Here is a 54,400-nt window from a genome sequence, read left to right as displayed (position 1 = left end):
ACGAAAACGTTTGCGCCACTTCGACGCCGCGCACCGTTCCCGCACCGCCCGACACCACGCCAGGCAAGGTTAGTCGACATATCATTACAAAATATTACCGACGTCGCCGCGTTCCGCTCCCTACAATCCACACACCTGATCCGCGCGTCGCGCATTGCGCCTGTTTCGCGATCGTATCGGCTACCGGTCTCGGCGAAGCGTCGAGTCATGTCGCTCACGTGACGAACCGGATGCGCGCGAGTCGGGTCGCCGCCGCGCCGGCTCCGATGGGCAGTCGGGCGGATGCTATCGATTACTGACGGGGGAAGCGAAATGACGCCGTTGCAAGTCGTCCAGAGTCTCGACGCACTCACGCATGCGATCGAAGCGGCGGTGGCGCGCGCCGACTGGAGCGAGGCCGTTCGGGCCGCCGAGACGCGTTCGGCGTTCATCGTTGCGCTTGCACCCGATCAACCGGACGAGGTCGTGTCGGCGCTGATGAAAGTGCAGGAGATCGATGTCCGGATTTCCACCGTCGCGCGCGACACGCTCGAGGCGCTCGTCGCGGAGGGCTGGATGGCGCTGCACGCAGCCCGCACGGCAACGAACGCGCTGAGGGCGCGGCAGCGGTCGCTCGATGCCGGCGCCGCGGCCACGCGACACTGAAATCCGTTTCATTTGGTGATGGCATGAAATTCAGAGAACGCGCCAGTCAGGTCGATGCAACACGGTGGTTCGCCGAGGGCGACCATGAACGGGTAGAGCGCCGTCACGGCCTGTGGGCGATCGCGACGCCGGAAGGCTGGCGATCCGTGAAGCCGGGCGACTGGATCGTGCGCGACGAATCCGGCAACTGCTGGCCGATGGACGACGGCCTCTTCATGCATCGCTACGAACCGGTCGCCGACTGACTTGGCCGCCGGTTCGACGCGCCTACCGGCGCTTGCGTGAAAACATCAATGAATCGGCGTCGTTGAAGCGGATGCGCCGCGGCTCGCCGTACCCGGCTTTCTCCGCGACCCGGATCGACGCGACATTCGTCGGCGCGATCAGACACACGCTGCGCTCGAACCGCTGTTGCGCGTCGAGCCATGCGAGCGCGGCCGCGAGCGCCTCGGTCGCATAGCCGTTGCCTTGCGCCCACGTCGCCAGCGCCCAGCCGGCTTCCGGCACGCCGCGGATCGGCGGGTCGATGTTGCGGTGGAAATCCGCGAAGCCGAGATCGCCGACGTAACGCCCCGACGCCTTTTCGCGAATCGCCCAGTACCCATAGCCGAGCAGCGGCCACAACCCGCGATACGCGAGCATGCGCATCCACGAGTCGCGCGGCGTGGAAGGCGTGCCGTTGAAGATGTGCGCGACGACGCCCGGTTCCGCCCACATCGTGGCGAGTGCGTCGAAGTCGCCGAGCGGGTGGCCTTCAAGGATCAGACGGGGCGTGTCGAGAACGGGCGGAGACGAGACGGGGGGCACGGCGCTGAATGTCATCGGGCGTTCCATGAGGAAGGGGCGGCGACGCAGGGCGCCGCGCTCGGGTCTCGTACGATACCGCGTAAACGGCGACGTGGACGCAATTCCCCGCCCGCATCGGGGCATGCGGGCGCATCGCGCGGACGGCGCCGGCCGGCGGTGCCCGCATGGATCGGCTCGCGTGCCGACGTCGCGGTCGGGTGCATCGCGCGGGGCGTTCGACGAATGCGTCCGTTCGTGGCCGTGTGGCAAACGCCTGTAGCGAACCCCGACCGCGGCGAGCGGTCGGCCTGCTTCCTGACGGTGGTCATCGGCACGCCCGCGTGCTGCGCGCAATGCGGGATCGCGCCCGTGCCGGATGGCGTTACTTGCGGCTTTTCAGGAACGAGCGCCCTTCGGCCGTGATCGATGCGCCGGAGCGGCCGTGCGGAGGATGGCTGACGAACCCGGCGTTGACGAGCTCCCGCGCGATCGACCAGCCGAGCGCCGGCGCATCGCGGCCGTAGCGAACATCGGCGAGGCGTTCGAGCGCCCAGATCGCGGAGGCCGACAGGTTGGGGGTGTTGGACGTGAGCGTATCGTTCATGGCTTCCTCGGGAAATGGCGTTTCGGGGTGGGCGGCACACGGCCGGACGGGAGGAGGTGCAAGCATCAGCTTGCCTGCAACAACGGCAGCAGCGCGTGCAGCGCCGCTTCCTCGTCGGGGCCGGTGGCGAGCACCTGGGCCGACGTGCCGCCGTGAACCTGCAGCGACGCGATCGCGCCGCTGTCTTTTGCGTTGCTGCCGTGCCCGTTCGCGATCAGCTGGATGTCGCTGTCGAAGCGGCGTGCCGCGTCGACGGTCGCATCGCGCGCGGCGCGGCCGCGATTGCGGTTCCATGCGGGGCCGATTTCAACGTACACAACGGTTGCCACGATGCTGGAAAGCCTCCGGACAAGTGGGCGGGGCGGCGCGCGACATGCAGGGTTACGCACGTGTAGCGGACATCGGGCGGCTGGCATGTCACGAATTCCCGCAGGGGCGCGGGTGCCGGCCGGGTGCATTGTACGCGCCATTCGGCGCGAACATGCCGACATCCGCTGCAAAGGCGTATTCAAATTCGCGGATTGTCGGAAAGTGGGGGATTATAATGCATCGGCCAGATCATGTGAATTACATTATAATGCCGTGTGCGCCGATGCCGGCCCGCGGCGTTGCCGGCGGGCGAGTCTCGGCGTAGCCGGGCGCGCAACCTGCTCGCCCGGCATCGTCGACCGACCCGAACTCCTCCCGAATGGAAGCCGCAATGAATGCCCCCGCCTGCCCGCAATGCGCGATGGAAAACACTTACCCCGACGGCGCGCTGACCGTGTGCGCGGACTGCGGCCACGAATGGTCGGCCGACGCCGGCGCCGAGGCCGGTGACGAACCGGCGGGCGACGTCGTCAAGGACGCGAACGGCAACGTGCTGTCGGACGGCGATTCGGTCGTGCTGATCAAGGACCTGCGCGTGAAGGGTTCGTCGATCACGCTGAAGATGGGCACCAAGGTCAAGAGCATCCGGCTCGTCGGCGGCGATCACGAAGTCGACTGCAAGACCGACATGGGCGGCTTCATGCTGAAGGCGTGCTACTTGAAGAAGGTCTGAGCGCACGGTCAGGCGACCGTTGCATCCGCGTTTTCAGCCGCTGTCTTTTTCATTCGACTACCCGCACATGGCCGAGGATCGCACTGCCTACGACGCGTTCGTCAGGTTCCTGGCGACGCCGCTGAACGACGGCCGGCCGTTCGTGCTGGAGACGCAGCACGCGGTCTCGCTGCACTTCGATCATTTCGGCACCCAGAGCTTCATGTCGCTGCATGATCCGGTGCGGCTCGCACTCGGTTATACGCGCGTGATGATGGGCTTCCTGCTGCTGCAGGCCGAGCCCGCACACATCTGCATGCTCGGGCTCGGCGGCGGGTCGCTCGCGAAGTACTGCTACCGCCACCTGCCCGGCACGAGGATCGATGCGGTCGAGATCAATCCCGACGTGATCGCGCTGCGCGACACGTTCAGGATTCCTGCCGACGATGCGCGCTTCACCGTGGTGTGCGCCGACGGCGCGGACCATCTGGAGCGGGCGGACGTCCGCACGGACGTGATCCTGCACGATGCGTTCGTCGCCGACGGCATGCGCGGCCGCTGTACGGGCGCTACTTTTCTCGATGCGTGCCGCGCACGCCTGAGCGAATCCGGCGTGCTCGCGATCAACTTCATGGACGACGATCCGGCGTTGCCGCAGCACCTCGAGCAGTTGCGATCGGTATTCGGTTCGTCGTATGCGCTGGTGCCGTGCGGCGACGACAACAACTTCGTTGCATTCGCATGGAAGGACGGCAGCCGGTTGCCGTCGTTGCGTATCCTGCTGGAGCGGGCGCTCGCGTGCCCGCAGGCCGGTGAACTGAAGCTGGCCGCCACCGCGAGACGCATGAAGCACGGCGAGGGCATCGATTCGCGGCGGCTGGTCTGGCGCGCGCAGTCGCACGAACGTTGGGAGATCGGCGCGTAGCCGTACCGAGGGGGCGGGCCGTGCTCGGCCTGTGCGGCCGTGCTTACTTCACGCGCTTGCCGATCGCGCTGCGGGTCTTGTACGTGACGCCGTGCCGGTCGAGATAGTCGCGGATCAACTGCCGCACGACTTGCGACGGCGTAAGGTCCTGCTCCGCACAGAGCATCTCGAAGGCTTCCTTCTTCGCGGGATCGATCAGGACGGTCAGGCGGGCGGTTTTCGTTTCCATGACGGGGCGAGGGTGGTCGATATGTTAATCAAATTATAATCGATCCGTTTTCGGCGTTACCGCGGCAAGCGCCCCACGATCAGCGTTTGCTGCGCACCAGCGCGAGCAGATCGTCGATCACCGGCACGACGGCGAGCGTGACGAGCACCGCGGCGAGCGGCACGGTCGACACGTAGCCCACGTGCTTGAAGCCGATCGCGCCGGCCAGGCCGCCGACGAAGAACGACGCGAGCATCGTCGCGTGTATCCGCAGTTTCGACCGGTTGGCGATTACCGCGTGCGCGTCGACGTCGATGGCCGAGCGGTTCCAGTAAAACAGCTTGCCGAGCTCGATGCCGAGGTCGGTCACGATGCCGGTGATGTGCGTCGTGCGGATTTCCGCGCCGGACAACTTCGTGATCGTCGCGTTCTGCAGCCCCATGATGAAGCACAGCAGCGTCACGGTCACCGGCACGAAGAACGTTTCCCACAGCGCGAGATGGCTGCCGAGCAGCCCGAACAGCAACAGCAGCGCGGCTTCGACCAGCAGCGGCAGCATGAACTGGCTGTGCAGCCCGCGGCGGCGGCCCCAGTTGACGAGGATCGCCGAACAGGCGGCGCCGATCAGGAACGACCCCAGCGAGCTGATGCCGGCGAGCGCGAGCCGCACGTCGCCGAGCGCCGTCTGGTCGGCGATCGCCGACACGATGCCGCTCATGTGCGACGTGTATTGCTTGACCGCGAGAAAGCCGCCGGCATTGGCCGCGCCGGCGACGAACGCGAGCGAAAACCCGAGCTGGCGGTTGGCGTCCGCGCTGCGGTGTTTTCCGGTCAGGTTTCGAAAGTACTGCGCTGGCATAGGGGCTTCGCTCGATCGTCGCGGATTCGCGGGTACAGGCGGAAAACCGGTGCCGGAGGGCGTGGCGGGCCCGCCGCTTGCGCCGGATGCCGGGGCTGTCGAATCATGTGATGGACATGATAATGTCATTATCATACTCTGTTGGCCGGATGGTGCATTCAGTACAATGACGGAAGGCGCCGCCGGCCGGCTGTTTCGCCGCCGCGCGGCGCTGATCACTTCTGCCCACCGCTTCATGACCCCGATCAAGTTCATCCTTCGCTACACGGCGATCCCGTTCACGGCCATCGTCGCCGTGGTGGTCTGGACCGTCATTCCATCATCGAAAGAGATCGATGCGAGACAATATGCGGCGCTGTCGCGTGCGTACGCGAGTTTCCCGCTGCCGTTCCGGCGCGAGATCTCGGACACGATGGCGCACGGCACGATCAACGACCGGCGCTACCAGGCGCTCGTGCGCGATTCGCTGGGCAACGGCGTCGCGCTGGACTGGCCGGCGTCGGGCGTCGGCGGCGTCGCCGACGAGCGGCAAAAACTGGCCGAACTGATTCAGGCCGATTCGGATCTTCAAAGGCAACGGCAATGAAAACCCTGCTGGTTTCTGTGGCATTCGCGATGATCATCGCGAGCCTGATCTTCGCGCTGTACTTCATGAATCACGATCGCGGCAAGTCCAAGCGGATGGCGTGGTCGCTCGCCGCGCGCGTCGGATTGTCGGTCACGCTGTTTCTGTCGCTGCTGATCGCGTACAAGCTCGGCTGGATCGAGCCGACGGGGTTGCCGATCGGGCGGTGAGGCGCAGGTTTCGGGCGGGGGCGGGCGGTTCGGGCCGGCGATGCCGCGTCGTGCCGCCTTCGCCTCAACGGCGGCTCGTACCGTTTCAGGCGGGGCACTCGGCGAGCGGCGCTGCGTTCCGCGTGTGGTATGCGGATCGGTTGACTCGTCGTATATCGCCGGATCAGATATTCATCGAAAAAATAACCATTTGGTACACACATAGGCAGGCTCTACAGTCTCGCATCCTGCTGCCGGTTGCGATGCCGGCGATTTCGAGACTATTTCAGAAGCCTGCCTGATGAATCGACTGCTCTACTCCCGGGCCCGCACCGCAGCGGCCGCGCTGTTCGTGCTCGGCCTCGTGCCGGTTTCCCATGCGGCTCAGCCGACGTTGCGCGTCGGCATCGACGCCGAGTCGTATCCGCCTTTCTTTTCGAAGGACGCGACCGGCAAGTGGAAGGGGTGGGAAGTCGACGTGCTCGATGCCGCGTGCGGCAAGCTGAACGTGCGATGCGAGCTCACCGACATTGCGTGGGACGGCCTGATTCCGGCGTTGCAGAACCGCAAGATCGACGTGATCTGGTCGTCGATGACGATCACCGGCGAACGGCAGAAAGCCATCGATTTCAGCCGCGCGTATTACGAATCGCCGACGGTGTTCGTCGGCGCGAAAAGCGACCGGCGCCGCGTCGACTGCGCGGTTCCCGCGACCTTCAAGGGCCGCGTGATCGGCGTCGAGGCCGGCACCAACTTCTCGGCATTCCTGGATGCCCGCTTCAAGCAGGACGCGCAGATCAAAGCGTTCGACAAGTTCGACAACGCGCTCGCCGATCTGGTGTCCGGTCGCGTCGACTACGTGCAGGAAGGCAAGGGGCTGTTCACGGCGTTCCTCGCGTCGCGCGACGGCAAGGACTTCGAGGTCAAGGCCACGTGCGCGGACGATCCGGTGCTGGGCCTCGGCATCGGCGCGGGCGTGCGCCACGGCGATGAGCTGCGCGGCAAGCTGTCGACCGCGATCACGCAACTGCAGCAGGACGGCACGTGGGATGCGATCACCGCCCGCTATCCGAACCTGAAAGGCACGATCGAGAAGGGCCGCTGAACCGATGGCCGCGGACGATTCGCTACTCGCTTTGCTCGCCTTCGGCGACGGCGGTTATGGCCGCGTGTTCGCGAGCGCGTTCGCGCTGACGTTCGGCGTCGCGGCCGCGTCGTTCTGCACCGGCGTGCTGCTCGGCATCGCCGGCGCGCTCGGCAAGCTGTCGCGTTACGCGGCGCTCGTGTGGCTGGCGCGGCTCTATACGATGCTCGTGCGCGCGCTGCCCGAGCTGCTGTGCCTGCTGCTCGCGTTCTACGCGGTCGCACCGGCCATCGAGAACGCGCTGCGCGGCAGCGGCATCGTACCCGGCGACTTCGCGTTCGACCCGTTCGTCGTCGCCGCACTGTCGCTCGGCTTCATCCAGGGCGCGTATCTCACCGACATCTTCCGCGCGGCGCTCGTCAACGTGCCGGTCGGCCAGATCGAAGCCGCGCACGCGTATGGGATGACGTCCTGGCAGACGTTCGCGCGCATCCGGCTGCCGGCCGCCGCGCGGCTCGCGCTGCCGGGCGTCGGCAACGTGTGGCTGAACGCGACCAAGGACGCGTCGTTCATCAGCGTGCTCGGTTCGTTCACGGATCTGCTGAAGGCGAGCCAGCTCGCGGCCGGCGCGACGCGGCACTACGTATTCTTCTATCTGGTCACGGCCGCGCTGTTCCTGTTGCTGAGCGTCACGTCGGCGGGCATCTTCGCGGCGCTCGAGCGGCATGCGAATCGCGGCACGAGGCGTGCGACGACATGATCTTCTCGCTGCCTTTCCTGCTCGACACGGTAATGCCGAAGCTGCTCGCCGCGGTGCCGACGACGCTGGCGCTGACGCTTGTGTCGGGTGCGGCCAGCGTGCTGCTGGGCGTGCCGCTCGCGCTCGCCGCCGGCGCACGCCATACGCCGGTGCGCTGGTCCGCGCGCGGCTGGCTCATGCTGATCCGCGGCACGCCGCTCCTCGTTCAGCTCTATCTGCTGTACTACGGATTCGGGCAGATCGTCCCGCGGGAGTGGATGCGCGACAGCTGGGCGTCGCCGCTGCTGCGTGACGCGTTCTGGTACGCGATCGTCGCGTTGAGCGTGAACGAGAGCGCGTATGTCGCGACGATCCTGCGTGGCGCGATCGCCGGCGTGCCGGCCGGCGAGATCGAGGCCGGCCACGCATACGGGATGACGCGCGTGCAGGTGCTGCGCCGCATCGTCGGCCCGCGAGCGTGGCGGCTTGCGCTGCCCGCGCTCACCGGAGAGGCGATCCTGCTGCTGAAATCGACCGTCCTCGCGTCCACCGTGACCGTGTTCGACGTGATGGGCACGGCCAATACGCTGCGCTTCGAGACGTTGCGCGTGTACGAACCGCTGGCCGGTGCGGCGATCGTCTATGTCGTGCTGGTCGCGCTGCTGACCATTCCCGCCGCCCGTCTCGAGCAGCGCGTCAATCGCTACCTGACGCGCGCGCCCGACGAACGCATGCCCGCCCGGCGCCGCCGCGCGTCGTCGGGCGCGTGGGCGGCGCCCAACTGATTCCTGCCCTGGTAACGAATTCCACGATGTCCGATCCTCGCCCCTTGCTGTTTTCCCTGTATGAACAAGCCAGCGTCGGCTGCGGCGGCGCGCCGAGCCTGTGGACCCATCCGGCTGATGAACGGCTCCGCGCGAATACGCTCGGGTTCTGGTCGAACCTCGCGCGCACGGCCGAACAGGCCGATCTCGACATGCTGTTCTTCGCGGACGTGCTCGGCCTGTACGACGTCTATGGCGGGTCGGCCGACGCGGCGCTGCAGTGGGCGGTCGAGGCGCCCGCGAACGATCCGATGATGCTGATCCCGGCGCTGGTCGCGCAGACGGAGCGGCTCGCGTTCGGGGTGACCGCGAGCACGACCTACGAGCATCCGTTCGCGCTCGCGCGCCGCTTCAGCACGCTCGATCATCTAAGCAACGGCCGGATCGGCTGGAACATCGTGACGTCCTACCTGACGAGCGCGGCGCGCAACTTCGGGCTCGACCGGATGATCGGCCACGACGAACGCTACGCGCGCGCGGAGGAATTTCTCGACGTCGTGTACAAACTGTGGGAAGGGAGCTGGGCGGACGACGCGGTCGTCGCCGACAAGCACGCGCCGCGCTATGCGCGTGGCGACCGCGTGCGGCCGATCGCGCACGAAGGCACGCACTATCGCGTGCAGGGGCCGCACGTCTGCGCGCCGTCGCCGCAGCGCTCGCCCGTGCTGATCCAGGCCGGCTGGTCGGGGCGCGGGCGCGCGTTCGCGGCGAAGCACGCGGAGGTGGTGTTCGTCGCGAAGTCGAATCCGCACGAGATTCGCGCGGGCCTCGACGAGATTCGGCGGCTCGCGGCCGAACGCGGCCGGGCGGCGGACGACGTGAAGTCGCTGACGGTGCTGCGGATCGTGACGGCGCGCTCGTCGAGCGACGCGAAGGAGAAATATCACACGCTGCAGCAGCACTATCACCGGCACGCGCAACTCGTCAGCTATGCGGGCGACACCGGCATCGACATCGACCGCTATGCGGACGACGAGCCGCTGACGACGCACACGGAAGGGCTGACGTCCTACGTGGTGCGGCCGGACGGCAGCGGCAAGCCGCTCACCGCCGGCGACGTGCGGCGCAAGTTCGCGAGCGTCACGCGCGGCACCGACCTGATCCTCGTCGGCTCGCCCGACGAAATCGCGGACCAGCTCGCCGAGCATGCGCGGCAGTCGACGACGAGCGGCTACATGCTCAATCCGCTGATCAGCCCCGGCACGCTCGACGATTTTGCCGAACTGATCGTGCCGGAACTGAAGAAGCGCGGCCTGTACCGCACGACGCCGGCGAGCGGCACCTTCCGTTCACGGCTGGGCGGCCGCGACCGCCTGCCGGATACGGCCTACGGCGCTTCGTTCCGGTTTCCCGTGCCGGAAGCGGGCTGACCGGCAGATCGATACCGGACGACTCTCAGCGGAGTTGCATGACATGACCGACGACGTACTGTTCCTGCTGCAACCGCATCGTGCCGACCGGAATCTTCGGGCATGAATGGCGCGATGAACGAAACCATGGACACGACGCGGCGCGAAGATCGATCGCATCGATCGGCGTCGCCGCCCGTCCTGAGCGCCGCCGGCATCGCGAAACGCTTCGACGCGACCGTCGCGCTGGCGGCGCTCGATCTGTCGATCGGCGCCGGAGAAGTCGTCGCGCTGATGGGCGCGAACGGCGCGGGCAAGTCGACCTTTGTCAAGATCCTGAGCGGCGCGCTGCAAGCGGACAGCGGCACGCTGACGCTGCACGGCGAACCGTATCGGCCGGGTTCGCCGCACGCGGCGAAGCGGCTCGGCGTCGCGACCGTGCACCAGTCGGTGGCCGATGCCGTCGTGCCAACGCTGTCGATCGCCGACAACCTGCTGCTGGACCGGCTGTGCGATCCGGCCTCGCCGTGGCGCGTGCCGCCGGCCGCGCGGCGTGCCGCGGCGCGGTCGCTCGCCGCACGGGTCGGGCTCGACGTCGATCTGGCGGCGCCGCTGGCCTTGCTGTCGCTGGCCGACCAGCAGCGCGTGACCTTGGCGCGCGCGCTGGCCGGGCAGCCGTCGTTGCTGATTCTCGACGAGCCGACCGCCAGCTTGTCCGCCGCGGAGGCTGAACGGCTGTTCGTCCTGATGGACGCATTGCGCCGCGATGGCGTCGCCATCCTGCTGGTATCGCATCGGCTCGGCGATTTGCGTCGCATCGCCGATCGTGCGGCGATCGTCCGCGACGGCCGGATCGTTGCCGATCTGGCCGCGCCGATCGATTTCGACGCCGCGGTGGAAACGATGATCGGCCGGCCGCTGCCGCGTACGCGTGCGGCGGCGCCGGAGCGTGCCGGGCTGGCCGGATCTGGGGCCGAGGTCGGTTCAGGCTTCAGCGTGCGGCAGATCCGGCTGACGCCGACCAGTACGCCGTTCGATCTCGACGTCCGGCGCGGCGAGATCGTCGCGATCGCGGGCCCGGTCGGCGGGGGCAAGTCGCGCTTCGCACGGACGATCTTCGGCGCGGTGCGGGCGGCGGCCGGCGAGATGACGCTCGACGGCCGGCCGTGGCGGCCGCGTTCGCCGGCGGACGCGATTCGCGCCGGCGTATTCCTGGCCGGCGAGGATCGCTGGCGCACGTCGTTGTTTCCCGATAGCGTGCCGTTCGCGTCGATCGCGGGCACGATCGGCTTTCCGTTCCTGTCGCGCTGGTTCGCGAGCGGCGCGGTGCGCCGAGCCCGCGAACGCACGGCGGCCGCGGCAGCGATCGCGCGGTTCGGCATTCGCTGCGAGGGGCCCGACGATCGCGTCGCGCACCTGTCCGGCGGCAACCAGCAGAAGGTCGTGCTCGCGCGCTGGCACGCCGAACCGGCGCGGCTGCTGCTGCTCGACGAACCGTTCCAGGGCATCGATGCGGGCGCGCGCGCCGATATCGTCGATACGCTGCGCCGTCATGCGCATGAGCGCGCGACGATCGTGTTCGTCAGCGATCTCGAGGAAGCCGCCGAGATCGCCGACCGTATCGTGCGGTTCGATCGTGCGACGCTCGATGGTCTGCCTCCGACTGCTCCCATCGTGGGTGCTTGCTCATGAAACCCGTGACTTCTTCCGATGTACGTCATGCCGCATCCGTCGAACGATCGTCGCGCGCCGGGCCGGCGCGCATCCGCGATGCGCTCGAACGAACCGGCATCCTGCTCGTGCTCGCCGCTCTCGTGGTCGTGTTCGCGATCAGGGAGCCCGCGTTCCTGAACCTCGACAACCTGTTCAGCATCCTGCAGGCGGTGTCGATCGTCGCGTTGCTCGGCGTCGGCGTGACGGTCACGCTCGCGGCCGGTGGTTTCGACCTGTCGGTCGGCAGCGTGGCCGCGACCGCGCAGATGGTCGCGAGCTACGTGCTGGTCGTCTGGCACGGCAGCGCGTGGGCGGCCGTGATCGCCTGCGTCGCGCTCGGCGTGGCCGCCGGATTGTTCAACGGCCTGCTGATTACGCGGCTGCGCGTGCCCGACCAGCTCGCGACGCTCGGCACGCTGTTCCTGCTGGCCGGCCTGCAGTTGATCCCCACCGGCGGCCGTTCGCTGGCGACCGGCTCCGTGCTGCCCGACGGCACGGATGCGACGGGCGTGTTCCCCGACGCGTTTCTCGCGCTCGGCCGGCTGCGCGTGTTCGACGTCGTACCGTTGCCGGTGCTGGTGCTTGCGGCCGTGACGGTGCTGGCCTGCATCACGATGGAAGCGACGCGCTGGGGGCGCGTGATCTATGCGATCGGCGGCAACGAAACGGCCGCGCGGCTGGCCGGCGCACCGGCCGCGCGCTACCGCGTCGCCGCATATGTCGTGTCGGGCGCGATCGCATCGCTGGGCGGCGTGCTGATCGCCGCGCGGGTCGGCCGCGGCGACGTGAGCGCGGGGCACTCGCTGCTGCTCGACGCGGTGGCCGCCGCGCTGATCGGTTACGCGGTGTGGGGCGCGAAGCGGCCCAACGTGTTCGGCACGGTCGTCGGCGCGGTGTTCGTCGGCGTGCTGCTCAACGGGCTGACGATGCTGAACGCACCGTACTACATGCAGGATTTCATCAAGGGCGTGCTGCTCGTGCTGGCCTTGGCGTTTACGTTCGGCATCGGGCGGCGTGCGGATGCCCGGGCGTGATGGGTGAGGTCGCCGAGACTCGGATCAGGCATGGACGGATTCGAAGAATCTTCAGGCTGGGCTGTTTGTTATCCAAAGTAATATCGATTGCCGAATCGGTCGGTTTGAGTTTGCGTGTCGCGCTGATAGATTGAACCGATATCGTTCTATATGGAGACAGACGCGCCATGCGCTCATTGCTTCGCCGAAAGTCACGCATCGAACCGAAACTCGGCGCGCTCGCGCTGGGCGTCGCGCTCGTGCTGGGTGTGCCCGCGGCGTACGCCGGCCCGCTCAAGGGCGCGCCGGCGCCGTTCGACAAGGGCGGCGTGAAGATCGCGCTCGTCAACTACCTGTCGACCGGCGATTTCTTCCAGGCCTACGAAGCTGGCGCGCAGAAGCAGGCACGTGCGCTCGGCGTCGATCTGCGCATCTACGAAGGCCGGCAGGACGCGGCCGAGCAGCGCGAGCAGATTCAGCAGGCGATCAGCATCGGCGTGTCCGCGATCATCGTCAATCACGGCTTGCCGGAATCGCTGAAGGACGTCGTTCAGCGTGCGCTGGACAAAGGCATCAAGGTCGTTGCGTTCGACGTCGATCTCGCCAATCCGAAGGTGCCGCAGATCGAGCAGAACGATCGCGACCTCGCAAACCTGCTGCTCGATCAGGCCGTGAAGGACAACGGCGACGCGTTCGCGGCAGGGTACGTGTACGTGGCCGGATTCGCGCCGCTCGACCGGCGCGATGCCGCGTGGCGTGACTTCAAGCGTGCGCACCCGAAGGTGAAGGAAAAGGCGCGCTGGGGCACCGTCGACAATCCGATCGCGCAATCGGTCGCGAACCAGGCGGCGGCCGTGTATCGCGCGAATCCCGACATTCGTGTGGTGTTCGCGCCGTACGACGAGTTCGCGCGCGGCGCAAAGCTCGCGGCGGACGAGGCCAGGCTGTCGTCGAAGCTGCGCATCTACAGCGCGGACGTATCGACGGCCGACATCGAGGCGATTCGCGCGCCGAACAGCGCGTGGGTCGCGACGGCCGCGACCAATCCGGCGGTCGTCGGCGCGGTGTCGGTCCGAGCCGCGGCGCTGCTGGTGGCCGGGCAAAACCCGGGCGCGCGCATCGCGGTCAAGCCGACGCTGATTACGCGCGACGATCTCGTGAAGAACGACATTCATACCGTCGCCGAACTCGGCGCGAGGTTTCCGGCGTTCCGCGCGAGCGACGCGGCGACGGCCGCGTGGATTCCGGCGGCCGAGTAATCGCCCTGGCGCGCAACGAACCGATCGGTCGCCTGCGTGCCGCCTACCCATGACTCGACCATGACGACCCTGAACGACTATCTCGTACAAAAGCGCGACGCCTGGCGAGCGAAGCAGCAGGCCGCCCGCAACGATCCCGATCTCAAGGCGACGCCGCTGAAGGCGACCGTGCGCGCGCTCGGTCGCAGCGGCGTGCGCGAGATCCGGATTCGCGACTTCCAGGTGATCAGCGACAGCCCGCCCGATTTCGCGGGCTACAACCTCGGGCCTGCGTCGCCGGAACTGCAACTGGGCGTGCTCGGCAGTTGCCTCACGCACATCACGTTGATCCAGGCCGCGGAGCGGGGCCTGAAGATCGACGCGATCGAAGTCGAAGTCACCGGCGACCAGCATCCGCTCGCGCAGCAGCCGGGGTTCGAGCACGTTCCGGTATTCCCGCACAACATCCGCTATACGCTGGACATCGTGTCGCCGGAGCCGCCGGAGGTCATTCGGGCGTTGCATCAGGCGGTCGAAGCGGTGTGCCCGATCTTCAATTTGCTGAGGCTGCCGCAGCACATCGAAGGGGAATTGCGGCATACGAGCGGGTGATGCGCCGACGCATTGCTGCTCGGCCGAGTTTGTAAATGGAATCGGTGTATTGTGATAAGAATACTTATCCCGATGGTGGTAATTCAAGTGCAGAGCGTTGGCGTATTCGGACCACCGCGTGCCCGACGAGGGCCGTAACGACGCTAGTTGCCCGATTCCTTCGTCACGTCATGACGATAGGCACGCGGCGAGCAGCCCACGATGCGTTTGAACGCATGGCCGAACGCGCTATCCGAGTCGTAGCCGAGCCGCTGCGCGATCGCCGAGATCGACGCCGTGGAGTGGCGCAGTTCGTGCATCGCCAGCTGTATCCGCCACCGCAGCACGTATTCGAGCGGGCCGAACCCGAGCCGCCGCTTGAAATGCAGCGCGAACGTCGAACGCGACACATGGCAGCAGGCCGCCAGCGCGTCGACGGTCCAGCGTCGCTCGGGCGCCGCGTGAATCGCGGCCAGCGCCGCGCTCACCCGCGGATCCGCGAATCCGGCCAGCCACCCGACGTCGCCGTTCGCGCCGGCGTCCACATAGCGCCGCAGGATCTGCACGAGCATCATGTGTCCGAGATGCCGAACCATCAGCGAGCCGCCCGGCGACGCCGCGACGAACTCCCGTGCGAGTTGCTGCAGCGACCAGCGCAGTACCGCCGCCGGTTCGGAATCGCCGCTCACGATCACCACGGGCGGCAGGCTGCCGAGCAGCAGCGGCATCCGTTCTTCGTAGGCGAAGCGGCCGCCGATCAGAAAGCAATCGGCCGGTTCGCCATAGTGCGCGATACCGCGGTCGACATGTCGGTACACGTCGGCGGCGGGCACCGGCGCGACCGACGGATCGCTCGCCAGCGAAAATGCCCGCGGCGCGGCGAGCAGGAAGCAGTCGCCCGTGCGCAGCCGGACGGGTGGCCCCGCACCGTCGACGGTCAGCCAGCAACTGCCTTCGACCACCGCGTTGAACTTGATCCCGTCGGGCGGGGGAAGGTCGACCGCCCACGGGCCGCCGGCCCGCAGGCCGGTGAAAAACGAGTCGCGCGTTTCCAGCAGCGACAGCACTTCCGATAGCGGGTCCACGCGCAATCCCGGACGATCTCGACGAAAAACCGGATTCTATTGCATTCACAGTCCGGATGCGCGGCCGGAGAATGGGCTCATGCAGTGACGCGGCCGATGGGCGGCCGCGTGCTTCGCACGCCGTTCCTGGAGCTTTCAATGACGAGCAGGCAGCACCCCCTTTATTCCGGATTCGACGCTGCATCGACGGCGAGCGACGTCCTGGCCGGTCTCGACCTGCGCGGCAAGACCGCGATCGTCACGGGCGGCCATTCGGGTCTCGGGCTCGCAACCACGCGTGCACTGGCGCAAGCCGGCGCGCGCGTCGTCGTCGGCGCGCGGAGCGTCGCGGCCGCGCGCGAGGCGACGCGCGACATCGCCGGCGTGGAGATCGCGACGCTCGATCTCGCGGACCCCGCGAGCGTGGATGCATTCGCGGCCCGGTTTGTCGACGCGCGGCGCAACGTACATATCGTCATCAACAGCGCGGGCATCATGGCCTGCCCCGAGACCCGCGTCGGCGACGGTCGGGAAGCGCAGATGGCCGTCAATCACCTCGGTCACTACGTGCTCGTCAACCGCCTATGGCCTGCGCTCGCGCACGGCGACGGCGCACGTGTGGTCGCGGTGTCGTCGCTCGGGCACCGGCTGTCGCCGATCCGTTGGGACGATATCGCGTTCACGCGCGGTTACGACAAATGGCTGGCGTACGGACAGTCGAAAACCGCTAACGCCTTGTTCGCGGTGCAGCTCGACGTGCTCGGTGCGCCATTCGGCGTTCGCGCATATTCGCTGCATCCCGGCAAGATCGCGACGCCGCTGCAGCGCCATCTGACGCGCGAGGAAATGATGGCGCAAGGTTGGGTGGACGAGCACGGTGTGCCGATCGATCCGACTTTCAAGACACCTGAGCAGGGTGCGGCAACCCAGGTATGGGCGGCGACGTCGCCGCGCGTTGCCGATCTCGGCGGTGTTTATTGCGAGGATTGCGACGTCGCGACAGTGACGCGCGGCAACGAGGAATCAGGCGTGCGGCCGCATGCGATCGATCCGGAGGAAGCGGCGCGGCTGTGGGCGTGGTCCGCGGCCGCGACGGGCGTCGATGCCTTTGCCGTGCGGCGCTGACGCCTAGGTATTCGCCGGGCCGGGCGCCGCGGGGGTATCCGGCGGCGGCACGACATCCGCGCGCGGCAGCCTATCCGCACGTCTACCGCAGCGCGCGCCCCATCTCCGCGATCGGCATCGCGACGATCGAATTCAGCAATCGCATTTCCCCGGCGTCCGGATGCGCGATGTGCCGCACTTCATCGAGCGCCTGCACGACGAGACGATCGAGCGGTTCGAGAAAGCGCCGCAGTTCGCTGGCGGCCGCTTTCTCCCTGAGCCCGAGCGCCTGGCCGAACACGACCAGTGCGTCCATGTCGATATCGGCGAACCGCGTCGCATGTCCGAGCGGCATCGTCAGCTCGCAGTGCGGCCAGTGATCGCCGCGATGGTCGGGCCGGTGCGTCGGCGTGTGATACACGACCGTGCTGACGATGTCGTAGAACGGCGCGAGCCGATAGCCGCGCGCGTCGACGAAGAACGACAGGTTCTTCAGGTGCGCGTCGGCATTGCCGACCACCACGTTGAACACGGTCCAGCGGAACACCGACAGGCGCGTGAGCGCTCTCGTGCTGGTGCGCTCGATCGCGCGGGCCAGTTCCTGTGCGTTCGCCCGCTGATATTTGAAACCGCGGTCGTAGTTGAGCAACTGCATCGCGTCGATCGTATGCACGCGCGCGGCCGGTTCGGACGCGACATCGCGGTCGAACCGGTCGATCACGTAGCACGCGGACGGCGCGCGCAGGAAATGCACGTCCGGTACGTCGAGCCCCATCTTCTTCGCGAGCCGCATGCAGAAGAACTCGTTGATCGCCGAATGCGGATAGCCGGCAGCACGCATGTCGGGTTTGAGGAGGTGCATCGACGGTTCGCTGCCGACCGGCTCGAACAGCGCGTAGTCGGGCGCGTCGCCGCGCAGCACCAGCAGCAGCTTCTGCTGCGCTCCGGCCGCCGACATGCGCTTGGGTGCGGTAGCCGTCAGCGCGCGTTCGGGCATCGCCTGGATTCGCCGTTCGAGCTCGTCGAGCGGCAGCGGCTGCAGGCCGCCGGGCGCTTCGCGTTCGCCATCGGCCAGCAGCGTCAGCGCGCCGGCCGATTCGCGGCCGAAGTACGCGAGCAGGCCCCACGCGTCGGCCGCATCGACCTTCGCCTCGCGCGCGAGCGACGTGCGCATGCCTTCCTCGGGCAGCAGGTTGTCGAAGAACCACTGCACTGGACGATCGGTCGACGTGTCGGTGAACACGCCCGCGCGCAGCGGGAACGCCGGCGACAGTGGATACGCGGCGGGTGACGCGAGCCATTGCGGGTCGTACGCGAACGACCAGATGCCTTTATCGTCGGTCAGCGTGCCCATGCGCACGCCGTTGGCGGACGCGATCAGCGTTCTAGCCGCCATGGCTGCTCCTGCGGCGTTGCGCGGCTTTCAGCGCGGTGGCTTCGGATATCTCGACCGACGACTCGGCGTACAGGCGCACGCCGAGCTCGGCCAGCAGCAGCATGACCTTGCCGATTTGCGCGGTCGGCTTGCCGGCTTCCACCTGACTGATGAATTTCGGCGACAGGCCGGTCGCGTTCGCGAGCTCGTCCCGCGTGAACCCCTGCTGGATCCGCGCGGAACGAATGAGGTGGGCGAGCGCGCCGATCGTGTCGACGGACTGGGACTCCGACATGACGTTCTCCGTGCTTCGTATCTGAGCGGGAACAGTATCGCATAACTCGCCAAGTCGGGCGGTAATTCGTATTCGTACGGGAACGAACAGATGCTTCCGACGCCGGGGGACGGCATTTCGTACCCGCTCGGGAACAGATTGTCTGGAAACGGCCGTTGAGAGCCGTTCGCGTATCTGATCGGATACGGAGCGAGGGGCGCCGGGCGCCTTTGCATGCGCGTCCGACCCGCTACGCCGGGAAAGGCACCCGGCGGATGTTCGCGGGCGGCGGGTCGGTTCGTCGCCGTCTGCGCCCGGCGTGGCGACGCACGATCATTCCGCGAACGGGCGCCGACCACCTCCGCCACGGTGGCACGGTGCGCGCCGAACCCCCTTTCTACAATTCCGTCCGACGTACTACAGGCGCCGCCGCACCCGAAAAGCAGGCCCGGTCCTTGCGCCGGGCAGGCGTCGCCGGCGGCGTTCGCGCCCCGACACATGACGATTTGCACGGGAGGCGCGCATGGAACCGATGCCGGTCGTACTGCAGTGGCACGACGTTCTCGTCAGGATCGCGCTGGCGCTCGTCGCGGGCGGGCTGATCGGCCTCGATCGCAGCGAATCCGGCAAGACGGCCGGGCTGCGGACGACGATCCTCGTCTGTCTCGCCGCATGTCTGTCGATGCTGCAGGTCAATGCGCTGCTGCTGCAGGCGGGCAAACCGGAGGGCGCGTTTTCGGTGCTGGACCTGATGCGGCTGCCGCTCGGCATCCTGACCGGAATGGGCTTCATCGGCGGCGGCGCGATCCTTCATCGCGATGGCCTCGTATCCGGCGTCACCACGGCCGCGACGCTGTGGTTCGTCACCGTCATCGGGCTGTGCGTCGGCGGCGGCCAGTTGTCACTCGGCGCGCTCGGGCTGGTGCTCGCCTTGCTCGTCGTCTGGCCGCTGCGGCTGGTCGAGCAGCGCTTGCGGCGCGTCCGGACCGCGCTGGTCACGATCGAATATCCGCCGGGCTCGGTTGCGCGCGAACAACTGATCGCGAAGCTGAGCCGGGCGGGATTCACGTGCCGGACGAAAAGCTTTTGCGAAACGGCTGCACGCGCGGTGCGCGAGGAAGAACTGTTCGTGCAGTGGCGCGAAGCGGCCAGCGCCGACGTGATGCTGAAGCAGTTGATGCGGATCGTCGAATCCGCGGGCCTGACGTCGGTCCGTTGCTCGACGGAGAACTGACGCGCGCGGCCGCTGGAACGCGCGATGCTCGTGCAGCAGGCCGCCGTGGGCGGCTTACCCAGGAGCGAAACATGACATGTGTATCGGAGGTGATGACACGCGACGCCGCGACCATCGGCCCGACGCAGAGCCTGCGCGAGGCGGCCCGGCTGATGAGCGAGCTGAACGTCGGCGCGCTGCCCGTTTGCGATGGCACGCGGCTGATCGGGATGCTGACGGATCGCGACATCGTCGTGCGCGCGGTGTCGATGGGCGTGCCGCCGAACGAGTCGATCGAGGGCGTCGTCAGCGGACCCGCGAACTGGTGTTATGAGGACGACGACATTTCAGTGGTGCAAAAGAAGATGGAAGATGCGCAGATTCGCCGCGTGCCGGTGGTCGACCGGCAGAAGCGGCTGGTCGGCATCGTCGCGCTGGGCGATCTGGCGACGGCCGCGGACGGCGCGATGTCGTCGACGCTCGGCGCGGTGTCGGCGCCGGCGCGCCCGGATCGGTGAAGTGCCATGACAGACACGGAGAACGACATGAACGAAGACAGGGAAACGCAGGTTCGCGAGCGTGCGTATCGGCTGTGGCAGGCGGATGGCGCGCCGGACGGCCGGGCCGACGAATACTGGCAGCGGGCCGAGCAGCAGCTCGATGCCGAGGGCAGAAGCGCGGACGGGCGCGTCGGGCAGACGGCCGATTCGCCGGTCGATCAGTCCGCGAAGCGCCGCATTCCGGGCGACCCGCTGCAGGACGTCGATGCGGTGCCGACCGGCGAGGTCGCGCATGAAAGGCGGCGTACGCGGTGAAGCGCGGGTAAGGCCGAGCCGGAAGGAGGACGACGATGACGGCGCATGCAGGCGAAAAGGCGGAAAAGACCGGTAACTTTCGATGCGAGAAATGCAATCGGTCGACGCACGTGCAGGCGGGGCACCCGATCCCGACGTGCCCGCATGGCGGCAACGACACGTACGGCGAGCGAACGCGCGAACCGGGCAACAAGCAGTAAGGTGATGCGGGCGGCGCACTTCGCTTCGCGCGACGCGCAGACCGGCAACGCGCGCCGCGGCGACACGCGTGCTAACCGTCCTCGCCCACTTCGGTCGGGTCCGGCAAGTCGGGCAGGTCGTCGTGACGGTCGTCGCGCTCCGGCGCTGGAATGTCCGGCGTGTCGGTCATATCGTCGTCGTTCGGTGTCGCGTTTGTCGCGGGCGTCGTGATCATGATTGTCCTCCTCGGTGTCGAAAGGGCACCGGCGCGCAGCCGGCATGTCGCTATCGAGCATCGCGCGTGCCACGGGTATTGCCGTTCCTGCATCGGGTGATGCGTCGCTTGTAATTTCTTCAGCGGATTCATCCGCTGGCCGTGCGACGAGGCAGCCCGATAACGGCATGTCGCTTGCTGGAAGCGTTGCAGGCTGCCGCACCGCCCGTCGCCGCGTGGCGCGGCGCAGTCAGCATCCGGACAGGGAGAACGTCATGACGCAGGACACTCAACGACAGCACACCGCGTCGCCCGATGCGGCACGCGAGACGACCGACGCGCCGGACCGGCGCAAGCCGGCGCCCGGTGGCGAATCGACCGCGCGCCCCGGCCATGCGCCCGGTGGCGGCGAACTCGACACGATTCCGGAGGACCAGGCGCGCAAGGTCGTGCCCGACGATCCGCGCCAGACCGAGGTGCGCGATCCGGCCGGCAAGCCGCGGCCCGACGAGCACGACGTGCCGGACGATTCGGGCAATCGGCCGCGGCCGCTGTAGCGCGGCTCGCGGCGCAGGCTGACGCGGGATGAACCCGGGTGGAGTCTCCGGCCATCGGCACCGGCTGCACGATCCCCCGAGCGGCGCCGTATGCGCGAGCAGCGATCTTTATCACCGCAGCAGATAAACGTATCGGAATCGCTTCGTTGACGCACGCCGGCACGGCCTCGTAGATTCGCGTTTTGACCGAATCAGGGGCCGTGCCGTGACGACTACCGCCATCCGCGACGCCGCAACGCTTTCCGCCGGGCATCCCGCCTTGCGGCCGGACGGCGCGGCGCAGCATTTCGACATCGTGCCGTTCGACGCGCCGCTCGGCGCCGAGGTGATCGGCGTCGACCTGTCGCAACCGCTCCACGACGACGATTTCGCGCGCATCCATCGCGCGCATCTCGATCACCACGTGCTGGTGTTTCGCGACCAGCGCATCACGCCGGACGAGCACATCGCATTCAGCCGCCGCTTCGGGCCGCTGCAGATTCACGTACTGCACCAGTTCGCGCTGGCCGGCCACCCGGAAGTGCTGATCGTGTCGAACATCGTCGAGAACGGCAAACCGGTCGGGCTCGGCGACGCCGGTCATTTCTGGCACTCCGACCTGTCGTACAAGGAAAAGCCGAGCCTCGGCTCGCTGCTGCACGCGCAGGAATTGCCGGCGGAAGGCGGCGACACGCTGTTCGCGAACATGCACCTCGCGTGGGACACGCTGCCGGCCCACTTGCGCCGCGCGGTCGAAGGGCGGCGCGCCGAGCATACGTATCTCGCGCGCTATGCGGAGCTGCAGGCGCGCAGCCCGTGGCGTCCCAACCTGTCGCCCGAACAGATCGCGCAGGTCGCGGCAGTCGTTCATCCGGTCGTGCGCACGCATCCGGAAACCGGCCGCAAGGCGCTGTTCGTCAGCGAGCATTTCACGACGCGCATCGTCGGCCTGCCCGACGACGAAAGCCGCGCGCTGCTCGACGAATTGTTCGCGCACAGCGTGCGCGCCGAGCACCTGTATCGGCACGCGTGGCGCGACCACGATCTGGTGTTCTGGGACAACCGTTCGCTGATGCATCTGGCCGCCGGCACGCCCGACCACCTGCGCCGCAAGCTGTACCGCACGACGATCGAAGGCGACGCGCCTTTCTGAGCCGCGCGCCGCGTCCTTCATTTCCGCCCGTTCCTGACCGGAGTTCCGATGTCGTTTTCGTTCTTGCCGGCGCGCCGCGCGCTGGCGGCCACGCTCACCGCCGCGCTCGCCTTCGCGGGTGCGGTGATCCCGCAAGCCGCGCACGCGGAGGGCCGCATCCGTATCGCCGAGCAGTTCGGCGTCGTCTACCTGATGTTGAACGTCGCGCGCGACCAGCAACTGATCGAGAAGGAAGGGCGCAAGGCCGGCCTCGACATCAAGGTCGACTGGGTGCGGCTGTCGGGCGGCGCGGCCGTGAACGACGCGCTGCTGTCCGGCGCGGTGGATGTCGCGGGCGCGGGCGTCGGCCCGCTCCTGACCGTGTGGGATCGCACGCGCGGCCGGCAGAACGTGAAGGGTGTCGCGTCGCTCGGCAATTTCCCGTACTACCTCGTGAGCAGCAACCCGAACGTGAAGACGATCGCCGATCTGAGCGCGAAGGACCGCATCGCGGTGCCGGCGGTTGGCGTGTCGGTGCAGTCGCGCGTGCTGCAGTACGCAGCGGCGAAGCAGTGGGGCGACAAGCAGTTCGACAAGCTCGACGCGCTCACGCAGGCGATTCCGCATCCCGACGCGACGGCCGCGATTCTCGCGAACAGCAACGTGATCACCGGCCACTTCGGCAATCCGCCGTTCCAGGAGCAGGAGCTCGCCGGCAACCCGAACGCGCACATCGTGCTGAATTCGTATGACGTGCTCGGCGGCCCGAGCTCCGCGACGGTGCTGTACGCGACCGAGAAATTCCGCGACGACAACCCGAAGACGTATCGCGCGTTCGTCGCCGCGCTGGCCGATGCCGCACGGCAGATCGCGGCCGACCCCGAGCGTGCGGCCGATACCTACATTCGCGTGAACGGGTCGAAGATCGACCGCGCGCTGCTGTTGAAGATCCTGCGCAATCCGCAGGTGCAGTTCAAGACCGCGCCGCAGAACACGCTGCCGCTCGCGCAGTTCATGCATCGCACCGGGGCGATCCGCAACGAGCCGAAGTCGTGGCGCGACTATTTCTTCGACGATCCCGCGACGGCAGGCGGCAGTTGAGCGGCGCCGATGCCGCGGCGCCGCGATCGACGCTTATGCGTCGGCGCGGTTTCGATATGCGCAATCGATGGTTGGTCCGCACGGTGCCCGGCCGTATGTTGATGCTTTCCCCGCAAGAGATTCGATCGTGAACGCCACTTCTCCCCGAACCTGGTTGCCGCCGTATGCGGCACGTGGCGGCGTGTCGCCGGCCGCGTCCGCCGTGCCCGATACACGTGCCGGCGATCGCCCGGCCGCGAGCGCCGCACCGGCCGGCACGCACAGCGAACGCCTGCTGGCGATCGACCAGGTCAGCCTCGAATACCGCAGCGGCACGCGGATCGTTCGCGCGACGCATCAGGTGAGCTTCGACGTATACGGCAGCGACCGCTTCGTGCTGCTCGGCCCGTCGGGATGCGGGAAGTCGACGCTGCTGAAGGCGATCGCCGGCTTCATCGAGCCCGTGTCGGGTTCGATCGCGCTCGACGGCCGGCCCGTGCGCGGGCCGGGCCCCGACCGCATCGTCGTGTTCCAGGAATTCGACCAGTTGCCGCCGTGGAAGACGGTCGTCGAGAACGTCGCGTTTCCGTTGCGCGCCGCCGCGAAGCTGTCGCGCGCCGAGGCACGCGAGCGCGCGCTGCACTATCTCGACAAGGTCGGGCTGAGCACGTTTTCCGATGCGTATCCGCATACGCTGTCGGGCGGCATGAAACAGCGCGTCGCGATCGCGCGGGCGCTGGCGATGCAGCCGCGCGTGCTGCTGATGGACGAACCGTTCGCCGCGCTCGACGCGCTCACGCGCCGCAAGATGCAGGAGGAACTGCTGCGGCTGTGGGACGAATTCCGCTTCACGCTGCTGTTCGTCACGCACTCGATCGAGGAGGCGCTCGTGGTGGGCAACCGGATTCTGCTGCTGTCGCCGCATCCGGGCCGCGTGCGCGCGGAGCTCAACAGTCACGAACATTCGCTCGCGAACGTCGACACCGGCGACTTCCGCGACAACGTCGCGCGGATCCACCGCCTGCTGTTCGACACCGACACATCGCAAGCACCGACGACGGAGGACGCCGCATCATGAATACGATCGATCCGGTCCTGCCGCCGCTGCCGCCCGTGCGCGCCGAATACACGCGCACGCTCGACACGCCGCCCGATGCCGAGCGCGCGGCGCCGGCGCCGTTGCTGCGCCGCGTCGCCGGCGCCGCGTGGTTTCGCCGCGGCGTCATCGCGCTCGTGTTGATCGCCGCATGGGAGATCGTCGCGCGCATCGTCGCGAACGATCTGCTCGTCCCCACCTTCGGCGCGACGCTGGCCGCGTTCGTGCAAGGCATCGAGTCGGGCGAACTGCTGGTCAAGACCGGCATCTCGATGTCCGTGCTGCTGCGCGGCTATGCGCTGGGCGTCCTGCTCGCGTTCGCGCTGACGTCGCTCGCGGTATCCACGCGCATCGGCCGCGATTTGCTGACGATGCTCACGTCGATGTTCAATCCGCTGCCGTCCATCGCGTTGCTGCCGATCGCGCTGCTGTGGTTCGGGCTCGGCACCGGCAGTCTGCTGTTCGTGCTCGTGCACGCGGTGCTGTGGCCGCTCGCGCTCAGCATGTATACCGGCTTCGCCGGCGTGCCCGCCACGCTGAAAATGGCCGGGCGCAATTACGGGCTCACGGGCCTGCGCCAGATCGCGCTGATCCTCGTGCCGGCCGCGCTGCCGTCGATCCTGTCGGGGCTGCGCGTCGGCTGGGCATTCGCGTGGCGCACGCTGATCGCGGCCGAGCTCGTGTTCGGCGCCAGCGCGGGGCAGGGCGGGCTCGGCTGGTACATCTTCCAGAACCGCAACGAGCTGTATACGGACCGCGTGTTCGCGGGGCTTGCGGCCGTCATCGTGATCGGGCTGCTGGTCGAGAACCTCGTATTCGATACGCTCGAACGCGCGACCGTGCGGCGGTGGGGCATTCAGCACTGACGCGTCCGTTCGCGATCAATCCCGGCGCGGGCATAACGTAAGCTGAAATCGGTTTTTCACGCGCAGTGAGCGCGTCTCTATACTTTGCGGACGCGTGTAACGGACGCGTGTAACGGACGCGTGTAACGGACGCGTGTAACAGACGCCGTGTAACGGACGCCGTGTCGCGCGTTGCCGCGACGCTCCCCATCTCCCCAAACAAGGACCTGCCGAATGACTGCCCGTGACGCCGTCGATCCGCGTGAAGCATTGCGCGACGCGCTTGCCGCGCTGCCCGATCTCGCGACCGCGATCGGGCACGATGCCGCACAGCGCGAGGCGCGTCGCGAGTTGCCGTTCGAAGGCTTCGCGATCTTCCGGCGCTCGGCGCTGGGCGCGCTGCGGATTCCGGTCGCGCGCGGCGGCCTGGGCGGCACGCTGGTCGACCTGTTCGATACGATCGCGACGCTGGCGGCCGCCGATTCGAATCTCGCGCACGCGCTGCGCATCCACTACGACCAGACCGAGACGCTGCGGCTGTCGCCGCGCACCGCATTCAACGACGTGCAGCTCGAGCGCGTGCTGGCCGGTGCGATCTTCGGCGGCGCGTCGACCGAGCGCGGCACGTCGCGCCCGGGCGAGAACACGACCGTGCTGCGCCGCGACGGCGATCACCATCGCGTGACGGGCCGCAAATACTATTCGACGGGCACCGCGTTCGCCGATTTCGCGCGCATCAACGTGGAGAACGAGCAGGGGGACGCGCTCGCCGTGATCATTCCCGTGGCGCGCGACGGCCTGCAGGTGCTCGACGATTGGGACGGCATGGGCCAGCGCATGACCGCGAGCGGCAGCCTGCTGCTGAACGACGTGCAGGTGTTCGCGGACGAAGTGGCCCCGCGCGACGGATCGACGCTCGTCGGCCGTCATTGCGGCGCGCTGCGGCAGCTTCATCTCGTCGCGACGGGCGCGGGCATCGTGCGCAACGTGGTGGCCGACGCGCGCCGCTATGTGCTCGCGCACGGCCGTCCCGCGCTGCACAGCCCCGCGCCGACCGCGCGCGACGATCATTTCGTCCAGCAGATCGTCGGCGAGCTGTCCGCGCACAGCCACGCGATCGATGCGCTCGTGCGAGAAAACGCGCGCGCGCTCGACCGCTCCGCCGACGCAATCGAAGCGGGCGCCGCCGATGCGGATGCGCTCGTGCTCGACAGCGCGCTCGCCACTGCCCGCACGCAACTGATCGTCAGCAAGCTCGCGCTGCATGCGGCCGAGCGGCTGTTCGAAGTGGGCGGCGCGTCGGCGACGGCGCGCACGCACAACTTCGATCGCCACTGGCGCAACCTGCGCACGATCTTCAGCCACAACCCGCTGCTACACAAGGCGCGTGTGGTCGGCGATTACGAATTGAACGGCGTGACGACGCACCTGACCGAAGGGCGCGTGTTCTGACGACGGCCACCGCCGGCTATGGCTGTGCCGGCGCGCCGCGTTTCAAATCGGGCTTCAACGCCGCAAGCCGGCCTCGCGCAGCAGCGGCAGCACACGCTCGCCGAAGAAGTCGAGATCGGGCTTGAAATCGTAGAAACTCAACTGGATACCGTCGATGCCCGCGCGGTGCAGCCGCACGATGGTATCGGCGACTTCGTCGGGCGCGCCGGTGATCGAGATGTTGCCGCCGATCGCGCGTGCGGCGGCCTGCGCACGCTGCTCGAAACCGCCGCGCCACGCGTGTGCGTCGCTGTCGAAGCGGTGGAAGCTGCCTTCGTCCGCATGCGCGACGATCGCGTCGCGGTACGCGCGCGCTTCGGCCGCCGTCTCGCGGCAGATCACGAGCGGATTGAGCAGCGTGCGGATCGTGCGGCCGCGCGCGGCGGCGGCGGCCTTCACGCGTGCGGTGTGCGCGGGCAGCGCGTCGATCGCGCGTTCGGCGTCGGGGCCGGCCGGGCTCGTGACGAACACGATGTCCGAATAGCGCGCGGCGAACGCGATGCCCGCGTCGGAGCCCGTTGCGTTGATCAGCAGCGGGCGGCCGTAGCGCGGCTTCGGCGTCACGAATGCGCCGCCCAGCCGCCAGCTCGACAGTTCGGGCGTGTAGCTGAAATTGTCCGGTTGCGCCCACAACTGCTGGACCGCGTCGAGGAATTCCGCGGCCATCTCGTAGCGCCGGTCGTGTTCGATCCGGTTCCAGCCGAACATCTCGTGCTCGATCGCGCGGTGGCCGGTCACCACGTTGATGCCCCAGCGTCCGCGCGAGATGTGGTCGAGCGTCGCGGTGAACTTCGCGAAATGGAGCGGATGCCACGGCCCGTACAGCACGTGGCTCGTCGCGACGAGGATGATCCGCTCGGTGCGCGCGGTCAGCGCGGCGAGCGTCATGAACGAGTCGAGCGCCTGACCGTCGAACACGCCGCCGTAGCCGCCTTTCGGCAGCCACTGCGACAGCGCGAACACGAGATCGAAGCCGAGCGCTTCGGCGCGCGCCACGAGATCGGCGTTGTAGTCGAACGTCCAGTCGGTCGAGCGCGGCAGCGTCGATGCGCTCCATCCGCCGGTCTGGATCGGCAGGAACAGCCCGAGCATCAACGGCTGCGCGAGCGTGCGCGACACGGGGCTGTCGGGGAAATCCGCCGGCGAACGCACGTCGACGAACGGCGACGGCGCGAGCGGGGCGGTGACGGAGGGATCGCTCATCACGGGGTCCTTGCTGAAAGGTGCGGCGCGACGCACGCGGGTGCGCGGCTCGATGCGGCGGCAAGCGGTGCGGGACGCGTCATAGCTTGCCCGGCCTCGGATCGGGCACGAAGCCGTCGCGGTTCGGCATCCGCACGCGCGGCAGCGTGCGCGCGTCGAGCCGGGCGTCGCCGGGCACGATGCCGTTCAGGTGGAGAACGTACGCGGTGACCGCATAGACGTCGTCCGCGCTCAGCGATTGCGGCGCGTTGTACGGCATCGCCCGGCGAATGTAGTCGAACAGCGTCGTCGCGTAGGGCCAGTAGCTGCCGACCGTCTTTCTGGGCTTCGCGCTCGCGAGCGAGCCGATGCCGCCGACGAGCGGATCGCCGACGCTGCCTTCGCCGCCGGCGCCGTGACACATCGCGCATTTGTCGGCGAACACATGGCCGCCGCGTACGACCGTGCCCGCGCCGGGCGGCAGGCCGCTGCCGTCCGGCGCGACGTCGATGTCCCACGCGGCGAACGCCGCGCGATCGACCGGCTGCCCGAGGCCGAAGCCGGCGCCGAACGCGCCCGATGTCATCGTGCAGGCCGCCAGCAGGCAAGCGAGCGGCTTACGCATTGCGCACCTCGCCGTCCGTGTCGACACGCCAGTTCTGGATGCCGTTGTAGTGGTACTGCGAGTTCAGGCCGCGCGCGGCGACGAGCGCGTCGCGGGTCGGCTGTACGTAGCCGGTCTCGTCGGTCGCGCGGCTTTGCAGGTCGGCCGGCTCGCCGCGCCACACCCAGTCGGCCTCGAAGCGCGTCAGCGCACGGTCGCGTACGTCGCCGGCGAGCCGCGCGGGGCGCCACGTGCGGCCGCCATCGGTCGACACGTCGACGGCGCGAATCCGGCCGCGGCCCGACCACGCGTAGCCGCCGATCGTGTAATAGCCGTGCGCGGCGAGCCGATGGCCGGCCGACGGCCGCGTGATCACCGACTTCGCGTCCATCTCGAACACGAACTGCCGCGCGCAGCCGTCGGGCAGCAGGTTCGTGTATTTCGACGTTTCCTCGCGCGTCATCTCCGGCGCACGCACCAGCTTGAGCCGTCGCAGCCACTTGATGTTCGTGTTGCCTTCGAATCCCGGCACGATCAGCCGCACCGGGTAGCCGTTCTCCGGGCGCAGCCGTTCGCCGTTCTGCGCATAGACGACCAGCGCGCGCTCGAGGATCCGGTCGAGCGGCAGGCTGCGCGTCATCGCCGCGCCGTCCGCGCCTTCGGCGAGCAGCCAGCGTGCGTCGGGATCGATGCCCGTTTCGTCGAGCAGCGTCGACAGCCGGACGCCGGTCCATTCGCAGCACGACAGCAACCCGTGCGTGAACTGAACGGGCAACCCGCTCGGGCCGTTCCATTCGCTGCCGGTGTTGCCCGAGCATTCGAGGAAGTGGATCCGCGATTCGGACGGGAAGCGCAGCAGGTCGTCGAGCGTGAAGACGCGCGGCTCGCGCACGAGGCCGTGCACGACGACGCGATGGCGTTGCGCATCGATGTCCGGCACGCCCGCGTGATGACGCTCGTAGACGAGCCCGTTCGGCGTGATGTCGCCGAACAGGTCGGCGAGCGGCGTCATCGACGAGCCGGAACCGGGTAGCGCAGGGGGGCGGGCGCTGCGACGGATCACGTCGCGCTCGTGCTGACCCGGCACGCCGTACGGTGGCGACAGCAGCGGCGCGCCGGGCGCGCGCGTCCACGGCGGCACATCGAGCGGCGGGCTCGCGAGCGCGCCGCCGGCGGGCAGCATCGCGGCCGCCCAGCCGCCGGCGAGCTGACGCAGCGCCGCGCGTCGGCCGGCGCGCGGCGCACGGGGAGGGAAACGGGAATCGGTCATGGTCGAACGCGTGTCGCACGCGGGAGCCGCGCGCAGGGAAACGATCATTTTCGGCAACCGGGCGCGGCGCGGCAAACAACGATTCCCGCTTTGCTTATCGTGACGATTGCGTCGCGCCCGATGCGCATGCCGTCAGAACTTCACGCGCAGCCCGCTGACGAATGCAAGCTGACGATTCGTCGACGATGCGCTGCCGATGTTCGAGATCGCCGCGATCTTGCGATAGCCGCCCGAGGTCGAGGTGCTCGCATCGCCGGCCGCGAGCTGGTAAATGCCCGACACGTAGATATCGGTGCGCTTCGACAGCGCATAGTCGAACCCGAGTGTGAACTGGTGCCAGCGCGGTTTCAGCGTCTGGCCGCTCGTGCCCGGCAGGCCGCTCGCGCGCCCGTCGGTAAACGTATAGACACCGATCAGCGTGGCCGCCGGCGTGAGCTGGTAGCGCGCGTTCACGTCGTAGTTGTTGAACTTGCGCGACGAGCCGTCGAGATAGTCGAGCTGCGTGTGGCTCCACGCGAAGCCGAGCGTCGCGCGGCCAAGCGCGTAGTTCGCGCCCACCGCGCCGATCTGCTGCTTCAGTACGCCGCCGTTCAGCCCGTAGAAGAACGCGCCGCTGTAGTCGTTGCCGGTGGTCGAGGTCGCACCGCCCACCGCGCCGCTCGTATTCGACGCCGCATTCGGATGATTGAACCGCACATAGCCGCCGCCGAACGACAGCGGCCCGTTCACGTAGTTCGCCGATGCGCCCCACGCGTTGTTGTTCGAGAACCCGGTGCCTGCACCGCCATTGGCCTGGTTGCTGAACGCATAGAGCAGGTCGGCCGTGAAGCCGGCGATCGTGTCGCTGCGGAACTTCACCGCGTTGTTCAGCCGGAAGCTCTGGTTCAGGTTGTCGTTGTCACCCACGTGCGTGGCCGGCGACCAGAAACCCGGCCCCGAGTACGGCGCGACGAGATCGGTGATCGGCTCGTACTGACGGCCGAACGTCAGCGTGCCGAGGCCTTTCTTGCCGAGGCCCACGTACGCGGAGCGGCCGAACAGGCGCCCGCCCTGGCCGAGTCCGCCGTCGCTCGGGCGGAACCCGCTTTCGAGCGTGAAGACCGCCTGCACGCCGCCGCCGAGATCTTCCGCGCCTTTCAGGCCCCAGCGGCTGCCGCTCAGCTTGCCGCTCGTCTGCTGGATGTTGCTCGCGCCGCCCTGGTTGTTCGTATACGCGATGCCGGCATCGACCACGCCGTACAACGTCACCGAACTCTGCGCATGCGCGCCGACCGAACCGATCGAAACCAAACCCAGTACCACCGTTTTTTTGATCATGACCATCCTCTGTTTTTATCAGTACGTTTGTGAGGATCACGATGCTATTGATGATGGACGCGCCGATGAACGGCCGATCCGTGGTTTGTAATTCGCTGCGCGGCCGATTTGTAATGTGCGCTGCCGTCGGCCCGGCAGGTGCGCCGCGATCGCGTCCGGCGCGCCTGCTGCGGCGAACGCATCGCGCCGACCGCGAACGTCGCTCGCCGGAAATGCACGTATGCGGTCATATCGATCGATGAAATCATTCGATATGCGCAATACCCGTCGTTTGCACGGCGATGCGTTTACGCAACGACCGCTAGGCGGCGACCGGACGATGCGCTATGCGCGTTCGCATATCGATTTCGCAAAACGTTGGTAGGACCGTGCGGGGCGCAACGGTAGAGTCTGGCATCCGGCCGCGGGCCAGCATGCCTCGTGAGCGGCAAGGCGCTCGGCATGCGCGCTTGCCGATTGGGCCGATCAACGACAAAGGAGCCGTTTGACATGAGTCGCGATGTACTGTTTCTGCTGGAACCGGGCTTTGCCGATCCGAAGCATCCGGGCCAGCGCTTCGTCTGTCCGCATGGACTGCCGATCGAGGGGCTGCTGGCGAGCGCGCCCGATCTCGCGGCGCGCCTCGACGTGAAGCGCGTCGGCTTCGAGCGGCCGCGGCCTGCGGTGATCGACGCGCTCGACGACGCGCACCAGGGTCTGCCGGTGCTCGTGCTGGGCCGCGACCGGCCCGCGCCGGACGATGCGCAGACGCTCGGCGACGTGCGCTTCGTCACCGACGCGCGCCGCATCCTCGAACTGCTGGCCGAGCGCCACGGCTTTCCGGCGCTGCATTGACGCGGCGGTTTCGCTTTCCATCCTATTCCATCCGATCGACAGGAGCATCCGATGTCGTCAATGTCGGCAGTACGTCGCCGCCTGCTGCTTGCCGGCGCCGCAGTGGCGGCGCATCCATTGGCCGCGTTCGCCGCGCCGGCCGCCGACGCCGATCTGGCCGGCACGACGTTGCGCGTCGCGACCTACAAGGGCGGCTGGCGCGCGCTGCTGCAGGCAGCCGGGCTCGGCGACACGCCGTACCGGATCGACTGGCGCGAGCTGAACAACGGCGTGCTGCATATCGAGGCGCTCAACGCGGACGCGCTCGATATCGGTTCGGGTAGCGAAATTCCCGCCGTGTTCGCCGCGCGCCAGAAAGCCAATGTGAGATTCATCTCGCGTGTGCGCGAAGACCTGAACAACCAGGTCACGCTCGCGCGCAAGGACACGCCGATTCGTGGCATCGCCGATCTGAAGGGCAAGCGCGTCGGCTACGTGCGCGCGACGACCTCGCACTATTTCCTGTATCGACAACTGGCCGAAGCCGGCCTGAGCTTCGACGATATCCAGCCGATCAACCTGTCTCCGACCGACGGGTTGTCCGCGTACGATCGCGGCGACATCGACGCGTGGGCGATCTATGGCTACAACGGCCAGCTCGCGCGCAATCGCTACGGCGCCCGCGTGCTGAAAACGGGGAAGGGCTATCTGTCGGGCAATTTTCCGGTGTACGCGAATCCGCGCACGCTCGACGACGCGCGCCGCCGCGCGGCAACGGGCGATCTGCTGCTGCGGTTCCGGCGTGCGTATGCGTGGGCGAACGGGCATTTCCGCGACTACGCCATCGCGCAGAATCGCGAGACGCGCGTGCCGGTTGCCGACCTCGTCACGATGTTCGACCAGCGCAGCGAGGACTACGCGCTGCTGCCGGTGACGCCCGACGTGGTCGCCCAGCACCAGCAGGTCGCGGACGTGTTTGCCCGCATCGGCGTGCTGGACGGGCCGGCCCATGTCGCGCCGTTGTGGGACACGTCGTTCAATCCGCTGGTCGCGGCGGGGTGATGCGAAACCCGCGGCGCCACCGGCCGCCTGTGCGTACAGGCGGCCGGTTGGCATGTTCCCGTCATTCACTCGAGCGCCGCGTGACGATGACCGAATGGCTTTGCTCCGAAGCAAGGCCCGCCACGCGCCGTCCGGCGATCGACGCGTTCACCCGCACGCCGTCAGTTCACCCCGACCGCGCTCCACGCGCGCGCGACCGTCGCGCTTTCGGCCGAGTTCACGCCGTACAGGTCATTCGCCGCCTGGATCGACGCACGCCGCGCGTTCGGGTAGCTCGAGTTGGCGTTCAGGTACACGGTCAGCGTCCGGTACCAGATCTTGCCGGCCTTGTCGCGGCCCAACCCGCTGAAGGTCGTGTCGCCGTTGCAGACCAGTTGTGTCCTCGACAGGCCGGTGTCGGTGGACGGCACCGTCGGCCCTTCCGACAGCAGGTAGAAGAAGCGGTTGCCGACACCCGACGTGAAATGCGGATCGTGGCGCGGATTCGACCACGAGAAGCCGCCGGACGGATAGCAACTGTACGACCGGCCGTCGAGATCCTGCTTGTACATCTTCCGCAGGCCGCCGCTCACCACGCGCGCCCCGATCACGTAGTTGCCGGGATCGTTCGGATTGTTCGCGTAGAACTTCACGAGCGTGCCGAAGATGTCGGACGTCGCCTCGTTCAGGCCGCCCGCGTCGCCCGAATAGTTCAGGTTGGCGGTGGCCTCGGTCACGCCGTGGCTCATTTCGTGCCCGGCAACGTCGACCGACACCACGGGTTTCGGCAGGCGCGTGCCCGGCTCGCCGTCGCCGTATGCCATCACGCGCGACGACAGCCATGCCGCGTTCGCGCCGGTCGTGCCGCTGCCGGTATTGAACACCACGTGGGCGTAGCTTTTCACGCCGCGGCCGTCGTTGAAGATGCCGTTGCGGTTGTGCGTGGTCTTGTAGTAGTCCCAAGTCAACGCGAGCCCGTAGTCGATGTCTGCCGCGACGGTCTGCCGGTCGGTGGTCGTATTGTTGCCCCACACGTTCGTGCTGCTCGTGAAGATCGGCAGGTCGGTCGCCTGTTCGACTTCGTCAGAGCTCAGCCCGCGGCCATCGTAGACGGAACCGCCGCCGCGGCCCGGGTCGAGCATCCGGTACGCGTTCGTGCCGGTCTGGTCCGTCGTGAGCGTCAGGTTGCCGTAGTACAGCGAGCGCCCGGTGCCGGTCGCGGCGGCGGTCTTGATCAGGTCCTGTGCGTCGAGCACGGTGCCGGTGCGCGCATCGACGTAGTACAGCACGGCGTCGCCGTGCGTGTCGGTCGCCTTGCCGTAGACGCGTACCGCATAGGCCAGCGTCGGCGTGACGTCGCGTGCGAACACGACGAGTTCCGGGTCGTCGACGCGGCGCACGTCCGAGTTGAAGCGCGCGGCCGCGATGTGCCTGGCCCGCGTCGCGCCTACGTCGGGTGCGTTGCGCACCACGGCGCGGTTCCCGACCTTGCCGATCGTGCCGGCGAGATTGATCGGTGCGAGCTGGGTCACGCTGGCCTGCTTCAGTTGCCCGTTGCTCGAGTGGACGACCACGTCGCCGCCTATCACGGGCAGGCCCGCATGGAACCGGTCGAAGCGCACGTGCTCGGTGCCGTCGGGATCGACGATCACGTCACGTACCTGGAACTGATCGCCATCGGTCGGTGCGGTTGCTTGCGGCCCCGCGAACTTCAACGTGCGTGCCGTGCCGCCGGTAGCCACACTGAAGGCGGCCGGGTTCTGCTGGATCAGTTGCAGCGCCTTGTCGACCGCGGCCGGCGGGTCGCCGGCCTGGGCAAAAGCGCTGAGACTCGCGATGGTAATCGCGGTGATGGGCAGCAGTCGGGACAGTTTCTTCATGTAATTCCCCAGGTTATGAATGGGTTTGTTCGAGGAATGCATCAAGTGATGACTTTTAAACAAGACATGTCGCGAACAGCAGGGGGATGCTAGGAGGTCGTTTTTATAATTACAAGATATTTTCTTTATTATTGATTTTTCATTTCGCTGCCGTTAATCAAGTCGGTATTTGGTGAGGAATTTTAAATGATTATGTCGGGTGCGGCGGGAATATCGGAGGCGGCTCACTGCGGTGGATAACGTCGAAACTTTGTGATATTCGGGCGAGGCAGGTGTGATCAGATGAAGTACCCGGAACCCCGCGCTGGTGGCGTTTGCGCGGTTGGCCGTCGGTGCATCAAAAACGACCTATTTAGAGAGAGGCCGGCGGGGAGGGGACTGCGATTTCCGGGCGCGGGGTCGGAGCTTGTGCACCTGCCCCGGCCCCTAACCCGGCCCGACCGGCCGACGTCCGCCTCCTGCCGGGCTTGCGGCCTCGCAGGAATACCCGAGACCGCCCCAACGGCCGGCGGCGCCAGCGGCCTGCTATCGCGTCGCCGGGAAGCAGGGCGAGATAGCCCATTTTGCTATCATTCGCCCGTTTGGTGATATCAATTTCTGATATCACCCACCCATGAAAACGAAACGCGCCCGCACGCTGACCGCGATCTATACGAAGCCAACCTTCGGCGGCATCGTGTGCGCGGATATCGAAGCTTTGGCTGTCGCGCTGGGCGGCAGCATTCACGCAAGCGCCGGGTCGCGCATCGCCTTCAAGCTGAACGGGGGGCGCCGATACCTGCATCGCCCGCATCCACGAGGCAAAGCGCTATCAGGTGGAGGATGCGCGCGACTGGTTCAACGAATAGCAGATAAAGCCATGACAAACGCAATGACGTACAAGGGCTATTACGCTCGCGTCGATTTCGACGGCCGCGACAATATTTTTGTCGGGCACGTGCTCGGCGTCGACGACAAGATCAGTTTTCACGGTGAGACGGTCGCCGAGCTGACGCAGGATTTTCATGCGGCCGTCGACCACTATCTCGAAGAATGCGCACGCATGGGGCGATCGCCGCAAAAGCCTGCGTCTGGAAAGCTGATGCCGCGACTCAATCCTGAGACACACGCGGCCGTAGGCGTCGCGGCGGCCGTTGCAGGGGAGAGCGTGAATCAATGGTCGGAAGAGGTATTAGGGCGCGCCGCGCGCGAAGTGCTCGAACGTGCTGCACACGCCTGATAGAGGTTGTTGGAAATATGACGTATCGGGTCGATGGCTCTCGCGCGATCTGATGGCCGAAACCAGCGTCACGCAATCTCATTATCGACGACAAAATCGCGCGGCAGATCGACGAGCGCGGGTGGACGGATAAAGAGGTTCAGGCGACCGTTGACGATGGCCCTGCAGGGACGACGATGGACAATCGGGGGGCATCGAAGACTCCGGATGGTATTCCCAGAAATGACCCGGCGACTGTGTATGGGTCACCGGATGGTTATGTCATAGTAAATGACATAACCGGAGAAGTTCTCCAGGTGAGCGGGAAGAATGATCCAACATGGATTCCCGATGGTCGGATCAAATGGAAATGAACACAATGAATATCGATCATCACCGCGTATACGATTCATCGAATGATTTTTTCTCCCTTGCTGGCAGTATCGTGATGAAACTCACGGCAGAAGCGGCAATCGCTGTTTGCGAGCAAGCAGCCAAACATGGTGTGGTTGTCGCTCGAATCGAAGGTGGAATCTGGCGTAACCCCGGATTCGAAGCGAGAGTCGATTGTATTTGGGATGGCGCTGATCCTCCCATTGACTTGGACACTGCCCAACGAAATAACAAAAGGGCAGCCGAGTTCATTCGGTCGGAGAGTCCTCCTCATGACGTTTTCTTGGTGACGGCCCCGCCGATGACAGGCTGGAAACCCAGACGGCACGCCGATCCTTGACAACCTATGTTGTTCCTACTCGACGCTACCCCTTAGATAAAACATTGAAATCTAGGGGCGACGGAGGTGCAGAAAGCTCTGTCAGGGCTCGCTTTCTTTGAATGGACTCGCGTCCGGTCGCAAGAATGCTAGTTAGCTCCACAATTCATCAATGGTTCTTGCAATTTTACATAATGCTGTTTATCAATTTAAAAGGTGTAAGAGCAAAGTAGTAATGTCGCATCTGGGCAAAGTTGAAATGTCGTAGTTCGAGGGTTTCGGCGCATGCTGGCGGCGGTTCGAACTGCCGGAGCGCATCGTGGGCCAACCTGGACTGATCACCATGAGCATGCGGGAGCTGGATCGTCTGAAGGTCGTGGAAGCCGTGATCGAGCAGCGTCTGATGCCTTGGCGAGCCGCGGAGCGACTTGGGATCAGTCGACGGCAGATTGAACGGCTGGTCGCCCGGTATCGCGCCGCTGGCCCGGTCGGGCTGGTTTCGCAGCGTCGTGGCCACGCCAGCAACCATCAGTTGCCTGAGGATCTCGCTCATCGCGCCTTGAGCCTGATTCGTGAGCGCTACGCCGATTTTGGGCCGACGCTGGCCTGCGAGAAGCTCTGGGAGTGCCATGGGCTGCAGTTGTCGAAGGAAACGGTCAGAAGGCTGATGACAGACGCTGGGCTCTGGATTCCGCGCCGGCAACGGCCGCCCAAGGTCTACCAGCCGCGAGCGCGCCGGGCCTGCCTGGGCGAACTGATCCAGATCGACGGTAGCGATCATCGATGGTTCGAGGAACGGGCGCCGGCCTGCACGCTGCTGGTGTACGTCGACGACGCGACGAGCCGGTTGATGCATCTGCACTTTACGGCGACCGAATCGACCTTCAGCTACTTCGAGGCCACGCGGGCGTATCTGGAGCGTTACGGCAAGCCGGTGGCGTTCTATAGCGACAAGTACAGCGTGTTCCGCAGCGCAACCGCGGGCAAGACCGGCAGCAGCGTGACGCAGTTTGGCCGGGCCATGTATGAATTGAACATCGACACGTTCTGCGCGAACAGCAGCTCGGCCAAGGGACGTGTCGAGCGAGCACACCTGACGCTGCAGGACCGGCTGGTCAAGGAGATGCGATTGCGCGGCATCAGCACGGTGGCCGACGCCAATGCTTATGTGCCCTCCTTCATCGTCATGTATAACGCGCGCTTCGCCAAGCCACCGCGCAGCGACTTCAATGCGCACCGGCCGCTGCGAGGTGACGAGAATCTGGACCAATTGCTGACCTGGCGCGAAACGCGCCGAGTTTCGAAGTCGCTGACGGTGCTGTACGACCGGGTGCTGTATCTGTTGGACGATACGCTCGAGAATCGGAAGCTGATTCATCGCTACATCGACGTCTGGGAGTACCCGGATGGCCGGGTCGAAATACGGACCGATGGCGAGGTATTGCGATGTCGCCTTTACGACAAGCTGGCAGAGGTCGATCAAGGCGCGATCATCGAGCACAAGCGTCTGAGTCACGCACTGCAGGTGGCTGAAGCGGTTCAGGCGCAGCGTGATAACCGGCGGATCTCGGGTTCCCCGTCGCGAGCCAATCGAGGGCTACCGGTACGAGCCAAGGCATCGTTACCCGGTGCCAAGAAACAGCGTGCGTTCACGGAAGCTGATATCGAAGCAGCCATCTTGCAGGTCGCTTCACAAACACATCAATCTGAATCGAATCGGCGGTCTGCGAAGGCCCGCGGGTGAACGTAAGCGCCCTGCTGCTTCAGGCCTGGCACTTCAACGCTGAAGGATGGAAAGCCGATGAAACATGCGACATCTGTATTTAGCTGGCGCTACGACATCTGAATCCGGGTATGACAAAAGGGTCGAATCCCAAACCAGCCAGAGACCCCATCACCGTCGAGAAGGTATGCATATTGCACCGCAGCCTCGTCTTTCCCGACCAAAACAGGAGAACCGATGAGCGATCCCACCGCAAACTCCAGGACGGCTGCAAAAGCAATACCGTCCCCACGAGACCCCCATCTTCGCGCGCTGGCGAACTGTATCCGCTTCCTCACCATGGACGCAGTACAGAAAGCCAACAGCGGCCATCCTGGTGCGCCAATGGGGCTGGCTGACGTCGCGACGGTCCTGTTCAAGGAGTTCATGCAATTCGATGCATCGGCGCCCCACTGGATCGATCGCGACCGGTTGATCCTTTCCAACGGACACGCGTCGATGCTGCTCTACAGCCTTCTCTATCTCACCGGCTATGCCGACATGACCATTGACGAGCTGAAGCGGTTCCGGCAAGTCGGCAGCAAGACGCCGGGTCACCCGGAGTACTCGCACGCCGACGGAATCGAACTGACTACCGGTCCCCTCGGACAAGGCATCGCGGAATCCGTCGGCATGGCGCTGGCCGAGCGCGTGATGAATGCGCACTTCGGCGACGATCTCGTCGATCACTACACATACGTATTTCTCGGTGACGGTTGCCTGATGGAAGGCATCAGCCACGAGGCCATTTCGTTGGCCGGCCACCTACGGTTGGGCAGACTGATCGCGTTTTGGGACAACAATTCGATTTCCATCGACGGCGCCACCCGGCTCGCGGTCTCGGACAACGAGATCGAGCGCTTTCACTCGGCGGGATGGCACGTCCTGGAAATCGACGGTCACGACACGGATGCGATCCGGAACGCTATCGCGACCGCCCGCGCAACGCCTGACCGGCCGACCCTGATCGCATGCAAGACGATCATCGGGTTCGGCTTTCCGACGAAGGCTGGAACCGAGAAAGCCCATAGCGATGCCCCGGGCGAGGATGAAATCGCGGGCGCACGCCAAGCCCTCGATTGGCATTCGCCGCCGTTTGAAATCCCGGATGACTTGCTGAAAGCATGGCGGGAGATCGGCGCGCGCGGCCGCAAGACGAGACTCGCTTGGGACGAGCGTGTCCGCCGGGCGCCGCAGGCGCTACGCACCGAATTCGACCGGCGCAATGCCGGAAAGCTTCCGGATAACTGGCAGGCGGCGATCGCGGCGGCACGGCAGGCGTTTATTGCCAGTGGCAGTGCAATGGCCACCCGCAAGGCCAGCGGTGTGGTGCTCGATCATCTCGTCGACGCGATTCCGGAATTGCTGGGCGGCTCCGCGGATCTGACGCAGTCCAACAATACGAGGACAAAGAACCAGATCGCGATCGAGCCCGGCCGGTTCAAAGGTTCATACCTCCACTACGGCGTGCGCGAACACGGCATGGCCGCGGCCATGAACGGCATCGCGCTTCATGGAGGCCTCATTCCGTACGGTGGCACCTTCCTGTGTTTTTCGGACTACTGCCGTCCGGCGATCCGGTTGAGCGCGATGATGCGGGTGCGATCCATCTTCGTGATGACGCACGATTCCATCGGTCTCGGAGAAGATGGCCCCACTCATCAACCCGTCGAACACCTTGCCGCCCTTCGGGCCATTCCCCAACTCGCCGTCTACCGGCCGGCCGATCCAGTCGAAACGGCAGAATGTTGGGAGCTGATTCTCGAACAGCCCCGCCGGGCTGCACTCCTCGCATTGTCGCGCCAGCCGGTGCCGCTTCTGCGCAACGAGCCTGGAAACGAAAACAAGTCGGCGCGGGGCGCCTATGTCTTGCGGGAGGCCGATGGCGGGCCGCGCCAACTCACGCTGCTCGCGACAGGTTCGGAGGTCGACCTCGCCGTCCAGGCGCGCGACATCCTGCAACAGGAAGGAGTGCCGACAGCCGTTGTATCGATGCCGTGCCGCCTGCTCTTCGAGGAACAGCCACGCGATTATCAACGGGCCGTGCTCGGCACGTCCCCTGCGAGAGTCGCGGTCGAGGCGGCCGTCGAACTGGGATGGGAGCGGTACATCGGTCCGCAAGGCCGGTTCGTCGGAATGCACAGCTTTGGCGAGTCCGGGAAAATCAAGGATGTGTACGACAAGTTCGACATTACGGTCGACGCGGTTGTTCGCGCGGCGCATCAGGCTTTATCCGAAGCGTGACATTGCCGCGATCCGCCTGAGATCCGACGACTTCGCAGAGCGCGTAGACATGCCTGGAGAAGCGGGCGGCCTCGATTTTCGTTGGATTCTCGCGTAGCGTTAGAATGGCGCCCCTTCTCATGTGAGACGACAATGTCCTGGTTCGTTTATGAAGTGCCCGAATACCACGAAGACGCCGCCCGTATCGAACCCTTCAGCGACCTGCGTAGCCGCGTGCTGAAAGCCGGTGGCCCGGCCATGGCAGACGACCTGGAAAGCGTTCGTGAAGACGCAGCGGCGACGGCGGACACGCCGGAGCGCCCGCTGCGTACGCCGGAAAATCCGCAAGTCTTTCCGATTCCTTACGCCGACTCGATGATTCTGGTCGGATTCATCTTCGATCTGAAACGCGAATTCCGGCAGCTGGTCGTGTCGCCCGTGGAAATGCCCTGGCTGAAAGACGCGTAAAGCGTGGCTCCGGCGTGATGTCGTACACGGCGATTCGTTCACGGATCGTCGTGACGAGACTGTCCGGATCGGCACGCGCGCAGGCCCGCCAGCATCGCGATCTGACTGCCGCCCCCACGTACGAGCTTTATCTGCACTGGCATCCGCGCTTTCATCACGAGCCGGCCAACCGCTGGATCCGCGACGCGATGAGCGAACTCGTCAAGGGGCCGATGCAGCACGCGCCGTTGCCGAATACGAAGCGGATGCGGACGACGGGGGCGCAATAGCCCGCGCGGTGGCGGCGGGCCGCGGTGATCGCCGCGCGGCTCGCGCCGCGTGGCCGGAAAGGAGCAGGCGCGACCCGACCTCCACGATGGACGTAATCGCCGGCAGCAGTCCCTGGCTCAGCGGCGTCACTTTTCGGCGACAACGAATGGGGCCGTACCGCTCGAGTCGGGATCCGCATGCGCGCGGCCCGCGCCTTGCTCATTGCAAGGTGCGCAACATTCCCCGTTGCGACAAGGAGCGCAAAATGACACGTCAACAGCAACAGCCGGACAAACAGGACGGCGACGCGAAACCTGCCCAGAAGCCCGATGACGGGCAGTCGACCTTCGAAACCGATATTTCAGAAACCGGCGAAGACGGTACCACGGTGCGTCAGGCCGAGGTTCGCGAGGACGATCTCTCCGAAGTGAAGCCGCCGTCGGGCCCGGCGCGTTGAGCGCACGAAACCGGCGCGACGGCGTAGTCACGCCGCCGCGTCTATTCGCATGCGTTGCAAATTCCGCCTTCTTCCTCTCCGTGCCCGCTCTCTCCACCAGCCGCCGATGCGCGGCAGCAAGCCGGCCACGCGCCGCGTGACCGACTACGTGCGGATCGCGTGCACTCCCCTCTTGAAATTCGGTCGGCGTATCCTATTTTAGGTATCGCTCAAGGCAGTCGCGGTTTACGCGCTGCGTGTTTCGATTTGTTAGTCAGCGACCCTCATCGCGGATGGACGAACTGGAGCGCGTGGTCCGGTTCATCCCCCGCAGGGGTACAACAGGAGCGAGTCATGAGCGATATCTTCTTCCCCTCCGATCTGCTGGCGGAATTCGACCGCCTGCAACGGCAGATGGCCGGCATGTTCACGGGTTTTCCGGCCAGCCTGCGCGCCCCGCGGCCCGGTGCGTTTCCACCGGTCAATATCGGCAGCACCGACGATACGGTCGAGATCGTCGCGTTCGCGCCGGGTCTCGACCCCGCGAAGATCGACATCTCGGTCGATCGCCGGCTGCTGACGATCAGCGGCGAGCGCACGCCCCCGGACGGCGCCACGGCCGACGACGAGCGGCGCGTCTACGCGAACGAGCGGTTCATGGGCGCGTTCCGCCGCGTGGTCGAACTCCCGCCGCATGCGGACCCCGACAAGATCGAGGCCCGCTATACGAACGGCTGCCTGACGATCACCGTCGGCAAGTCGGAAGCATCGAAGCCGCGGGCGATTACGGTCCAGTAAAACACGGCGCAACGTCACGAACGCATGACGGAGGACATCATGAGTGACACCAACACGACTGAATTGACGACCCGTTCGGCCGATACCGGAACGGCCGTGACGAGCCGCGAACCGGCTCGGCGCGACACGCCGCGCACGCGGATTGCGCCAGCCGTCGACATCGTCGAGGATACGCACGGCATCACGTTGTACGCGGACTTGCCGGGCGTGCCGCGCGAAAAGCTCGACGTCCGCGTGCATGACGGCAGCCTTGCGATCGAAGCGGAGGCCGTCATTCCGACGCCACCGGGGCTGCGCCTGCAGCACGGCGAAGTGCAGCATCCGCACTTCTCGCGCGCCTTTACGCTCAGCCCGGACTTCGACGTGTCGCGCATCGACGCGCAACTGCGCGACGGCGTGCTGAAACTGAGCATCCCGCGGCGCGAAGAAGCGAAGCCGCGGCGCATCCAGGTGACGGCGGCATAAGCGGACGCGCCGGCCGCGTTTCATCGACCGGCGCGACCCGCGACGCTTGCCGGCATCCCGCGCTTGCGCTTGCGGCATGAAGTGCTGGCGCCCCGCTTTCGCGGCGGCGCCAGCGCGTCGTCACACCTGTCGAATTTTCCTGCAGGAGGCACCCGATGCATACCAACAGGACGCTCGAACATGGCGGATATGAGGTCCGGGCCGTGGTGACCGACACGGAGACGGGCCGCTACTCGGCGGCGGCGATCCTCACGGATCGCGACGGGGAAACCCGGACGCTCGGCGTCGACGGCGACTTCGCCGATACCCGCGAAGCATGCGACCAGGCGCTCGAACTCGCGGTCGCGTGGATCCAGCGACGGTCCGTCGTGTCGGACCGGTATGTCAGACGTAATCAAGCCGGGTCAAGCAGCGATTCGGATCGCGAACGGCGCACGCGACGCCAGGACGGTCGGCCGATCATCCGAGCCACGACCTGATAGTCGCTCGCATCGCGCCGACCGAGATCCCGTACCGCTCGTGCAACGTCGGCAACGCGCCCGCCGCGAGATACGCATCCGGCAGGGCGATCTGCCGAAACGGCACGGTAACGCCGGCCCCGAGCAGCGTGGTCGCCACCGCTTCGCCAAGCCCGCCGATCGCCGTATGGTTCTCCGCGACGATGACCATGCGCCCTTTGCGCCCGGCCTCGCGGACGATGGTCGCCGTGTCGAGCGGCTTGATTGTCGGTACGTGCAGCACGGCGACGTCGACGCGGTCGGCTTCGAGCGCCTTCGCGACCTCGAGCGCACGCATCGTCATGATGCCGGACGAGATCATCAGGACGTCGTTGCCGTCGCGCAGCAGCTTGGCCTTGCCGAGTTCGAAACGGTAATCGTATTCGTCGAGCACGGCCGGCACGTTGCCGCGCAGCAGACGGGCATACACCGGCCCGTTGTGCGCGGCGATGGCCGGCACCATCTGCTCGATGTCCAGCGCGTCGCACGGATCGATCACGGTCATGTTCGGCATCGCGCGCATCAGCGCGAGATCCTCGGCGGCCTGGTGGCTCGGCCCGTAGCCGGTCGTGAGCCCCGGCAGCGCGCAGACGAGCTTCACATCGAGATTGTCCTCGGCAATCGCCTGATGAATGAAGTCGTACGCGCGGCGCGTTGCAAACACCGCATAGGTCGTGACGAACGGCTGCGCGCCTTCGTGCGCAAATCCCGCCGCGGCGCCCATCAGCAATTGCTCCGCCATGCCCATCTGGTAGTAACGCTCGGGAAATGCCTTCGCGAAGACGTGCAGGTCGGTGTACTTGCCGAGATCGGCCGTCATGCCGATCACGTTGCCGTTCGTGCGTGCGAGTTCGGTCAGCGCATGGCCGAACGGCGCGGCGCGGGTCGCCTGCCCTTCCGCCGCGATGGAGGCGATCATCGCCGAGGTCTTCAGGCGCGGCTTGTTGTCGACGGTGCTCATGCGTGTCTCCCTGCTTCGAGTGCATCGAGCGCGAGTTGCCACTCGTGCGCATCGACCCGGATGAAATGGCTTTTCTCGCGTGCTTCGAGGAACGGCACGCCGCACCCCATCCTCGTGTCGCAGACGATGATGCGCGGCTGCGGCGCGTGATGCCGGCGCGCGTGGTCGAACGCGCGCTTGACCGCATCGATGTCGTTGCCGTCCACGCGTTGCACGTACCAGCCGAACGCCTCGAGCTTGTCGACCAGCGGCTCGAACGCCATGACCTGGGTCGACGGGCCGTCGGCCTGCTGGTTGTTCACGTCGACGATCGCGATCAGGTTGTCGAGCTTCCAGTGCGCGGCCGACATCAACCCTTCCCAGATCGCGCCTTCGTCGAGCTCGCCGTCCGAGAACAGCGTATAGACGAACGCATCCGAGCCGTTGCGCTTCAGGCCGAGACAACGGCCGACCGCGATCGTCAGCCCCTGCCCGAGCGAGCCGCCGGACATTTCCATGCCGGGCGTGTAGCTCGCCATGCCGGACATCGGCAGGCGACTGTCGTCGCTGCCATAGGTTTCGAGTTCAGCGGCCGGCAGGATGCCGGCTTCGAACAGCGCCGCGTACAGCGCGATCGCGTAGTGCCCGTTCGACAGCAGGAAGCGGTCGCGCCCTTCCCATTCGGGATCGTCGGCGCGATAGCGCATCGCGCCGAAATACGCGACGGCCAGCACGTCGGCGATGTCGAGCGCCTGGCCGACATAGCCCTGCCCCTGCACTTCGCCCATCAGCACGGCATTTCTTCGGATGCGGTACGCGCGCTCGGCGAGCGTGACCGGTTCATGAATGGTTTCGGTCTCCATCGATATCTCCATGTGGGAAGGAATACGAATCGAATCAGCGGTTGACGGATCGGGGCACGAGGAACACCAGCAGCGCGCCGGCCGTGATCGCGATGGCGATGAACACGAGTCCCGCGGTCGACTTGCCGGTCAGGTCGTTCAGCCAGCCGACGATCGCCGGCGAGAAGAAACCCGCGAGGTTGGCAAAGCAGTTGACCGCGGCGATGCCGGCTGCCGCCGACATCCCGCCCAGCAATGCGGTGGGCAGCGACCAGAACTGCGACGACGACGCGAGGATGCCGGCGGACGCGATACTCAGGCATACGATCGACGCGCCGACGCTACCGAGCATCGGCAACGTCGCGAAGCCCGCCGCCGCGACCAGCATCGGCACCGCGAGATGGAAACGGCGCTCGCGGCGGCGATCCGCGCTGATGCCGATCAGCGGCAGCGCGACGATTGCGCAGGCATACGGAATCGCGGTCAACAGGCCGACCCACAGCGGATCGGCCACGCCCGCCTTGCGGATGATCGTCGGCAGCCAGAACGTGAGGCCGTATTGCCCGAGCACGACACAGAAGTAGATCGCCGCCATCAGCCAGAGGCGACGGTCCGCGACGAACGTACGGATCGATGCATGGGCAGTGGTGTGCTCGGCGTCGGCCGATACGTTGCGTGCGAGCAAGGCCTTTTCGGCGTCGGTCAGCCATGTCGCGCCGGCGATGCCGTCGTCGAGATACAGCAGGATCGCGAAGCCCAGCACGAACGACGGCAGCGCCTCGAGCAGGAACAGCCACTTCCAGCCGGCCAGCGACATCGCGCCGTGCAGCGCATGCATGATCGCGCCCGACAGCGGCCCGCCGACGATCCCGGCGAGCGGAATCGCCATGAAGAACAGCGACAGCGCCTTCGCGCGCCGCGCGGACGGGAACCAGTACGTGAGGTACAGGATCACGCCCGGCGCAAAGCCCGCTTCGGCGACGCCGAGCAGAAACCGCAGCGCGTAGAACGCGGTGGGCGACTTGACGAACACGAAGCTCGCCGAGATCACCGCCCACGTCAGCATGATGCGCGCGAGCCAGCGGCGCGCGCCGACGCGATGCAGGATCAGGTTGCTCGGCACCTCGAACACGAAATAGCCGAGGAAGAAGATGCCCGCGCCCATGCCGTAGACGGCCTCGCTGAAACGCAGGTCGTTGAGCATCTGCAGTTTCGCGAACCCGACGTTGACGCGGTCGAGATACGCGCCGAGGTAGCACAACATCAGGAACGGGATCAGCCTGCGCGCCACCTTCGCGTATGTGGCGGTCTCGAAGGTCTGCGCGTCGTCCCGTTGCAGCGTCTCGCCCTGAACCGGCGATGCGGGGTACTTTGCTCTCATGTCTGTCTCCTGCCATGGCCCCGGGTTGTCCCGGGTGCATGATGGTCGGCGCCGCTTATCGGGCGGCGCCGTTCTCAGTGAATCAGCATCCCGCCATTGACGTCGAGCGTGACGCCCGTCAGGTAGCTCGACAGGTCGCTCAGCAGGAACAGGCACGCATTGGCGACATCGGCGGCATCGCCGAGCCGGCCGAGCGGAATGCCCTTGATGATGTCCTCGCGCATGTCGGGCGTCAGCTTGTCGCCGGTGATGTCGGTCTGGATCAGGCCGGGCGCGATCGAATTGACGCGGATCCGGTCGGCGCCGAATTCGCGCGCCATCGCCTTCGCGAGGCCGAGCACGCCGGCCTTGGCGGCGCTGTAGTGCGGCCCGCCGAAAATGCCGCCGCCGCGTTGCGCGGAGACCGACGACATGCAGACGATGCTGCCGCCGCGCTGCGCCTTCATCGCGGGCAGCACCGCTTGCGACATGTACAGCGTGCCGCGCAGGTTCACGTCGACGATCGCATCGAAGTCGCGCGCCGAGATATCCAGCGTGCGCACGGGCTGCGTGATGCCGGCGTTGTTCACGAGGCCGTCGATGCGGCCGAAGTGCTCCAGCGCCGCGTGGGCGGCCGCAACGCATGCGTCGCGGTCGGTGACGTCGCATGCGAGGCCGAGATGGTCGCGGCCGAGTTCGGCGGCGGCCGCTTCCGCGTCTTCGCGGCGAAGGTCGAGGATCGCCACGCGTGCGCCCTGCGCGGCCAGCGCGCGGGCCGTGGCCTTGCCGATACCGCGTGGCGACGCGGCGCCGGTCACGATGATGGCCTGGTTGTCGAGCAACATCGCTTGTCTCCTGTGTTGATGTGTTGTCCGGAGTGTCGGCTCACCGGGCACCCGCATCAACGCGGAAACGTTCAGCCATAGTTGAGAAAATTTCAGATATCGGCCGGCTGCCGGTGCTGCACCGCAATATCGGGGGCGGGCCGCCGGACGTGTCGTTCAATCCGCCCGCTCGTGAGCGGCGACCTCCCGCTCGATCCAGGCAAGGAAGCGCTTCACGCGCGGCAGTTCCGCGTTCTGCCGCGGGTACACGAGATGATGCGCGCCGACTTCGACCGCGTGGGCCGCGCCGAAGACCGGCACCAGCAGCCCTTCGCGGATCTTCACCGACGCGAGCATCAGGCTTTCGAGCGCGATGCCGAGGCCGAGCGCGGCGGTTTCGAGCGACATGTATGAACGGTCGAACGAAAAATCGAAGGTCTTCTGGGCCGCAAGCGGGACGCCGGTCCGCCCGAACCACTGTTTCCACTGGACCAGCGGCGTTTCGGAATAGATCAGACGATGCGCGAGCAGGTCTTCCGGCGCGTTCACCGAATGCCGTTCGAGATAGCGCGGCGACGCGAGCGGCGCGATGAATTCGCCGCGCACGGTCCGGACCTCGAGATTGTCCCAGTTGCCGTAGCCGTGCCGGACGTCGATGTCGTAGAAGCCGTTCGAGAACGACACGTTTTCGTATGAGCACGCGAGGTTCAGCTGGATATCGCCGTTCGCCTCCTGGAACGACGACAGTCGCGGCAGCAGCCACATCAGCCCGAAGCTCGGGCTCGAATGCACGCGCAGGATATCGACTTCCGTGCGGCTCGACGCGCGCTCGGTCGCGCGGCTCAGGTCGGCCAGCGAGCCGGTGACGTCGGCCAGATAGCGCTCGCCGGTCGGCGTGAGGACGAGGCCACGCCCGGCGCGCTGAAACAGCGGCTGACCGATCTGCGATTCGAGGTTGCTGAGCTGATGGCTCACGGCGGACGCGGTCAGGCCGAGCTCTTCCGCCGCGCGGTTGACGCTTTTGGTCCGGGCGACGCTTTCGAACGCGATGATGGCCTTGAGCGGTGGAATGCGCATGCTGGAATCCGTTGAAGAGAGCGGCTCGCCCGAGTGGCCGGCGCCGCGCCGAAGCATTGCCCGGCCAAAAGCGATACGGTACATCAGGAAGCGGCGCGGAACGATCGATTCGCGGCGCGGCCCTCGGCATCGTGACCGGCCCGGCGGCACCCCGCGCCGCGCGATCGCCGCCGCACGGACGACGCCGCACGCATGATGCCGGCGGAATCATGCAAAATGCTGCGCATCCTGAGTGGCGGAGATTCACCCGTGAGCATCAACTTCGATTTGACGGACTTGCAGGCGTTTCGCGCGGTGGTGGAAACGGGCAGTTTCCGCAAGGCCGCCGATGCGGTCAACCTTTCCCAGCCTGCGTTGAGCCGCCGGATCGACAAGCTCGAAGACGCGCTCGGCGTGCGGCTCTTCGAGCGCACCACGCGCCGCGTCGCGCTCACCACCGTCGGCCGCGTGTTCGCGCAGAGCGCCGAACAACTGCTCGACGATCTCGACGCCGCGCTGCTCGGCATCCGCGACGTGTCGTCGAGCCGCCTGGGCCATGTGACGATCGCCTGCGTGCCGTCGGTCGCCTACTACTTCCTGCCGCCCATCATCGCCCGCTATCATCAGCGCTTTCCGCGCATCCGGGTGAAACTGCTCGACGCCAGCGCGAACGACGTGCTCGGCGCCGTCATCAGCGGCGAGGCGGATTTCGGCGTGAGCTTCCTCGGCAGCCAGGAGGCCGAGATCGAGTTCAAGGTGTTGCTCCAGGAACGGTTCGTCGCCGCCTGTCGTCGCGACCACCCGCTCGCGCGCCGGAAGCGCGTGACCTGGAGCGAACTCTACGAGCACGATTACGTGTCGGTGGACAAGACTTCCGGTAACCGCCTGCTGCTCGACCAGGCGCTGGCGGCCGTCGCGCCGCGTAAGCCGAGCGTGTGCGAGGCGCGCCACGTCACGACCCTGCTCGGCCTGATCGAGGCGGGGCTCGGCGTCGCCGCGGTGCCGTCGATGGCGATGCCGGGGCATGACCACCCTGTCCTCACGAGCGTGCCGCTCGTCGAGCCGGCCGTGAAACGGCGCGTGGGCATCGTCAAACGGCGCGGGCGCTCGCTTACGCCGGCCGCCGAGGCGTTTCACCGGATGATCGTCGACGCGAAGCGCGGCGGCGCCGCCGGCAACGGCACATCGGCATGACGAAGACGGCACGCAAACGAAGGAAGACGGCATCGTGAGGTGGGCCCGGCTGTTCAAATCGCTCTACGTGCAGGTCCTGCTCGCGATGATGCTCGGCATCGGCATCGGTCACGCGTGGCCGGCCGCAGGCGCGATGTTCAAGCCGCTCAGCGACGCGTTCGTCGCGCTCGTGAAGATGACCATCGCCCCGATCGTCTTTTGCACGATCGTGTCGGGCATCACGTCGTTGTCGGACGGGCGGGCCATCGGCCGCACGATCGTGCGGGCGCTCGCCCTCTTCTATCTGTTGACGGCCGCCGCGCTCGCGTTCGGGCTCGCCGCCGCGTACGTGCTGCAACCGGGCGCCGGCATGCACATCGACGTTCATCATCTGGATGCGAGCATCCTGGCGCCGTATGCGAGGCATGCGGAGCCACGCAGCCTCGTGGCGTTCGCGCTCGGCGTGATTCCGGACACGATGCTCGGTGCATTCGCGACCGGCGAAGTGTTGCCGGTGCTGCTGCTGTCGCTGTTGTTCGGTTTCTCGCTGAATGCCCACCCGCGCGCCGGCCGGCCCGTTCTTGCGCTGATCGACGGCATCGCCCAGGTCGTCTTTCGCGTGCTGGCGATGATCATGCGGCTCGCGCCGCTCGGCGCATTCGGCGCGATGGCGTTCACGGTGGGCCGCTTCGGCATCGGCTCGGTCGGCTCGCTCGCGAAGCTGATGGTGTGCTTCTACGTGGCTTGCGTGCTGTTCGTCGCGCTGGTGCTCGCGCCGCTCGCGCGGCTGCACGGCTTCGCGCTGTGGCGGCTCCTGCGCTACCTGCGCGAGGAGTTGCTGATCGTCCTCGCGACCTCGTCCACGGAGCCGGTCCTGCCGCGCCTGATCGTCAAGCTGGAAGCGCTCGGCTGCGACAAGGGCGTGGTGGGGCTCGTGCTGCCGGCCGGCTATTCGTTCAATCTGGACGGTACCGCGATCTATCTGACGCTCGCGGCATTGTTCATCGCGCAGGCGTGCGACATCCCGCTTTCCGCGCCGCAGATCGCGACGATGCTCGCGATCATGCTGCTCACGTCCAAGGGAGCGGCCGGCGTGTCCGGCAGCGGGCTCGTGGCGCTGGTCGCGACGCTTGCCGTGATGCCCGACCTGCCCGTCGCCGGCGTCGCGCTGCTGGTCGGCATCGATCGCTTCATGTCGGAGGCGCGCGCGCTGACCAGCGTGATCAGCAATGCGTGCGCGGTGATTTTCGTGTCGTCGTGGGAAGGCGCGTGTGATCGTACGCGGCTGGTGCGGCGGCTCGCCGTGGCCGGGCCGGCGTCGGCGGACGCGGCCGATGAAGACGCTGCCGCCGCGAACGGGGGCGGTGACGGGAAGGCGGTCTGACGCCAAGCCTTCCGTCGATCGGGCTCAATGTGCGGAAACGGAATCCAGGCCGGTCGCTTTCACGTCGGCCTGCACGTCGGGCGACGCAAGATAGTCGAGCAGCGCCTTCGCTTCCCGCGGGTGCTGCGCGCCGACCGGGATGCCTGCGGCGAAGCGCGTGACGGACTGCAGCGATTCGGGAATCTTGCCGACGAAGGTCGCGCCCTTGACGGGCAGCAGCTCGCTGACCTGCTGGAAGCCGATTTCGTAGTCGCCGTTCGCGACGACCGACGCCACCGGAATCCGCGGAATCATCTTCGCCTTCGACTTCACCTGCTCCTCGATGCCGAGCTTCCTGAACAGCTCGCGCTCGACGTACACGCCGCTCGCGCTGTCCGAATAGGCGATCGATTTCGCGTGCAGCAGCACCTGCTTGAGGCCTTCGGCGGTGCTGATGTCGGGTTTCGCCGCGCCGTCGCGCACGACCATGCCGATGCGCGAATCGGCCAGCTCGACGCGGGATTCGGGGATGACCTTGCCTTGCTTGATCAGATCGTCCAGCGCGTAGCCGACCATGATCACGGCGTCGGCGGGCTCGCCGCGCGCGAGCCGGTTCGGAATCGCTTCGGGCGACTTGCCCATCGACGGGCCGAGCGCAGTCGCGAGCGTGTTGCCCGACGTGGACGCGAACCGGGGGCCGAGCACCTTGTAGGCGGCGGTGAAGCCGCCCGAGCTCATCACGTGCAGTTCGGCGGCCTGTACGTTGTGGACGTTGGCCGCCACCGCCGCGGTGGCGACGAGCGCGGTCGCGCAGAATTTCAGAAGCGGATTTCTCATGGTCGTGGTCGTGGTCGTGCGGATTCGTGGGTACGAGTGAACGTTCCGGATGAGCGGGACATCAATGCGCGGGCGTCAACGTCGCCGCGTGGCGACGATAGAGCGCGAACGTCGCGAGCAGCGCGCACACCGCGGCGAAGCTCATCCAGTAGCCCGGTGCGGCCTTGTCGCCCGTCATGTGAATGAGCCCGGTCGAAATGGCCGGCGTGAAGCCGCCGAACACGGCCGTCGCGAGGCTGTACGCGAGCGAGAAGCCCGCGACGCGCACCTGCACCGGCATCACTTCGGTGAGCGCGACGACCATCGCACCGTTATAGATGCCGTACATGAACGACAGCCAGAGCAGGACGAGCAGCATGTTCGCGAACGACGGCGCGTGAGCGAGGAACGACAGTGCCGGGTAGGCGGTCACGACGGCGAGCATCGTCATGCCGACCAGCAGCGGCCGGCGGCCAATCCGGTCGGACAGCGCCCCGCCGATCGGCAGCCACACGAAGTTCGACACGCCGACGCAGAGCGTCACGAGCAGGCTGTCGGCGGTGCTCAGATGCAGCACCGTCTTGCCGAAGGTCGGTGCATAGACGGTGATCAGGTAGAAGCTCGTGGTGGTCATCGCGACCAGCATCATGCCGGCGATCACGACGCCCCAGTTCTGGACCAGCGTGCCGAACACTTCCTTCATGCCCGGGCGATGCTTGCGCGCCTTGAATTCCCGGGTTTCCTCCAGGTTGCGGCGCAGCATGAAGATGAACGGCACGATCATGCAGCCGACGAAGAACGGCACGCGCCATCCCCAGGTGGCGATCTGCGCCACGCTCAGCGACTGATTGAGTGCGAAGCCGAGGCCCGCGGCAACGACGATCGCCACCTGTTGGCTCGCCGATTGCCAGCTCGTGAAGAAGCCCTTGCGGCCCGGCGTCGCCAGCTCGGCGAGATAGACCGATACGCCGCCGAGTTCGGCGCCCGCGGAGAAGCCCTGCAGCAGCCGGCCGATCAGCACGAGCACGGGCGCCAGCAGGCCGATCGTCGCGTAGCCCGGCACGAATGCGATCAGGATGGTGCCGCTCGCCATGATGGACAGCGTGACGATCAGGCCCTTGCGGCGGCCGACCTCGTCGATGTACGCGCCCAGCACGATGGCGCCCAGCGGCCGCATCAGGAAGCCGGCGCCGAACACGGCGAAGGTCATCATCAACGACGCGAATTCGCTTTGCGCGGGGAAGAAGACGTTGGCGATCTGCGTGGCGTAGAAGCCGAACAGGAAGAAGTCGAACTGCTCGAGAAAATTGCCGGCCGTGACGCGAAAGATCGCGGCGGCCTTCGAACGTTCGGCCGGAAGGCTGGACGAGGGATGCATCGGGGTGTCTCCTGAAAATCCTGGAATACGCGGGAGGGGCGGGTCGATTGTCGTTTTCCGGCATGTTGGCGCGGTATTGATGAAACGATAAGTGCGATTTTCGGAATGATTGATGCGATATGGTTATCAATCGACCGGAATCTCCACCGCTCCGGGAGTGGCCGCACGCGCCGCCGCGTCTCGCGATGCCGCGGCCGTCCGCCGGCGGCCATGTCGGCCTCGATTTTCCGTTACCCGTGCCGTTAACCCGGATTTGCCCGGCGCAATTGCAGCCGGCATCGGATACCGCACGCGAGCATGCCCGCCTTCACTTCGATCGAGAAAATCGCCGACTGGGCCGGACGCCACCCGCTCGTCGTCGGCGCGCTGGGCACGCTGATGTCGCTCGCGGCGCTCGGGATCAGCGCGGTGACGCTGTGGGCCGCGCGCAGCGAAGTCGTCGTGCACGCGCACGAGACGTCGCGCAACGTCGCGGCCGTGCTCGCGAGCCAGATCGCGCGGACGGTCGAAACGTCGAACAACGCGCTGATCGCGCTGGCTGCCAATCTCGGCCAACCGGCCGTGCAGCGCATGGACGCGGGGTTGCGGCACGACCTGCTGTTCGAGCGCACCGCGGCGCAATACGTGACCGGCATGGGCGTGACCGACAGGCGCGGCCGGCTGATCGACGGGTGCTGCGGCGCGACCCGGCAGTGGGACTTCGGCGATCGCGACTACTTCAAGGTCCATCGCGATGCGGACAACGTCGGGCTCTACGTGTCCCAGCCTTATCGCGCACGCTCGCGCGACGGCAAGGAATCCATCGCGCTGTCGCGGCGCATCGAGCGGCCGGATCATGCGTTCGACGGGATCGCGGTCGTCGCGATCGATCTCGCTTACTTCGAGCAGCTCCTGTCCCGGCTCGACGTCGGCCCGAACGGGGTCAGCGCGATCGTGCGCGC

The 54,400-nt window shown here is 66.6% G+C and carries 61 protein-coding genes and 1 pseudogene; 41 read left to right on the top strand and 21 right to left on the bottom strand.

Annotated features, from left to right (window positions below; translation table 11 throughout):
- Nucleotides 1–312 precede the first annotated feature (312 nt).
- Complete coding sequence (locus tag C5F75_RS33290; protein WP_089466166.1) at nt 313–645, top strand: hypothetical protein; 333 nt, start codon at nt 313–315, stop codon at nt 643–645.
- A gap of 23 nt (nt 646–668) precedes the next feature.
- Nucleotides 669–890: a hypothetical protein gene (locus C5F75_RS33285; protein WP_059575116.1), complete on the top strand. Its 222-nt coding sequence runs from the start codon at nt 669–671 to the stop codon at nt 888–890.
- Between the two features lie 22 nt (nt 891–912).
- Here the strand turns inward: C5F75_RS33285 and C5F75_RS33280 are convergent, their stop codons facing one another.
- From C5F75_RS33280 to C5F75_RS33270, 3 genes are all read right to left on the bottom strand, one after another.
- Entirely contained in the window at nt 913–1,479 is a 567-nt protein-coding gene (locus C5F75_RS33280; protein WP_059575118.1) for a GNAT family N-acetyltransferase, read from the bottom strand.
- Nucleotides 1,480–1,813: 334 nt separating this feature from the next.
- Nucleotides 1,814–2,035 carry a hypothetical protein gene (locus tag C5F75_RS33275; RefSeq protein ID WP_059575120.1) on the bottom strand — a complete coding sequence of 74 codons (222 nt, stop codon included), beginning with the start codon at nt 2,033–2,035 and terminating at the stop codon, nt 1,814–1,816.
- 65 nt (nt 2,036–2,100) lie between these two features.
- Nucleotides 2,101–2,364 carry an HPr family phosphocarrier protein gene (locus C5F75_RS33270; RefSeq protein WP_059575122.1) on the bottom strand — a complete coding sequence of 88 codons (264 nt, stop codon included), beginning with the start codon at nt 2,362–2,364 and terminating at the stop codon, nt 2,101–2,103.
- A gap of 359 nt (nt 2,365–2,723) precedes the next feature.
- Here C5F75_RS33270 and C5F75_RS33265 point away from each other — a divergent pair, with 359 nt between their 5' ends.
- Nucleotides 2,724–3,077, top strand: coding sequence for a zinc ribbon domain-containing protein YjdM (locus tag C5F75_RS33265; protein ID WP_006498247.1), 354 nt, complete (start codon nt 2,724–2,726; stop codon nt 3,075–3,077).
- 67 nt (nt 3,078–3,144) lie between these two features.
- On the top strand, nt 3,145–3,981 hold the full coding sequence (locus C5F75_RS33260) for a spermine/spermidine synthase domain-containing protein (protein WP_059575124.1): 837 nt from the start codon (nt 3,145–3,147) through the stop codon (nt 3,979–3,981).
- 43 nt (nt 3,982–4,024) lie between these two features.
- Here C5F75_RS33260 and C5F75_RS33255 read toward each other — a convergent pair whose 3' ends face one another.
- Both C5F75_RS33255 and C5F75_RS33250 read right to left on the bottom strand, forming a co-directional pair.
- A complete protein-coding gene (locus C5F75_RS33255) occupies nt 4,025–4,210 on the bottom strand; it encodes a ribbon-helix-helix protein, CopG family (protein ID WP_059575126.1) in 186 nt (61 codons plus the stop codon).
- A 79-nt stretch (nt 4,211–4,289) separates the two neighbouring features.
- On the bottom strand, nt 4,290–5,048 hold the full coding sequence (locus C5F75_RS33250; protein ID WP_059575128.1) for a YoaK family protein: 759 nt from the start codon (nt 5,046–5,048) through the stop codon (nt 4,290–4,292).
- A gap of 235 nt (nt 5,049–5,283) precedes the next feature.
- Here C5F75_RS33250 and C5F75_RS33245 point away from each other — a divergent pair, with 235 nt between their 5' ends.
- The 10 genes from C5F75_RS33245 (at nt 5,284) to C5F75_RS33200 (ending at nt 14,394) form a co-directional block, all read left to right on the top strand.
- The gene (locus C5F75_RS33245; RefSeq protein ID WP_059575235.1) at nt 5,284–5,634 is read left to right on the top strand and encodes a hypothetical protein; all 351 of its coding nucleotides are present in this window, start codon (nt 5,284–5,286) and stop codon (nt 5,632–5,634) included.
- Nucleotides 5,631–5,843, top strand: coding sequence for a twin transmembrane helix small protein (locus tag C5F75_RS33240; protein WP_006489184.1), 213 nt, complete (start codon nt 5,631–5,633; stop codon nt 5,841–5,843). Before C5F75_RS33245 ends, C5F75_RS33240 begins: the two co-directional genes overlap by 4 nt.
- Before the next feature lie 280 nt (nt 5,844–6,123).
- Nucleotides 6,124–6,927, top strand: coding sequence for a transporter substrate-binding domain-containing protein (locus tag C5F75_RS33235; RefSeq protein WP_059575130.1), 804 nt, complete (start codon nt 6,124–6,126; stop codon nt 6,925–6,927).
- A 4-nt stretch (nt 6,928–6,931) separates the two neighbouring features.
- The gene (locus tag C5F75_RS33230) at nt 6,932–7,666 is read left to right on the top strand and encodes an ABC transporter permease (RefSeq protein ID WP_089466170.1); all 735 of its coding nucleotides are present in this window, start codon (nt 6,932–6,934) and stop codon (nt 7,664–7,666) included.
- The gene (locus C5F75_RS33225) at nt 7,663–8,430 is read left to right on the top strand and encodes an ABC transporter permease (protein WP_059575132.1); all 768 of its coding nucleotides are present in this window, start codon (nt 7,663–7,665) and stop codon (nt 8,428–8,430) included. The genes C5F75_RS33230 and C5F75_RS33225 overlap by 4 nt, the downstream gene beginning before the upstream one ends.
- Nucleotides 8,431–8,456: 26 nt before the next feature.
- Nucleotides 8,457–9,839, top strand: a complete 1,383-nt coding sequence (locus tag C5F75_RS33220) for an LLM class flavin-dependent oxidoreductase (RefSeq protein ID WP_059575134.1) — start codon at nt 8,457–8,459, stop codon at nt 9,837–9,839.
- Between the two features lie 102 nt (nt 9,840–9,941).
- Nucleotides 9,942–11,510, top strand: a complete 1,569-nt coding sequence (locus C5F75_RS33215; RefSeq protein ID WP_081066468.1) for a sugar ABC transporter ATP-binding protein — start codon at nt 9,942–9,944, stop codon at nt 11,508–11,510.
- A complete protein-coding gene (locus C5F75_RS33210; RefSeq protein WP_059575135.1) occupies nt 11,507–12,565 on the top strand; it encodes an ABC transporter permease in 1,059 nt (352 codons plus the stop codon). The genes C5F75_RS33215 and C5F75_RS33210 overlap by 4 nt, the downstream gene beginning before the upstream one ends.
- 167 nt (nt 12,566–12,732) lie before the next feature.
- Nucleotides 12,733–13,803 (top strand): substrate-binding domain-containing protein, encoded by a 1,071-nt coding sequence (locus tag C5F75_RS33205; RefSeq protein WP_059575137.1) that lies wholly within the window; start codon nt 12,733–12,735, stop codon nt 13,801–13,803.
- A gap of 60 nt (nt 13,804–13,863) precedes the next feature.
- Nucleotides 13,864–14,394, top strand: coding sequence for an OsmC family protein (locus C5F75_RS33200; protein WP_059575139.1), 531 nt, complete (start codon nt 13,864–13,866; stop codon nt 14,392–14,394).
- A 143-nt stretch (nt 14,395–14,537) separates the two neighbouring features.
- On the opposite strand, the gene C5F75_RS33195 is transcribed toward C5F75_RS33200, so the two are convergent.
- Nucleotides 14,538–15,458 carry an AraC family transcriptional regulator gene (locus tag C5F75_RS33195; RefSeq protein WP_059575238.1) on the bottom strand — a complete coding sequence of 307 codons (921 nt, stop codon included), beginning with the start codon at nt 15,456–15,458 and terminating at the stop codon, nt 14,538–14,540.
- Nucleotides 15,459–15,596: 138 nt separating this feature from the next.
- Here C5F75_RS33195 and C5F75_RS33190 point away from each other — a divergent pair, with 138 nt between their 5' ends.
- Nucleotides 15,597–16,562, top strand: coding sequence for an SDR family NAD(P)-dependent oxidoreductase (locus C5F75_RS33190; RefSeq protein ID WP_059575141.1), 966 nt, complete (start codon nt 15,597–15,599; stop codon nt 16,560–16,562).
- Between the two features lie 82 nt (nt 16,563–16,644).
- Here C5F75_RS33190 and C5F75_RS33185 read toward each other — a convergent pair whose 3' ends face one another.
- Complete coding sequence (locus tag C5F75_RS33185; protein ID WP_059575144.1) at nt 16,645–17,937, bottom strand: HipA domain-containing protein; 1,293 nt, start codon at nt 17,935–17,937, stop codon at nt 16,645–16,647.
- On the bottom strand, nt 17,927–18,211 hold the full coding sequence (locus C5F75_RS33180; RefSeq protein ID WP_059575146.1) for a helix-turn-helix domain-containing protein: 285 nt from the start codon (nt 18,209–18,211) through the stop codon (nt 17,927–17,929). The genes C5F75_RS33185 and C5F75_RS33180 overlap by 11 nt, the downstream gene beginning before the upstream one ends.
- Before the next feature lie 502 nt (nt 18,212–18,713).
- Between C5F75_RS33180 and C5F75_RS33175 the strand changes: the two genes are divergently transcribed.
- From C5F75_RS33175 to C5F75_RS33160, 4 genes are all read left to right on the top strand, one after another.
- Nucleotides 18,714–19,424, top strand: coding sequence for an MgtC/SapB family protein (locus C5F75_RS33175; protein ID WP_059575148.1), 711 nt, complete (start codon nt 18,714–18,716; stop codon nt 19,422–19,424).
- Between the two features lie 71 nt (nt 19,425–19,495).
- Nucleotides 19,496–19,921: a CBS domain-containing protein gene (locus tag C5F75_RS33170; RefSeq protein ID WP_059575150.1), complete on the top strand. Its 426-nt coding sequence runs from the start codon at nt 19,496–19,498 to the stop codon at nt 19,919–19,921.
- Nucleotides 19,922–19,948: 27 nt separating this feature from the next.
- Nucleotides 19,949–20,218: a DUF2934 domain-containing protein gene (locus C5F75_RS33165; protein WP_179231825.1), complete on the top strand. Its 270-nt coding sequence runs from the start codon at nt 19,949–19,951 to the stop codon at nt 20,216–20,218.
- A gap of 35 nt (nt 20,219–20,253) precedes the next feature.
- Entirely contained in the window at nt 20,254–20,418 is a 165-nt protein-coding gene (locus tag C5F75_RS33160) for a zinc ribbon-containing protein (RefSeq protein WP_059575154.1), read from the top strand.
- Between the two features lie 71 nt (nt 20,419–20,489).
- Here C5F75_RS33160 and C5F75_RS36985 read toward each other — a convergent pair whose 3' ends face one another.
- Complete coding sequence (locus C5F75_RS36985) at nt 20,490–20,633, bottom strand: hypothetical protein (protein WP_179231826.1); 144 nt, start codon at nt 20,631–20,633, stop codon at nt 20,490–20,492.
- A 254-nt stretch (nt 20,634–20,887) separates the two neighbouring features.
- Here C5F75_RS36985 and C5F75_RS33155 point away from each other — a divergent pair, with 254 nt between their 5' ends.
- From C5F75_RS33155 to C5F75_RS33130, 6 genes are all read left to right on the top strand, one after another.
- Entirely contained in the window at nt 20,888–21,169 is a 282-nt protein-coding gene (locus C5F75_RS33155) for a hypothetical protein (RefSeq protein ID WP_059575157.1), read from the top strand.
- Between the two features lie 205 nt (nt 21,170–21,374).
- Nucleotides 21,375–22,301: a TauD/TfdA dioxygenase family protein gene (locus C5F75_RS33150; RefSeq protein ID WP_059575159.1), complete on the top strand. Its 927-nt coding sequence runs from the start codon at nt 21,375–21,377 to the stop codon at nt 22,299–22,301.
- 48 nt (nt 22,302–22,349) lie between these two features.
- Complete coding sequence (locus C5F75_RS33145; protein WP_059575161.1) at nt 22,350–23,381, top strand: ABC transporter substrate-binding protein; 1,032 nt, start codon at nt 22,350–22,352, stop codon at nt 23,379–23,381.
- A gap of 67 nt (nt 23,382–23,448) precedes the next feature.
- The gene (locus C5F75_RS33140) at nt 23,449–24,438 is read left to right on the top strand and encodes an ABC transporter ATP-binding protein (RefSeq protein WP_059575163.1); all 990 of its coding nucleotides are present in this window, start codon (nt 23,449–23,451) and stop codon (nt 24,436–24,438) included.
- Nucleotides 24,435–25,322, top strand: a complete 888-nt coding sequence (locus C5F75_RS33135) for an ABC transporter permease (RefSeq protein ID WP_059575165.1) — start codon at nt 24,435–24,437, stop codon at nt 25,320–25,322. Before C5F75_RS33140 ends, C5F75_RS33135 begins: the two co-directional genes overlap by 4 nt.
- Nucleotides 25,323–25,535: 213 nt before the next feature.
- Nucleotides 25,536–26,753, top strand: coding sequence for an acyl-CoA dehydrogenase family protein (locus C5F75_RS33130; RefSeq protein ID WP_059575166.1), 1,218 nt, complete (start codon nt 25,536–25,538; stop codon nt 26,751–26,753).
- A gap of 54 nt (nt 26,754–26,807) precedes the next feature.
- Here C5F75_RS33130 and C5F75_RS33125 read toward each other — a convergent pair whose 3' ends face one another.
- From C5F75_RS33125 to C5F75_RS33110, 4 genes are all read right to left on the bottom strand, one after another.
- Nucleotides 26,808–27,995: an LLM class flavin-dependent oxidoreductase gene (locus tag C5F75_RS33125; RefSeq protein WP_059575168.1), complete on the bottom strand. Its 1,188-nt coding sequence runs from the start codon at nt 27,993–27,995 to the stop codon at nt 26,808–26,810.
- 79 nt (nt 27,996–28,074) lie between these two features.
- Nucleotides 28,075–28,599 carry a c-type cytochrome gene (locus tag C5F75_RS33120; protein WP_059575170.1) on the bottom strand — a complete coding sequence of 175 codons (525 nt, stop codon included), beginning with the start codon at nt 28,597–28,599 and terminating at the stop codon, nt 28,075–28,077.
- On the bottom strand, nt 28,592–29,848 hold the full coding sequence (gene soxC / locus C5F75_RS33115) for a sulfite dehydrogenase (protein WP_059575239.1): 1,257 nt from the start codon (nt 29,846–29,848) through the stop codon (nt 28,592–28,594). Before soxC ends, C5F75_RS33120 begins: the two co-directional genes overlap by 8 nt.
- 132 nt (nt 29,849–29,980) lie before the next feature.
- Entirely contained in the window at nt 29,981–31,165 is a 1,185-nt protein-coding gene (locus C5F75_RS33110) for a porin (RefSeq protein ID WP_059575242.1), read from the bottom strand.
- Between the two features lie 489 nt (nt 31,166–31,654).
- Here C5F75_RS33110 and C5F75_RS33100 point away from each other — a divergent pair, with 489 nt between their 5' ends.
- Both C5F75_RS33100 and C5F75_RS33095 read left to right on the top strand, forming a co-directional pair.
- The gene (locus tag C5F75_RS33100; RefSeq protein WP_006481897.1) at nt 31,655–31,999 is read left to right on the top strand and encodes a DUF3088 domain-containing protein; all 345 of its coding nucleotides are present in this window, start codon (nt 31,655–31,657) and stop codon (nt 31,997–31,999) included.
- Nucleotides 32,000–32,050: 51 nt separating this feature from the next.
- Nucleotides 32,051–33,040, top strand: a complete 990-nt coding sequence (locus C5F75_RS33095; protein WP_059575174.1) for an ABC transporter substrate-binding protein — start codon at nt 32,051–32,053, stop codon at nt 33,038–33,040.
- A gap of 161 nt (nt 33,041–33,201) precedes the next feature.
- Here C5F75_RS33095 and C5F75_RS33090 read toward each other — a convergent pair whose 3' ends face one another.
- Nucleotides 33,202–34,899, bottom strand: a complete 1,698-nt coding sequence (locus C5F75_RS33090; protein ID WP_059575176.1) for a M4 family metallopeptidase — start codon at nt 34,897–34,899, stop codon at nt 33,202–33,204.
- Nucleotides 34,900–35,512: 613 nt separating this feature from the next.
- On the opposite strand from C5F75_RS33090, the gene C5F75_RS37460 reads away from it, so the two are divergent.
- From C5F75_RS37460 to C5F75_RS33020, 11 genes and pseudogenes are all read left to right on the top strand, one after another.
- Nucleotides 35,513–36,118, top strand: a complete 606-nt coding sequence (locus C5F75_RS37460; protein ID WP_226094339.1) for a toxin-antitoxin system HicB family antitoxin — start codon at nt 35,513–35,515, stop codon at nt 36,116–36,118.
- Between the two features lie 80 nt (nt 36,119–36,198).
- Complete coding sequence (locus tag C5F75_RS33075) at nt 36,199–36,471, top strand: colicin E5-related ribonuclease (RefSeq protein ID WP_081066466.1); 273 nt, start codon at nt 36,199–36,201, stop codon at nt 36,469–36,471.
- Between the two features lie 5 nt (nt 36,472–36,476).
- Complete coding sequence (locus C5F75_RS33070) at nt 36,477–36,830, top strand: colicin immunity protein (RefSeq protein ID WP_081066470.1); 354 nt, start codon at nt 36,477–36,479, stop codon at nt 36,828–36,830.
- Nucleotides 36,831–37,152: 322 nt separating this feature from the next.
- Complete coding sequence (locus C5F75_RS33060; RefSeq protein ID WP_059578342.1) at nt 37,153–38,553, top strand: ISNCY family transposase; 1,401 nt, start codon at nt 37,153–37,155, stop codon at nt 38,551–38,553.
- Nucleotides 38,554–38,769: 216 nt separating this feature from the next.
- Nucleotides 38,770–40,815, top strand: coding sequence for a transketolase (gene tkt, locus C5F75_RS33055; protein ID WP_059577995.1), 2,046 nt, complete (start codon nt 38,770–38,772; stop codon nt 40,813–40,815).
- 132 nt (nt 40,816–40,947) lie between these two features.
- Nucleotides 40,948–41,262, top strand: a complete 315-nt coding sequence (locus C5F75_RS33050) for a hypothetical protein (protein WP_059577992.1) — start codon at nt 40,948–40,950, stop codon at nt 41,260–41,262.
- A gap of 50 nt (nt 41,263–41,312) precedes the next feature.
- Entirely contained in the window at nt 41,313–41,531 is a 219-nt protein-coding gene (locus C5F75_RS33045) for a hypothetical protein (RefSeq protein WP_226094208.1), read from the top strand.
- Nucleotides 41,532–41,776: 245 nt separating this feature from the next.
- Nucleotides 41,777–41,968, top strand: a complete 192-nt coding sequence (locus C5F75_RS33035) for a hypothetical protein (protein ID WP_059577987.1) — start codon at nt 41,777–41,779, stop codon at nt 41,966–41,968.
- 333 nt (nt 41,969–42,301) lie between these two features.
- On the top strand, nt 42,302–42,745 hold the full coding sequence (locus C5F75_RS33030; protein WP_059577984.1) for an Hsp20/alpha crystallin family protein: 444 nt from the start codon (nt 42,302–42,304) through the stop codon (nt 42,743–42,745).
- A 39-nt stretch (nt 42,746–42,784) separates the two neighbouring features.
- Nucleotides 42,785–43,210, top strand: a complete 426-nt coding sequence (locus C5F75_RS33025) for an Hsp20/alpha crystallin family protein (RefSeq protein ID WP_059578060.1) — start codon at nt 42,785–42,787, stop codon at nt 43,208–43,210.
- A gap of 155 nt (nt 43,211–43,365) precedes the next feature.
- Nucleotides 43,366–43,602, top strand: a pseudogene (locus tag C5F75_RS33020) (hypothetical protein); the annotation flags it as partial.
- 67 nt (nt 43,603–43,669) lie between these two features.
- Here C5F75_RS33020 and C5F75_RS33015 read toward each other — a convergent pair.
- From C5F75_RS33015 to C5F75_RS32995, 5 genes are all read right to left on the bottom strand, one after another.
- Entirely contained in the window at nt 43,670–44,668 is a 999-nt protein-coding gene (locus C5F75_RS33015; protein ID WP_059577979.1) for a transketolase family protein, read from the bottom strand.
- Entirely contained in the window at nt 44,665–45,510 is an 846-nt protein-coding gene (locus C5F75_RS33010; RefSeq protein WP_059578056.1) for a transketolase, read from the bottom strand. The genes C5F75_RS33015 and C5F75_RS33010 overlap by 4 nt, the downstream gene beginning before the upstream one ends.
- A gap of 34 nt (nt 45,511–45,544) precedes the next feature.
- A complete protein-coding gene (locus C5F75_RS33005; RefSeq protein WP_104013334.1) occupies nt 45,545–46,870 on the bottom strand; it encodes an MFS transporter in 1,326 nt (441 codons plus the stop codon).
- 74 nt (nt 46,871–46,944) lie between these two features.
- Nucleotides 46,945–47,694 carry an SDR family NAD(P)-dependent oxidoreductase gene (locus C5F75_RS33000; protein WP_059577973.1) on the bottom strand — a complete coding sequence of 250 codons (750 nt, stop codon included), beginning with the start codon at nt 47,692–47,694 and terminating at the stop codon, nt 46,945–46,947.
- A gap of 156 nt (nt 47,695–47,850) precedes the next feature.
- A complete protein-coding gene (locus tag C5F75_RS32995; RefSeq protein ID WP_104013333.1) occupies nt 47,851–48,750 on the bottom strand; it encodes a LysR substrate-binding domain-containing protein in 900 nt (299 codons plus the stop codon).
- 249 nt (nt 48,751–48,999) lie between these two features.
- Here C5F75_RS32995 and C5F75_RS32990 point away from each other — a divergent pair, with 249 nt between their 5' ends.
- On the top strand, nt 49,000–49,923 hold the full coding sequence (locus tag C5F75_RS32990) for a LysR family transcriptional regulator (protein WP_104013383.1): 924 nt from the start codon (nt 49,000–49,002) through the stop codon (nt 49,921–49,923).
- Between the two features lie 34 nt (nt 49,924–49,957).
- Nucleotides 49,958–51,286 carry a C4-dicarboxylate transporter DctA gene (gene dctA / locus C5F75_RS32985; protein ID WP_104013332.1) on the top strand — a complete coding sequence of 443 codons (1,329 nt, stop codon included), beginning with the start codon at nt 49,958–49,960 and terminating at the stop codon, nt 51,284–51,286.
- A gap of 24 nt (nt 51,287–51,310) precedes the next feature.
- Here dctA and C5F75_RS32980 read toward each other — a convergent pair whose 3' ends face one another.
- Entirely contained in the window at nt 51,311–52,102 is a 792-nt protein-coding gene (locus C5F75_RS32980) for a substrate-binding domain-containing protein (RefSeq protein WP_059577966.1), read from the bottom strand.
- 61 nt (nt 52,103–52,163) lie between these two features.
- Nucleotides 52,164–53,459 carry an MFS transporter gene (gene tcuC / locus C5F75_RS32975; protein ID WP_059637460.1) on the bottom strand — a complete coding sequence of 432 codons (1,296 nt, stop codon included), beginning with the start codon at nt 53,457–53,459 and terminating at the stop codon, nt 52,164–52,166.
- A gap of 297 nt (nt 53,460–53,756) precedes the next feature.
- On the opposite strand from tcuC, the gene C5F75_RS32970 reads away from it, so the two are divergent.
- A partial coding sequence (locus C5F75_RS32970) for a PDC sensor domain-containing protein (protein ID WP_456151272.1) occupies nt 53,757–54,400 on the top strand: 644 nt, incomplete at its 3' end.

It is taken from the genome of Burkholderia anthinoferrum, assembly GCF_002925705.1.
GTDB lineage: Bacteria > Pseudomonadota > Gammaproteobacteria > Burkholderiales > Burkholderiaceae > Burkholderia > Burkholderia semiarida.
Note: the sequence above shows the minus strand (reverse complement) of the source record. Positions and strands in the feature narration are given on the sequence as shown.

What these genes read in the sequence shown, in the direction of transcription:
- C5F75_RS33290 (WP_089466166.1), top strand. Translation starts at nt 313, where the DNA reads ATGACGCCGTTGCAAGTCGTCCAGAGTCTCGACGCACTCACGCATGCG.
- C5F75_RS33285 (WP_059575116.1), top strand. Translation starts at nt 669, where the DNA reads ATGAAATTCAGAGAACGCGCCAGTCAGGTCGATGCAACACGGTGGTTC.
- C5F75_RS33280 (WP_059575118.1), bottom strand. Translation starts at nt 1,479, where the DNA reads ATGGAACGCCCGATGACATTCAGCGCCGTGCCCCCCGTCTCGTCTCCG.
- C5F75_RS33275 (WP_059575120.1), bottom strand. Translation starts at nt 2,035, where the DNA reads ATGAACGATACGCTCACGTCCAACACCCCCAACCTGTCGGCCTCCGCG.
- C5F75_RS33265 (WP_006498247.1), top strand. Translation starts at nt 2,724, where the DNA reads ATGGAAGCCGCAATGAATGCCCCCGCCTGCCCGCAATGCGCGATGGAA.
- C5F75_RS33260 (WP_059575124.1), top strand. Translation starts at nt 3,145, where the DNA reads ATGGCCGAGGATCGCACTGCCTACGACGCGTTCGTCAGGTTCCTGGCG.
- C5F75_RS33255 (WP_059575126.1), bottom strand. Translation starts at nt 4,210, where the DNA reads ATGGAAACGAAAACCGCCCGCCTGACCGTCCTGATCGATCCCGCGAAG.
- C5F75_RS33250 (WP_059575128.1), bottom strand. Translation starts at nt 5,048, where the DNA reads ATGCCAGCGCAGTACTTTCGAAACCTGACCGGAAAACACCGCAGCGCG.
- C5F75_RS33245 (WP_059575235.1), top strand. Translation starts at nt 5,284, where the DNA reads ATGACCCCGATCAAGTTCATCCTTCGCTACACGGCGATCCCGTTCACG.
- C5F75_RS33240 (WP_006489184.1), top strand. Translation starts at nt 5,631, where the DNA reads ATGAAAACCCTGCTGGTTTCTGTGGCATTCGCGATGATCATCGCGAGC.
- C5F75_RS33235 (WP_059575130.1), top strand. Translation starts at nt 6,124, where the DNA reads ATGAATCGACTGCTCTACTCCCGGGCCCGCACCGCAGCGGCCGCGCTG.
- C5F75_RS33230 (WP_089466170.1), top strand. Translation starts at nt 6,932, where the DNA reads ATGGCCGCGGACGATTCGCTACTCGCTTTGCTCGCCTTCGGCGACGGC.
- C5F75_RS33225 (WP_059575132.1), top strand. Translation starts at nt 7,663, where the DNA reads ATGATCTTCTCGCTGCCTTTCCTGCTCGACACGGTAATGCCGAAGCTG.
- C5F75_RS33220 (WP_059575134.1), top strand. Translation starts at nt 8,457, where the DNA reads ATGTCCGATCCTCGCCCCTTGCTGTTTTCCCTGTATGAACAAGCCAGC.
- C5F75_RS33215 (WP_081066468.1), top strand. Translation starts at nt 9,942, where the DNA reads ATGAATGGCGCGATGAACGAAACCATGGACACGACGCGGCGCGAAGAT.
- C5F75_RS33210 (WP_059575135.1), top strand. Translation starts at nt 11,507, where the DNA reads ATGAAACCCGTGACTTCTTCCGATGTACGTCATGCCGCATCCGTCGAA.
- C5F75_RS33205 (WP_059575137.1), top strand. Translation starts at nt 12,733, where the DNA reads ATGCGCTCATTGCTTCGCCGAAAGTCACGCATCGAACCGAAACTCGGC.
- C5F75_RS33200 (WP_059575139.1), top strand. Translation starts at nt 13,864, where the DNA reads ATGACGACCCTGAACGACTATCTCGTACAAAAGCGCGACGCCTGGCGA.
- C5F75_RS33190 (WP_059575141.1), top strand. Translation starts at nt 15,597, where the DNA reads ATGACGAGCAGGCAGCACCCCCTTTATTCCGGATTCGACGCTGCATCG.
- C5F75_RS33185 (WP_059575144.1), bottom strand. Translation starts at nt 17,937, where the DNA reads ATGGCGGCTAGAACGCTGATCGCGTCCGCCAACGGCGTGCGCATGGGC.
- C5F75_RS33180 (WP_059575146.1), bottom strand. Translation starts at nt 18,211, where the DNA reads ATGTCGGAGTCCCAGTCCGTCGACACGATCGGCGCGCTCGCCCACCTC.
- C5F75_RS33175 (WP_059575148.1), top strand. Translation starts at nt 18,714, where the DNA reads ATGGAACCGATGCCGGTCGTACTGCAGTGGCACGACGTTCTCGTCAGG.
- C5F75_RS33170 (WP_059575150.1), top strand. Translation starts at nt 19,496, where the DNA reads ATGACATGTGTATCGGAGGTGATGACACGCGACGCCGCGACCATCGGC.
- C5F75_RS33165 (WP_179231825.1), top strand. Translation starts at nt 19,949, where the DNA reads ATGAACGAAGACAGGGAAACGCAGGTTCGCGAGCGTGCGTATCGGCTG.
- C5F75_RS33160 (WP_059575154.1), top strand. Translation starts at nt 20,254, where the DNA reads ATGACGGCGCATGCAGGCGAAAAGGCGGAAAAGACCGGTAACTTTCGA.
- C5F75_RS36985 (WP_179231826.1), bottom strand. Translation starts at nt 20,633, where the DNA reads ATGATCACGACGCCCGCGACAAACGCGACACCGAACGACGACGATATG.
- C5F75_RS33155 (WP_059575157.1), top strand. Translation starts at nt 20,888, where the DNA reads ATGACGCAGGACACTCAACGACAGCACACCGCGTCGCCCGATGCGGCA.
- C5F75_RS33145 (WP_059575161.1), top strand. Translation starts at nt 22,350, where the DNA reads ATGTCGTTTTCGTTCTTGCCGGCGCGCCGCGCGCTGGCGGCCACGCTC.
- C5F75_RS33140 (WP_059575163.1), top strand. Translation starts at nt 23,449, where the DNA reads ATGGTTGGTCCGCACGGTGCCCGGCCGTATGTTGATGCTTTCCCCGCA.
- C5F75_RS33135 (WP_059575165.1), top strand. Translation starts at nt 24,435, where the DNA reads ATGAATACGATCGATCCGGTCCTGCCGCCGCTGCCGCCCGTGCGCGCC.
- C5F75_RS33130 (WP_059575166.1), top strand. Translation starts at nt 25,536, where the DNA reads ATGACTGCCCGTGACGCCGTCGATCCGCGTGAAGCATTGCGCGACGCG.
- C5F75_RS33125 (WP_059575168.1), bottom strand. Translation starts at nt 27,995, where the DNA reads ATGAGCGATCCCTCCGTCACCGCCCCGCTCGCGCCGTCGCCGTTCGTC.
- C5F75_RS33120 (WP_059575170.1), bottom strand. Translation starts at nt 28,599, where the DNA reads ATGCGTAAGCCGCTCGCTTGCCTGCTGGCGGCCTGCACGATGACATCG.
- soxC (WP_059575239.1), bottom strand. Translation starts at nt 29,848, where the DNA reads ATGACCGATTCCCGTTTCCCTCCCCGTGCGCCGCGCGCCGGCCGACGC.
- C5F75_RS33110 (WP_059575242.1), bottom strand. Translation starts at nt 31,165, where the DNA reads ATGATCAAAAAAACGGTGGTACTGGGTTTGGTTTCGATCGGTTCGGTC.
- C5F75_RS33100 (WP_006481897.1), top strand. Translation starts at nt 31,655, where the DNA reads ATGAGTCGCGATGTACTGTTTCTGCTGGAACCGGGCTTTGCCGATCCG.
- C5F75_RS33095 (WP_059575174.1), top strand. Translation starts at nt 32,051, where the DNA reads ATGTCGTCAATGTCGGCAGTACGTCGCCGCCTGCTGCTTGCCGGCGCC.
- C5F75_RS33090 (WP_059575176.1), bottom strand. Translation starts at nt 34,899, where the DNA reads ATGAAGAAACTGTCCCGACTGCTGCCCATCACCGCGATTACCATCGCG.
- C5F75_RS37460 (WP_226094339.1), top strand. Translation starts at nt 35,513, where the DNA reads ATGAAAACGAAACGCGCCCGCACGCTGACCGCGATCTATACGAAGCCA.
- C5F75_RS33070 (WP_081066470.1), top strand. Translation starts at nt 36,477, where the DNA reads ATGAATATCGATCATCACCGCGTATACGATTCATCGAATGATTTTTTC.
- C5F75_RS33060 (WP_059578342.1), top strand. Translation starts at nt 37,153, where the DNA reads ATGAGCATGCGGGAGCTGGATCGTCTGAAGGTCGTGGAAGCCGTGATC.
- tkt (WP_059577995.1), top strand. Translation starts at nt 38,770, where the DNA reads ATGAGCGATCCCACCGCAAACTCCAGGACGGCTGCAAAAGCAATACCG.
- C5F75_RS33050 (WP_059577992.1), top strand. Translation starts at nt 40,948, where the DNA reads ATGTCCTGGTTCGTTTATGAAGTGCCCGAATACCACGAAGACGCCGCC.
- C5F75_RS33035 (WP_059577987.1), top strand. Translation starts at nt 41,777, where the DNA reads ATGACACGTCAACAGCAACAGCCGGACAAACAGGACGGCGACGCGAAA.
- C5F75_RS33030 (WP_059577984.1), top strand. Translation starts at nt 42,302, where the DNA reads ATGAGCGATATCTTCTTCCCCTCCGATCTGCTGGCGGAATTCGACCGC.
- C5F75_RS33025 (WP_059578060.1), top strand. Translation starts at nt 42,785, where the DNA reads ATGAGTGACACCAACACGACTGAATTGACGACCCGTTCGGCCGATACC.
- C5F75_RS33015 (WP_059577979.1), bottom strand. Translation starts at nt 44,668, where the DNA reads ATGAGCACCGTCGACAACAAGCCGCGCCTGAAGACCTCGGCGATGATC.
- C5F75_RS33010 (WP_059578056.1), bottom strand. Translation starts at nt 45,510, where the DNA reads ATGGAGACCGAAACCATTCATGAACCGGTCACGCTCGCCGAGCGCGCG.
- C5F75_RS33005 (WP_104013334.1), bottom strand. Translation starts at nt 46,870, where the DNA reads ATGAGAGCAAAGTACCCCGCATCGCCGGTTCAGGGCGAGACGCTGCAA.
- C5F75_RS33000 (WP_059577973.1), bottom strand. Translation starts at nt 47,694, where the DNA reads ATGTTGCTCGACAACCAGGCCATCATCGTGACCGGCGCCGCGTCGCCA.
- C5F75_RS32995 (WP_104013333.1), bottom strand. Translation starts at nt 48,750, where the DNA reads ATGCGCATTCCACCGCTCAAGGCCATCATCGCGTTCGAAAGCGTCGCC.
- C5F75_RS32980 (WP_059577966.1), bottom strand. Translation starts at nt 52,102, where the DNA reads ATGAGAAATCCGCTTCTGAAATTCTGCGCGACCGCGCTCGTCGCCACC.
- tcuC (WP_059637460.1), bottom strand. Translation starts at nt 53,459, where the DNA reads ATGCATCCCTCGTCCAGCCTTCCGGCCGAACGTTCGAAGGCCGCCGCG.